At 47.4% G+C, this 57,671-nt stretch carries 40 protein-coding genes (1 of these 40 running past the window's edge); 16 read left to right on the top strand and 24 right to left on the bottom strand.

Translation table 11 applies throughout. The features are described 5' to 3' along the window. The 5 genes from KB186_RS25780 to KB186_RS25760 form a co-directional block, all read right to left on the bottom strand. On the bottom strand, nucleotides 1-1,295 hold part of the coding region annotated (locus KB186_RS25780; RefSeq protein WP_232774667.1) for an Ig-like domain-containing protein (this coding region is incomplete at its 3' end). The annotated region extends 8,096 nt beyond the left edge of the window; 1,295 of 9,391 annotated nt are visible. A gap of 623 nt (nucleotides 1,296-1,918) precedes the next feature. Next, nucleotides 1,919-2,278 carry a hypothetical protein gene (locus KB186_RS25775; protein ID WP_173608527.1) on the bottom strand — a complete coding sequence of 120 codons (360 nt, stop codon included), beginning with the start codon at nucleotides 2,276-2,278 and terminating at the stop codon, nucleotides 1,919-1,921. A gap of 21 nt (nucleotides 2,279-2,299) precedes the next feature. Beyond that, the gene (locus tag KB186_RS25770; protein ID WP_232774666.1) at nucleotides 2,300-7,738 is read right to left on the bottom strand and encodes an RHS repeat domain-containing protein; all 5,439 of its coding nucleotides are present in this window, start codon (nucleotides 7,736-7,738) and stop codon (nucleotides 2,300-2,302) included. A gap of 62 nt (nucleotides 7,739-7,800) precedes the next feature. Further along, entirely contained in the window at nucleotides 7,801-15,543 is a 7,743-nt protein-coding gene (locus KB186_RS25765; RefSeq protein ID WP_232774665.1) for a S8 family serine peptidase, read from the bottom strand. Nucleotides 15,544-15,722: 179 nt separating this feature from the next. Then, nucleotides 15,723-16,619 carry a PhzF family phenazine biosynthesis protein gene (locus tag KB186_RS25760; RefSeq protein WP_232774664.1) on the bottom strand — a complete coding sequence of 299 codons (897 nt, stop codon included), beginning with the start codon at nucleotides 16,617-16,619 and terminating at the stop codon, nucleotides 15,723-15,725. 126 nt (nucleotides 16,620-16,745) lie between these two features. Between KB186_RS25760 and KB186_RS25755 the strand changes: the two genes are divergently transcribed. Together KB186_RS25755 and KB186_RS25750 are read left to right on the top strand one after the other, a co-directional pair. Then, nucleotides 16,746-17,615 (top strand): LysR family transcriptional regulator, encoded by an 870-nt coding sequence (locus KB186_RS25755; protein WP_232774663.1) that lies wholly within the window; start codon nucleotides 16,746-16,748, stop codon nucleotides 17,613-17,615. 18 nt (nucleotides 17,616-17,633) lie between these two features. Next, entirely contained in the window at nucleotides 17,634-18,011 is a 378-nt protein-coding gene (locus KB186_RS25750) for a DUF3899 domain-containing protein (protein WP_173608531.1), read from the top strand. A 49-nt stretch (nucleotides 18,012-18,060) separates the two neighbouring features. On the opposite strand, the gene KB186_RS25745 is transcribed toward KB186_RS25750, so the two are convergent. The 9 genes from KB186_RS25745 to gmd all read right to left on the bottom strand — a co-directional run bounded on the left by KB186_RS25745 (nucleotide 18,061) and on the right by gmd (nucleotide 29,548). Then, nucleotides 18,061-19,011, bottom strand: coding sequence for an ABC transporter ATP-binding protein (locus KB186_RS25745; RefSeq protein WP_173608532.1), 951 nt, complete (start codon nucleotides 19,009-19,011; stop codon nucleotides 18,061-18,063). After that, nucleotides 19,008-20,030, bottom strand: a complete 1,023-nt coding sequence (locus tag KB186_RS25740) for an ABC transporter ATP-binding protein (RefSeq protein WP_232774662.1) — start codon at nucleotides 20,028-20,030, stop codon at nucleotides 19,008-19,010. The genes KB186_RS25745 and KB186_RS25740 overlap by 4 nt, the downstream gene beginning before the upstream one ends. A gap of 20 nt (nucleotides 20,031-20,050) precedes the next feature. Beyond that, entirely contained in the window at nucleotides 20,051-20,986 is a 936-nt protein-coding gene (locus KB186_RS25735) for an ABC transporter permease (protein WP_173609126.1), read from the bottom strand. Nucleotides 20,987-20,995: 9 nt separating this feature from the next. After that, entirely contained in the window at nucleotides 20,996-21,928 is a 933-nt protein-coding gene (locus KB186_RS25730; RefSeq protein WP_173608534.1) for an ABC transporter permease, read from the bottom strand. Between the two features lie 15 nt (nucleotides 21,929-21,943). Beyond that, a complete protein-coding gene (pepV, locus tag KB186_RS25725; protein WP_232774661.1) occupies nucleotides 21,944-23,377 on the bottom strand; it encodes a dipeptidase PepV in 1,434 nt (477 codons plus the stop codon). Beyond that, nucleotides 23,374-25,449, bottom strand: a complete 2,076-nt coding sequence (locus KB186_RS25720) for a sigma-54 interaction domain-containing protein (RefSeq protein ID WP_232774660.1) — start codon at nucleotides 25,447-25,449, stop codon at nucleotides 23,374-23,376. Before KB186_RS25720 ends, pepV begins: the two co-directional genes overlap by 4 nt. Before the next feature lie 75 nt (nucleotides 25,450-25,524). Then, the gene (locus tag KB186_RS25715; protein WP_232774659.1) at nucleotides 25,525-27,195 is read right to left on the bottom strand and encodes a peptide ABC transporter substrate-binding protein; all 1,671 of its coding nucleotides are present in this window, start codon (nucleotides 27,193-27,195) and stop codon (nucleotides 25,525-25,527) included. An 80-nt stretch (nucleotides 27,196-27,275) separates the two neighbouring features. Next, nucleotides 27,276-28,301: an asparaginase gene (locus tag KB186_RS25710; protein WP_232774658.1), complete on the bottom strand. Its 1,026-nt coding sequence runs from the start codon at nucleotides 28,299-28,301 to the stop codon at nucleotides 27,276-27,278. Nucleotides 28,302-28,579: 278 nt separating this feature from the next. After that, entirely contained in the window at nucleotides 28,580-29,548 is a 969-nt protein-coding gene (gmd, locus tag KB186_RS25705; protein WP_173608539.1) for a GDP-mannose 4,6-dehydratase, read from the bottom strand. A gap of 231 nt (nucleotides 29,549-29,779) precedes the next feature. Between gmd and KB186_RS25700 the strand changes: the two genes are divergently transcribed. Then, nucleotides 29,780-30,574: a glycosyltransferase family 2 protein gene (locus tag KB186_RS25700; protein WP_232774657.1), complete on the top strand. Its 795-nt coding sequence runs from the start codon at nucleotides 29,780-29,782 to the stop codon at nucleotides 30,572-30,574. On the opposite strand, the gene glf is transcribed toward KB186_RS25700, so the two are convergent. Continuing rightward, nucleotides 30,575-31,696 (bottom strand): UDP-galactopyranose mutase, encoded by a 1,122-nt coding sequence (gene glf, locus KB186_RS25695; RefSeq protein ID WP_232774656.1) that lies wholly within the window; start codon nucleotides 31,694-31,696, stop codon nucleotides 30,575-30,577. 105 nt (nucleotides 31,697-31,801) lie between these two features. On the opposite strand from glf, the gene KB186_RS25690 reads away from it, so the two are divergent. Then, nucleotides 31,802-33,538 (top strand): phospho-sugar mutase, encoded by a 1,737-nt coding sequence (locus tag KB186_RS25690; protein WP_232774655.1) that lies wholly within the window; start codon nucleotides 31,802-31,804, stop codon nucleotides 33,536-33,538. A gap of 6 nt (nucleotides 33,539-33,544) precedes the next feature. On the opposite strand, the gene KB186_RS25685 is transcribed toward KB186_RS25690, so the two are convergent. After that, the gene (locus KB186_RS25685; protein WP_232774654.1) at nucleotides 33,545-34,252 is read right to left on the bottom strand and encodes a hypothetical protein; all 708 of its coding nucleotides are present in this window, start codon (nucleotides 34,250-34,252) and stop codon (nucleotides 33,545-33,547) included. Between the two features lie 237 nt (nucleotides 34,253-34,489). On the opposite strand from KB186_RS25685, the gene KB186_RS25680 reads away from it, so the two are divergent. From KB186_RS25680 to KB186_RS25655, 6 genes are all read left to right on the top strand, one after another. Beyond that, entirely contained in the window at nucleotides 34,490-35,347 is an 858-nt protein-coding gene (locus tag KB186_RS25680; RefSeq protein WP_232774653.1) for a hypothetical protein, read from the top strand. Nucleotides 35,348-35,473: 126 nt separating this feature from the next. Continuing rightward, nucleotides 35,474-36,445 carry a GDP-mannose 4,6-dehydratase gene (locus KB186_RS25675; RefSeq protein WP_173608545.1) on the top strand — a complete coding sequence of 324 codons (972 nt, stop codon included), beginning with the start codon at nucleotides 35,474-35,476 and terminating at the stop codon, nucleotides 36,443-36,445. A 44-nt stretch (nucleotides 36,446-36,489) separates the two neighbouring features. After that, nucleotides 36,490-37,725, top strand: coding sequence for a glycosyltransferase family 2 protein (locus KB186_RS25670; protein WP_173608546.1), 1,236 nt, complete (start codon nucleotides 36,490-36,492; stop codon nucleotides 37,723-37,725). A gap of 30 nt (nucleotides 37,726-37,755) precedes the next feature. After that, the gene (locus KB186_RS25665; RefSeq protein WP_173608547.1) at nucleotides 37,756-38,712 is read left to right on the top strand and encodes a GDP-L-fucose synthase family protein; all 957 of its coding nucleotides are present in this window, start codon (nucleotides 37,756-37,758) and stop codon (nucleotides 38,710-38,712) included. Continuing rightward, complete coding sequence (locus tag KB186_RS25660) at nucleotides 38,709-39,815, top strand: glycosyltransferase family 4 protein (protein WP_173608548.1); 1,107 nt, start codon at nucleotides 38,709-38,711, stop codon at nucleotides 39,813-39,815. Before KB186_RS25665 ends, KB186_RS25660 begins: the two co-directional genes overlap by 4 nt. A gap of 26 nt (nucleotides 39,816-39,841) precedes the next feature. After that, nucleotides 39,842-41,281: an FkbM family methyltransferase gene (locus tag KB186_RS25655; protein ID WP_173608549.1), complete on the top strand. Its 1,440-nt coding sequence runs from the start codon at nucleotides 39,842-39,844 to the stop codon at nucleotides 41,279-41,281. A gap of 52 nt (nucleotides 41,282-41,333) precedes the next feature. Here KB186_RS25655 and KB186_RS25650 read toward each other — a convergent pair whose 3' ends face one another. From KB186_RS25650 to KB186_RS25625, 6 genes are all read right to left on the bottom strand, one after another. Continuing rightward, on the bottom strand, nucleotides 41,334-42,221 hold the full coding sequence (locus KB186_RS25650; RefSeq protein ID WP_232774651.1) for an NAD-dependent epimerase/dehydratase family protein: 888 nt from the start codon (nucleotides 42,219-42,221) through the stop codon (nucleotides 41,334-41,336). 36 nt (nucleotides 42,222-42,257) lie between these two features. Continuing rightward, complete coding sequence (locus KB186_RS25645; RefSeq protein ID WP_173608551.1) at nucleotides 42,258-42,851, bottom strand: FkbM family methyltransferase; 594 nt, start codon at nucleotides 42,849-42,851, stop codon at nucleotides 42,258-42,260. 13 nt (nucleotides 42,852-42,864) lie between these two features. Then, nucleotides 42,865-43,644, bottom strand: coding sequence for a glucose-1-phosphate cytidylyltransferase (rfbF, locus tag KB186_RS25640; protein ID WP_173608552.1), 780 nt, complete (start codon nucleotides 43,642-43,644; stop codon nucleotides 42,865-42,867). Between the two features lie 24 nt (nucleotides 43,645-43,668). Then, nucleotides 43,669-44,760 (bottom strand): CDP-glucose 4,6-dehydratase, encoded by a 1,092-nt coding sequence (gene rfbG, locus KB186_RS25635; RefSeq protein WP_232774668.1) that lies wholly within the window; start codon nucleotides 44,758-44,760, stop codon nucleotides 43,669-43,671. Further along, nucleotides 44,753-46,156: a sugar phosphate nucleotidyltransferase gene (locus KB186_RS25630; protein ID WP_232774650.1), complete on the bottom strand. Its 1,404-nt coding sequence runs from the start codon at nucleotides 46,154-46,156 to the stop codon at nucleotides 44,753-44,755. Before KB186_RS25630 ends, rfbG begins: the two co-directional genes overlap by 8 nt. A 114-nt stretch (nucleotides 46,157-46,270) precedes the next feature. Then, nucleotides 46,271-47,116 (bottom strand): hypothetical protein, encoded by an 846-nt coding sequence (locus tag KB186_RS25625; protein ID WP_173608554.1) that lies wholly within the window; start codon nucleotides 47,114-47,116, stop codon nucleotides 46,271-46,273. A gap of 207 nt (nucleotides 47,117-47,323) precedes the next feature. On the opposite strand from KB186_RS25625, the gene KB186_RS25620 reads away from it, so the two are divergent. Together KB186_RS25620 and KB186_RS25615 are read left to right on the top strand one after the other, a co-directional pair. Next, nucleotides 47,324-48,172 carry a DUF1698 domain-containing protein gene (locus KB186_RS25620; RefSeq protein ID WP_173608555.1) on the top strand — a complete coding sequence of 283 codons (849 nt, stop codon included), beginning with the start codon at nucleotides 47,324-47,326 and terminating at the stop codon, nucleotides 48,170-48,172. A 123-nt stretch (nucleotides 48,173-48,295) separates the two neighbouring features. Then, a complete protein-coding gene (locus KB186_RS25615) occupies nucleotides 48,296-49,483 on the top strand; it encodes a glycosyltransferase family 2 protein (RefSeq protein ID WP_173608556.1) in 1,188 nt (395 codons plus the stop codon). A gap of 4 nt (nucleotides 49,484-49,487) precedes the next feature. On the opposite strand, the gene KB186_RS25610 is transcribed toward KB186_RS25615, so the two are convergent. Continuing rightward, nucleotides 49,488-49,835, bottom strand: a complete 348-nt coding sequence (locus KB186_RS25610) for a DUF1360 domain-containing protein (protein ID WP_137029958.1) — start codon at nucleotides 49,833-49,835, stop codon at nucleotides 49,488-49,490. Nucleotides 49,836-49,930: 95 nt separating this feature from the next. Here KB186_RS25610 and KB186_RS25605 point away from each other — a divergent pair, with 95 nt between their 5' ends. Beyond that, entirely contained in the window at nucleotides 49,931-51,028 is a 1,098-nt protein-coding gene (locus KB186_RS25605; RefSeq protein WP_221869230.1) for a peptidoglycan-binding protein, read from the top strand. A gap of 55 nt (nucleotides 51,029-51,083) precedes the next feature. On the opposite strand, the gene KB186_RS25600 is transcribed toward KB186_RS25605, so the two are convergent. Next, entirely contained in the window at nucleotides 51,084-52,454 is a 1,371-nt protein-coding gene (locus tag KB186_RS25600; RefSeq protein WP_232774649.1) for a hypothetical protein, read from the bottom strand. Between the two features lie 137 nt (nucleotides 52,455-52,591). Here KB186_RS25600 and KB186_RS25595 point away from each other — a divergent pair, with 137 nt between their 5' ends. From KB186_RS25595 to KB186_RS25585, 3 genes are all read left to right on the top strand, one after another. Continuing rightward, nucleotides 52,592-53,476: a glycosyltransferase family 2 protein gene (locus tag KB186_RS25595; protein WP_232774648.1), complete on the top strand. Its 885-nt coding sequence runs from the start codon at nucleotides 52,592-52,594 to the stop codon at nucleotides 53,474-53,476. A 110-nt stretch (nucleotides 53,477-53,586) separates the two neighbouring features. After that, nucleotides 53,587-54,792, top strand: a complete 1,206-nt coding sequence (locus tag KB186_RS25590; protein WP_173608560.1) for a BMQ_0737 family morphogenetic spore coat protein — start codon at nucleotides 53,587-53,589, stop codon at nucleotides 54,790-54,792. A 154-nt stretch (nucleotides 54,793-54,946) separates the two neighbouring features. Then, nucleotides 54,947-57,671: coiled-coil domain-containing protein (locus tag KB186_RS25585; protein WP_483298228.1), on the top strand; the 2,725-nt coding region annotated here is incomplete at its 3' end.

The raw sequence follows: 57,671 nt of genomic DNA, 5'->3' as shown, positions 1-57,671 counted from the left end.
GTAGCAATTTTTTCATCTTTGCTCGTATACGTAACTTCTTTGCTGACATCTCTGGTGTTGCCATCTGTCATGTTCGCCGTAATCTTCAGTTGATAATTTTCACCTTCGGAAAGTCGCAATTCGTTCGGCGTCGATTCCAGTGAGGTAATCTCTGCGGAGTCTTCATCCCCTAGTCCCAGCGCTTTCTCTAGGTTTACAAGCCCTTTTCCGTAAAAACGTGATTCCCCTAAAGGTGTTGCGTTCTCGACTAAACTATCACGCACTTCGCGATTGGTGGCTCCACCCTTTTTCGACCAAATAACAGCTGCTGCACCGGTTACGTGAGGAGCTGCTAAAGAAGTGCCTGAACGTTGCTCATAGTCTCCATGGAGAGACGTACTTAGAATATCAACGCCAGGAGCCATCAGGTCTAACCCACTACCAACACTTGAAAAGTCAGCCCGTTGATTGTCCTGATTTATCGCACCGACGGACAATGTCTCAGCATATTTCGCAGGATACAACTGGGTATCCTCACCCATTCCTCGATTGCCTGCTGCTGCAATAACCAGTATCCCTTGTTGATTCGCTCTTTTTATCTGGTCGTGTAGCGCTTGACTGTCAATTCTACCACCAGCACTAATGGAAACGATGTTCATGTCATTCTGTATCGCCCATTCAATCCCCTGAATCATGCTGGAATATGTACCGTGACCTTTTTCATCAAGGACTCTGATGGCATAGATTTCAGCTTCTGGCGCAACACCAACAATTCCAACATCATTATCTTTACCAGCGATAACACCAGCCACCGCAGTTCCATGCCCGTGCTCATCATCAAAATCTGATTTTCCTTCTACATAGGAAATGCCTCCTTTTACTTGGAGGTCTTCATGATTGGATATACCTGTATCAATAATTCCAATTTTGATGTTTTGGCCTTTGTAATTTTTTTCGTGAGCTTGATTTGCCCCTATGTGCTCAATCCCCCACGGAATTTCCTGCTTTTCTGTTCTGTTTGTTTCTGCTAACTCTATTTCACTATCTTCCTCAATATAGGCTACATTCTCGTCCTGAGACATTACCTCCATTTCACTCTCTGTTAATTGAGCAACCATCACTTTCGTGCTAAGTTGCTGGACAGATGATCTTTGAATCGCCCTCACTTTTGTTTTCTTGCTTTCTTTAAAACCAATTAAATACGTTTTACTACTAGCGCTTGCGATAGCGTGCTCTGGGATAAGTTGCAAAAACAATAAAGCTAGCAGTAGGAATACATTGAAACGACTGATTGAGCGGATGAATCTAGGGTTCATTCCTGTAACTCCTTGTCATAATTGTGTTGAGCTTTGGTATCATTCCTTTTTAAAAATATTTCAAGCCAGCCAGTTACTCTTCATCTCCTTCCTAAAAATAAGTGCAAATAAAAAATGTAAATTTTACCTAAACAGCATTTTGAATTATAGTGAATTCCTGATATTGGATCAATAGGAACTTACCAATATGTTTTGACTAACAAATTACTAGTCAGCCAATATTGCTGAATAGCAGAAGGGATTTCCAAGTTAGAGTATGTTTTTTTTGACTTGCAGGTCAGTCTTGCTCTAATGGCCTACTACCTAGAGCAGTTCATGTTCATTAGCAGATAGATTCTGAGATAGACAAAAAAGGACCCAAGCGAGCTTAGATTACTCGTTTGGGTCTGGTGTTACGTATATTCAATTTCAACGAAAGTATTTGGGTATTGTATATTCATATCTTCCAGTCTCTTTTTTAGAATATCAGCACCAACTGGGAGATTAGTCAATAAATTATCCCCACCCCTTAAATACCATTCTTTCAAGTAACTCAACTAAACCAGTAATTGCATCCCAAAATGCTGACCATGCTTCAATACATTTTTATTGCCTTTCAGTTTTGTACGGTCTTTCGGTCCAGCCTATTCCACATTCTTTAAGTCTTGCTTCGCCAAATCAAGAGCAACCGCTAACGTAATTCGACACTGTTTACTAAGGCCTTGTAAATATTGCGTAATCGTTTTAGTTGCAACAATTGGTTCAAGCTCGTTATAGCGATCTAATTCAACTTCTGCGATAATGCTATCGTTAATTAAAATCTTATAAATATCTTCCCCTTGCTCGGGTATCCAATGAACAATATAAGCTGTATTCATTTCCGGATATGAACTTTTAATCACTTCAAGTAGTCTTCGTTTCTCTTCACTCTTAAATAGTGATTGATTCGATTTATTAAGTTGCTCCCTTATTTCTTGTTCCAATTTACTCCCAATTAATTTCACGTTTCACCCTCATTTCACTAACTATTTTAGCAACCCAGGGAATGCTGTTACCAAATTACCATGCTTATCAGTTAGAATAGTCATTGTAGAAGTGGGCTTGAAATTATTAAATTTATCCAGTCCAATTGACTTGTCTAATGTGACCACTCTTACGTATCGAACTCCTTCTGAGCTGTCGATACTTCTTACTACTGATGATTTTACTATATCTTTGCTGGATAAAAGTGAGCGAAGTTCGTCCTGTGTTATTGTGAACTTTGAAGCATTCTTATTTGAAAAATGCCTGTCTACAACATGCTTCCATCCATCATTACTGATATTTATTCGAGATTGAACGATAGGTGGCATACCGGAAACCTTCCCCATCCCTTTAGACGTATTTTTCAACGTCCCCGCTGCTAATGCACCGGTGGTAGAAGCTGCCAATCCTAAATCGGGAGCATCTCCATGATTCACCCAAACCGCAGTATTAAATGTTACGACAGCTGTCGAAAGAACTTCCTCCTGTAAATGCGTTGGTACATACATTCTTACTGCATCTTCTGGCTCTATCCCCTGTTCGTATGCCTTCCTTGCAGCAACCCCTGCCCAATGCATGTACTCTGCTTTTTGTGATGTAAAGCCACCGATTCCGCCCGTTCCTTCTTCAACGACGTGACCGCTCGGATCAACAAACCTCAACGGATTATTATGCGTATACGTATACCGATTCATCGACAATGGATTATCCACTTGCCCTTTATACGTATCCTCCGAGATAAACCTCCCTATCTTCGGATCATAATACCGGGCACGCAGGTAGTAAAACCCGCTCTCCTTGTCAAACATCTCCCCCGCATACGTAAACGGGTTAGACATCGTCTCCTTGACCTTATCCGCGATCAAGTTACCCCAAATGTCATAGTCATACGTATTCAGGACGTTGCCGTTCGGGTCTTTGAGCTTAACAACATCCCCGTGGCTGTTGTAATAGTAGGTACCTTCAAGATTCGCCGCGTAGTCTTTCCTCCAAATCAACTGGTTACCAAACACATTCCGCGCTTTGACCCTGCCATCCTGCGTGAGCTCTTCAATGACTTGCCCATTCAGGTAAACGTAATTGGTCGTATCCGTCACACTACCAGTCTGTTGCTTCGTCGCCCGCAGTCCACCTGGATAATACGTGTACGTCGTCGTCCCTTTCTCGTCCTTATACTCCTGCAAACGATTAAATAAATCGTGCTTCATTTCATAGGAACTTAAGATATTACCAGGAGCATTGGCATACACTTGGCGGTTGCCGCGCTTATCATAGGCATACTGCTTAACGTTTCCTTCAACCGATTCTTCCTTGATCCGGGAAAGCTTGTCGTACACAAACAATCCATAATTCGTACCGGAGCGCTTTTGACTCGTGATATTCCCAAACAGATCGTAGCCGTTTGTCTCGTTCCAGCCGTCCGCGTGATTCAAGGCTGTTTTTTCACCGAATGAGCTGACCGATTGCTGCATCGCTGTCGGTTGTCCCGGATACGATACAGCATTGGTTTCACCTGTGTTGCTGATATCGTACGTGTACGTGGTCGTTCCGACTCCTGGAATCGCCACCGAATTCAATCTGTTCGCGTTGTCATAGGTGTACCCGACACTAAGAGATGGGGCAGAACCAGATACCGCACTTCGTGCAGGGTATACAAGTGTATCTACCGAATCGTCATTGTCTGAATAAAGAAGCTGGTAGTCTTTGCCCATCATCGTCTGGCGATTCTTCCGATGGAATCCATCGTAGCCATAGCTGATAGAGTTTCCGATGTGATTATTTTCGCTCAGAAGTAGACCAGACTGTGGATCGTACACGCGCTCTTCATAGAAGGCTGTACCAGAAGAAACTTTCGTCAGTTCATGGAAAGGCGAATAGTCGTAGTTGAACGTGACGCCGTTTTTGTCCTTGTAGCTCTTCACAAGACCGCTTTTATCGTAGGTGTACGTCTCTGCTCTCGTTTCCGGATTCTTCTCGGAGAGCTTCCATGCCAAGCTATTGTAGGTATATTCTGCCGTAGTCGTGCCATTTTCCAGAACACTGGTGAGATTGCCTAGCGTATCGTAGCCATATACGTTTACGTTATTTTCCGGGTCCTGCAAATATACGAGATTGTCGTTATGATCGAAGCGCATACTCCACGCTTGGGAAGTCTTGCCGTCAGAGATTTCTTTATGGGTTACTTTCCCGAATCGATCAGTCTGATAGTTTGTCTCGCGATGGTGACTGCCACTTTGGGTCGTCTCCTCTGTGCTCTCCACTCTTCCATACAAGTCGCGATAGGTGGTTACGATGAGCCCATTGGGAGAGAGCGTTTGTTCCGTCAAGCGCGGCAAATATTTCGATCCATCCGAGTAGGCATTGTTTCGATGATTCTTGGTAGTTCCAAGTGCATTCGTCGTTTGATACAAAAAGCCATCCCAGTCATACAGATACGAGGTGCTTTCCCCCTGCTTCCCAAAAGGAACCATGCGGCTAACCTCTAACCCATCCGGCGTGAACTCGTTTTCTACCAAGGGACGTTTCGTACCTGTTGTGCCTACCTGCTCTTGATAGGCCGTATCTCCATATGGGGTGTAGTAGGTGATGAGCTTCGATGAATCCGGTGCAATTTTCTCCACGATGCCCGGTCCCTCTGTCGTCGCCCCAGAAGCTTCGCCGTCCCGATAGACATACGTAATGCTTCGTTTTGCGCCTTGATTATGAAAAGTCTCCGAAAGAGGTCTTCCTAACTCATCGTATTCATAGGTAGCCTTGCTTCCGTTCGGATAGGTCTGACTTTTGATTTGGCCTTTGTCATCGATTTCGTAGGAAAAATTCAGCACATCCGATTTTCCGCTTTCCAGCTCCACTCCGGCGAGTGCGATCTGCGTAGGCTGAATTCCGTATTGATCATAAGCGGTAAAGGTCTGCGTCCGTGTTTTTCCTCCGCCAAAGTTCTCCGTTATCGAATAAAGCTGTTTGTTTGTGTACTCGTAGGTCCGTTCAACCGATTGACTCTTGGGTGTATTGATTAAATTGGCAGGGAACGAGTTGATCTCCGTTTCCTTCCGAAGCAAATATTGATCGTTGTACTCAAAGGTGGTATTCGAATAGTAAGGATCACCGGATGCTGTCGTAGATTGCGTTCGGGCTGCCTTCAATACGGAGAAGGTCCGGAAGCCCCATGGATTCAGCGCCACCTCATCATATGTCCATGTACTCATAATCCCGTCTGGCGCAATCTGCTTGATCAGTTGTCCATAATGGTTGTATTCCAAATACGTCTCTTGTGCGTAATTGTTGATCTTGGCAGCATACTGAGCACGCTTGGAAACATTCGGGTCTTTCAGGTAGTGATTGTACACATCCAGATCGCTAACGGACGAAGTCGGTTCGAGAAAAACGTACTGATACGTCGGCTTTGTATTCCGACCGGAGTAGGCGTAGGTCGTGTAGGTAGTGGGATTATACTCGACCCGGTACTTCGCGCCAGATACATTTGTTCCGCCTTTACTAATGCCTGTCGTTTTCTCACTTCTCAGCAAAGGATTTCCGTCTTGATTGACCTTGTAAATGGAATTCTTCGTGTAACGGGATGCCTCTGATTCGGTGACATGAATGGTATCCCCATGTCGATCCGCAAAATTCTTCAATCTGGGCAGCTTTTCCTTTGGCACCTTCCATACCTCACGGAAATTGCCGTTATCTGTATAGCTCTTTTCCAGCTTATACGTATTTGTACCGCTCGGTGTTTTCTGTGTATAGCTGTACGATACTTTATTGACAGGATGGTAGGATACATAGCTCAAGGCATGCTTGTCTTGAAAAATTCGTACGAGTCCGTCATTGAAGGTAGTTTGACCTAATTGATAGGGGCGGTAATCGTAATTGATTTTTAAGCCCTGCAAGGGATAAAACGCTTCTTGCATGAGCAAGTAATCGATTTCCGAGCGTTTCGCTACATCGGACTCCCAGAACTTCGCTGAATCCTGTAGGGCTTGATCTGTAGGCAGCTTTTCCAGCGTATAGTTTTTGTTTAAATTGAAATAGGCAATGCCCTTTGTTTTGGGATCATGATAGGCATACCGGGCCACTGTATATGCGCTGCTTCCGCTCCCTGCTGTCGGCAGGACTTCTACGCGAACAAGCTGATGGTAACCGCTCAATGCGAGCTTTCGTTCAAAATGGTAGCGAATGTGCTTGAGTACGGTGGTCTCTGTCTTGTCTTTGTAGACAATCAAATCCTGCGTGGTGTCGTTTTGCTTTCGTTTCAGCACCACATAACGGCCGACACTGTCTTCTATGCTCACCGGCTCTCCATCGCTATTCAGGTTGTACTTGATCGTGTCCCCATAAATATTGGATTTGACGACCGTTCCCAACGTGACATCAAACTCGTACTTCAAATTGCGGTAATGCAGCGTGTACTTCCGATTCACATCGTCAATCGTGAAGAAGATGTCTTGATACGGATAATTCACAAACTTGTTGAACCGGTATTCTAAAGATGTGCCGTCCTCTAAAGTAATGTAATACCGATTACTCGATGGATCTTTGTCTACTTTGGTAGAGTAAATTTGTTGACCTGGATTATAGGGGTCGTCCCTTACCGTTACGGCCTGCTCCCGGGTGACAATATCCAATCTGGGCATATTAAAATCCCAGCCGGTTGCAAATTTCTCATTGGACTTCAGTGCTTCATTCTTGGAAAAGTCCTCATCCCAGCTTGGCGCACTGATTTTACTGCTCAGGGAGTGGTATCTGCGTTTTATGTCCAGATCCAGTCCATGCTTTCCTGGCAAGTAGAGATCTTGCTCGACCAGGTTCGCAGCACGGTATAGATCATCGACGGATTGCTCTGTTTTTGAACGAGCAAAACGAAACTCCTGATCCTTTTCGGTGTATTTTACCGGGGGTGGAGTAGTGGATTGGACCTCCATCTGTTCTTCCAGTTGTTTCAATTCATTGATTTTAGATAAAACGAGAGGAGTTAACCGCTGCAAGAGGTCTTTGCTTTCCTGACTCAGATTCTCGAATTGGGTGATAATCTGCTCAGAGGAAAGACGTTTGACTTCTTCTTGTTCTTCTGCTGTTAGTAATTGCAGCAGCTCGGAATAGAAATAGGCTGCGAATTTTAACAATGCTCTGTCAAAACTGCGATGAATGTCAAAAACAGTGTCAGTCTCTAGCTGCGTCCATGTAAGCGAAGAAATATCCGTTTCCGTGTACTCGATTGGATTTTTTACTTCTCCTTTGTCATTGGTGATTGACTCGCCCATGGATTGTTGAATCTCTTCGATTGCCGTGTCTGGTGTTACTGCTTTCTCACCTGAGGTTACATGAGAGATGGACACGGGGGAGGATTCATTTGCGAACGTCGTTCCAAGCGGCAACATCGTTGTGCATAATGCAAGGCAAAGCACAACGATCATGAGTGATTTTATGGAAAAATGTTTCATAATGCCTCCGTTAGAGATATTCGTCCCCCCATGATGCGAAGGGGGGACTGCATGAACATGGATTAGGGTACAACCGTAATCGTTATCGTTTTAAACTGTCCGCCGTAAAACACCCTGGCCTCTGTTGTTCCAGGATTCATCCCATGCACAACGCCTTTCACGATAAATCCAACCCGAGAATCTACCACCGAGTAAAGGCCTTGTGTTGTTACATCCAGCGTACTGCCGTCCTCCAGTGTTGCTGTGACCTTAATCGGTCGCGTGCTACCAGCTCGTACCTCCACCTTCTCCTGATCCACATGTAGTACGGTTCCTTTTGGTGGAAGCGTCACTGCATGCTTGACACTTTTTAACATGTTTCCATTTTCATCATGAATGAAGGTGACGGATTCTACGCCATTTTCTTTAATCGCCTTAATCCGATTGTTTTGATCGTAAACGTACTCATAAAGAGTCCCACCAGGGAGGGGAGCAAAAACGGTAAAGGAAACACTCACTGGATCACTCTCGGTATTGCTCAATTTGATCGTGTAGCTGCCCATCCCCAGCTCATAATTGATTTCTGAAGGAGTTGGCGTTTCTTTTGGTGTTACGGCATTTCCATTGGACAGTACCGTGACAACCGGATATTTATTTGTTTGGTTTTTCAATTGTGTCATCATACGATACTTGCCAGGAATGGTTGTATTCATGATCATCTCTACTGTTTGACCGGGCTGAAGCGTAATTTCCTTTGGTTGGTTGAAGGTAAAAGCCTCTCCCCCTGGCTTTGCCAGAAGCGTAGCGTAAATAGAATCATTAGCGACAATTTTTACATAATAGGTTTTTCCTGCAACAAACACGGGGTTGACTCTTCCATTCGCTCCCGCCGCAATCTCCTCATGTGCCTGCAAGCTGGCCGCTTTATAGACGGAGATAGTTGCATTTGCTGGTAAACCCGAATCGTTGTTTAACGTGAATGAATACGCTCCATTTGTTCCGGCAACGATTTTCATGTATTTCGCCTCATTTGCAGGGAAATACATCCGCACCGGGCTGTTCTCGACCATTCCATTAAAATTGCTTTCTGCTGGTTTCGTTTCAACCGTAATCGAACTGCTGTAACTGCTAATCCCGGCTGAAGTATACGCCCAAAGTTTGATGGTATACACACGCGCAGGCTGAAGGCCCGTGATCGTATGGCTGGTAACATCGCCCACTTTTTTGATACCACCGCCATCGATCTGGATGCCGTAGTCAATGGCACCTACAGACGGACTCCAATAGATTTTGAGTGAATTGGTTTCTGCCTCTGCGTTAACGATGCTTGGTGCATCCGGCTTGTCTTCCACCGTTAAGCTTCCGTAGTAATAGACTACAGTCGGATCTGTCACCTGGATATTTTCATACGTGCCCGATCCGATTTCCCTCCCCGTCCAATTCAGCTCCCACTGACCGGTTGTTCCTGTTGTTGTGAATTTTTTGGCGGAATGAGAGGAGGACACTTTGGCTTCAATCGTTTCTCCAGAAGTAAGCTTCGTGTATGTTCCATCCAATATAAAGATGTCATCAAGGTCCATCACTCTCTTGGCAACCGGCGTGTAGATCACGATTTTCGGAAGTGCTTCTTCCAGTCGAACGGAATAGTTAACCGCTGGTGTCCAAGCTCCCCGGTTATCCTGCGCCTGCACTGTCCAGTAAATGGTCTGGTGCAGCATCTCTTTTGCAAGGGGGAAGGAGTACCTGCTCACAACTTGTCTGTTCTGGGAAGCCTCCGGGATCAGCTCCTCTTTTTCACCAAGCTCGTTTCCACCTGGTGTGAAACCTACTCGTAATTTTGTCGAAACGATTTTGTCCGTGACATCATTTTCATTGAGTGTATAGTTGATGGTTCCTGTAAGCCCTCTGTCCAAGGTGACAAACTCCGTACTGGATACGACCGGTGCTTGATTGGCAGCCAGAACACTGAAATTCAACTTCGCAGTGCCGCCATAAACATAAGCAGGCGTCTTCGGCATAATCGAGCGAATTCGTGCTTCCACTCGGGCATTTTTCTCGATCACACTTGTATCAAACACGTAGGAACGTGCTGTGCCTGTCAATTTTTCGCGGATCGTTGAGGTGACATGCCCACCTTCGCTAATATAAATGAGCAATTCTTGCGATTCGATTTTACTGGAGTGCCCACCGTAGCTTGCGTAATCCCAAGTCAGTGAAACCTTTTCTCCTTTTGAAATTTCGGTTCCATCCTTCGGAGATGTCCACTTTGCGACAACCACAATGTCTTCCTTTTCGGCTTGCGCTCTCATGTCCAAAGTGAAGTCTACTTTTTCACTGAGTGATCTTCCTGATTTTTGATCGACTGCCCAGACCCGAAGAGAATACAAAACATCCGGCTTTAGGTGATGGGTGGGTAGGTTGAACAAAAATGGTTGGTGCTTTTCCGAAGCCGTAAATCTCGTCAACTCTTGTGGATCTTCATCATCCAGCTGGTACCAAATGTTTACCTGATCTCCTATATTCGGGTCCATGGCAAAACCTGATATCGCGACAACATCTTTGCCATCAACGATAGAGACTGCTGCTCCCACAGCGGGAGAGGTCAAATAAATTTGGGGAGACGCATTATCGTTAACGGCGTTGCTCACGTACGTAATTTCAGGTGTCCATTTAAGTAAATCCCCGAGGCTGCTTTCTTTTTGATCCACTTGAAACAAGAGCGCATCTCCTTGCTCTACCTCAAGTTCTTCTTGAATTTCCACACCAATTTCATCGTTGAATTCGATAGATTGCCAGCCAGTGGACGGCCAAATTTGTTCATCGTTTTTCAGCAATCGGACGTTTACCCCATCGCCCTCATCGATTTGAATTTTGGAAATCCAACCGCTAACCTGTATTTTTCCTGATCGTGGCGCTTCCCATTTGATGACAGGGTTTGAGCTGCCAACTCTTATCCATGTATTCCCGATGGCCGTATCGTGATGACTCTTCCATTCTTCTGTTTGCTTGTTCCACGTCAAATCAGCATGACGATCCCCTGACACCTCTTGGTAAGACCAATTGTCCTTGCCCTGCTGATCTGAAAATTGCAGCCAATAGGTGTATTTGTCGTGAATCGGCTTCACAATCGTGATCGCCTTTTCCATGCTGGTCTGTTTCCCGTCTTTTTCCGTAACCACTACAGTCAGCTGATGCTGTCCCAAGTCCAGATCATTCACTTCCAAAAGATACGAAAAACCTGGTTTTACAGGAGGTGCCTCTGTGTACATTCGCAAAATATCCGGGCGATCCAGTCCATATTTCGCCTCACCCAACGCAACGCCATCCATTAACACTTCGATTTTTTCCACTTCACCGGAGGTCATGAACCAGCCTGTTAGGTTATAGCTTCCACTAATCTGTTCATTCTCTCCTGGAGCATCAATCGCACCTGTCGCCATCAAAGCGCCGCCCTTCACATGAACAGGCACTTGCTGAACAATGCCAGCATAAGTGACGGACAGAACGGTATTCCCTGGCGCTAGACCCGTTATCACACCAGTAGCGTCTACTTTTGCAATGGCTGGGTCTTGAATCGCGTAGGTGACTGCACCTGTTACGTCCTTCGTACTCTTGTCCCGATAAGAGGCAACCACAGTGAGAGAAACGGTCTTTTCTTTCTCAAGATCAATTTTGGGGAGATTGGTAGTAATCCCTGTTACGGGGCCAACTGTTACTTCTTTATCGAAGACGAGACTTTCTACTCCCTTTTTGTTGGTTACTCGTACAGTTATTTTGTGCTCGCCTTCATTGAAGCTCATTGTATGGAGCAGATACTGAAATCCTGCATTTGGATTCTCATACCGCGGATACAGGGTGAAAATGTCAGGACGAGGTCCGCCATATACGGCTGTTCCTTGTAGCTGCCCATCCACCAACACTTCTATTTTGGCTACACCATCGGGATCAAGAAGCCATCCCTGAATCGTTGTGGTTCCTCCAATTTCTGCTTTGTCTATCGGAATGTCGATTTGTCCTTTTGCAACCAGTGGGCCAGAATCTGTTTCCGTCACAACCACTGGAATGGTTAGGGTCTGACCTCCATAACTGACAACAATCTTGGTCATTCCTACTTCGAGTCCTGTGACGATCCCCAGTGGACTCACGTGGATCACATTGGCATTCTCGTACGAATATACGGCATGCGCAGTCACATCTCTTGGACTTTGACCAGCGGTAGTTGCGGTAATTTGTAGCTTCTGCATCGACGATTTTGCCAAGCTAATGCCCGTTTCCGTATGCTTCAAACTATCCGCCGCAGCTACTTCTCCAACCACGAAGCTTTTCTCTGGCAACGGGTACTGTTTTCCTTCGCTATCCGTCACTACAACAGTCACCGTGTGATGGCCGGATTGCAACTCGGACAAATCCACCGTATAGCTGAATCCAGCATGCGTATTCTTATAGTCTGGATGCAGCAGGGCAATGTCAGGTCGTGCTATTCCTGAATTGGCTTGTCCGACTTCTTTTCCATCAAGGACGACCTGATAACGAGTAGGCGTAGAAGGATGCAAAAACCAGCCCGCTATCGTATACGTTCCATTGATAATCGCGTCATTTGCTGGCGTTTCTATTTCGCCGATTGCCTTTCGTACTTCTGCTGCTGTAATGACGATTGGTGTCTTGATATTCTGATTTCCGTATTTGATCGTAAGACTCGTATTGCCCTGCGCCAGAGCCGTAACTACGCCGTCTGGACTCACTTTTGCAACAGATGGATCTTCTACGGTATATATGGCTAGCCTGGTCACATCCTGCTTGCTCTGATCCTCCAATTCTGCTTTGACAGTGAGTGGATGTGTCTTTCCTTGAGAAAGCTGCAACTCGGTGATATCTACGTGCAATCCGATGGCCGGGAGTAATTCAACCATCTGTACGGTTCTTGACCCCAGCATCGTTTGATTGCCATCCTTGGCTGTTCCGCGAACAGAAATGGTATGCTTTCCTTTCTGGAAAAGGCCTGTGTCGAGGCTGTAATGAAATCCAACGTTGCTACCTGGTAAAGAAATATCCATAATCTCGATTTCGGGACGCGGAACTCCATACGTGGCTTCCCCGATTACAACGCCATCCACCAACACCTCAATGCTCGAGACGCCGCTTGAGGCGATAAACCAGCCTGTTACAGGGTAGACTCCGCTAATCGTCGCATTGTCGAGAGGACTGTCCAATCCCCCTTGGGACACTCCAGCAGCAGCTTTTACCGAGATCGGTATCGTCAGCACTTGTCCCTGGTAGTCGACAATCACCGTGGTCTGTCCGATCCGAAGACCCGTGATGATTCCGTGATTGGAGATGCTGGCAACTGTAGAATCCTCGAGGGTGTACTTCACTTCTCTAGTTACATCTCTGATTTGGTCATTTTCCAAAACAGCCGAAACGGTAAGCTGCTGTGTATTCCCTTGTGATAGTTCGACCTTGCTTACATTTGCAGCTATACTCTTGGCTGGTTGTGCACGCTCGATAGACACGGGACGTTCTGCCAGGACTTGCTCTTTGCCTTCCTGATTAACAGCCATCACCGTAATGGTGTGCTGCCCTTCCGTCATTTGGGCCGTATCCAAAAAATACTGAAAACCAGAAGTAGCATTTTGATAAGCCGGGTGCGCCTGCGCGATATCCGGTCGCGATTGCCCGTAAAGAGCTTCCCCGACCAATTTCCCATCTGCATGAACCTCGATCTTTGCTACACCTGCCGGATCTAAATACCAGCCTTTAATGAGAGAGGCTCCCGTCATTGTAGAGTGATCGGCTGGACTCTCTACTTCCCAACGCGGTATGAGCGCGATTTTTTCCTGGATCGTGACAGGAATCGTGATGGTTTGTCCTTCATAGCGAATCGTCACACTCGCTGTTCCCATTCCTGTTGCTTTTACGAAACCAGTTGGAGATACCGTTACGATATTTTCATCCGAAGAAGTGTATTCAGCCAGCATCGTGACATCTTTTAGCGTTTTATCTTCGAGAATCGTAGAAACAACGAGCTGATGAGTATTCTCGGCCGTTAGTTCCAGCTTGGAAACATCTGCATGAAGACCCTCTACCGGCTGTTTATTGCCAATATAGAACGTATTTCCTTCGATAACTGTCTGCTCACCATTCTTGTTTTGAATGGCAAGCGTAATTGTATGCAAACCTACACTCATTTCTCTCGTATCCAGGTTAAAATGAAAACCTGCGTTTCCATTTTGATACGCTGGATACTTGGCCTCAATATCGGGTCTGGGGTCACCATAGGTTGCCTCCCCAACCTTTATGCCATCAACCATGATACTGATTTGGGAAACGCCTGCGGGATTTAGGTACCATCCCTTCAGCTCATACGCACCGACAATTAATTCACCATTTTCTGGCTTATCAAGACCGCCACGTGGGGTCAAAGCTACATTTTCACTAACCACTACCGGGATTTCGATCGTCTTGTCTTCAAACGTTACGACCAATCGCGTCTCACCAATGCCAGTCGCAGTCACCAGTCCTGTTGGCTTTACTGTCGCGATTTTTTCATCGTTACTGACATATTTCGCTTCCTCGGTAATGTCTTTGGTCGTGTCATCTGTCAGCTTCGCCTTGATCTTCAATGGATAGCTTTGCCCTACGGAAATAGCCAGCTCGTTAGGAGAAGATTCAATCGCCTGAATCCCGAGAGTATCTGTATTCCCTAACTCCAAAGCTTTTTCCAGGTTCACCAGCCCTTTGCCATAAAAACGTGGCTCCCCAAGAGGTGTTGCACTCTCGACCAAAATATCCCGGACTTCATCGTTGGTTGCCTTTCCCTTCTTCGACCAATTGACGGCCGCGGCACCAGCCACGTGAGGAGCAGCTAAAGAAGTACCCGAACGCAATTCATATCCTTTGTGAAGGGAAGTGCTTAAAATGTCCACGCCCGGAGCCATCAGGTCCAAACCTGCTCCTACACTGGAGGTATCAGCACGCTGGTTATCCCGATCAACGGAACCTACCGACAACGTTTCGGGATATTGTGCCGGGAACAATTGGGTATCCTCCCCAAGACCTCGGTTGCCCGCTGCTGCAATGACCAGAATTCCATGCTCATTTGCTCTTTTTATCTGGTCATGCAATGCGCGACTGTCCACGGCCCCACCCGCACTGATCGAGACGATATTCATGCCATTTTGGATGGCCCATTCTATTCCCTGAATCATACTCGAATACTTGCCATGACCATTTTCATCAAGAACTTTGATCGAATAGATTTCCGCTTCGGGTGCGACTCCTACAATTCCAAGATGATTGTCTTTACCGGCAATCACCCCAGCCACAGCGGTACCATGACCGTGGGCATCATCATAATCAGGTTCACCTTCTACATAGGAAATGCCGCCACTCACTTTCAAATCTTCATGACGAGAAATGCCTGTATCCAAAATTCCTATCTTGACATTTTTACCCACGTAATTTTTGCTATGGGCCTGAAGTGCTCCTACGTGCTCGACTCCCCAAGGGATCTCCTGTTTTTCTGCCAGGTCGATCTCTGCCAACTCAGTGTCACTATCTTCCTCCATGTACGCTACATTTGGATCTTGAGATAATTCCTCCCTCTCGCTTTCAGTTAAGGTAGCTACCATAATTTTGGAGCTGAGTTGTTGCACAGATGTTCCTTGAATGGCGCTCCTTTTTGTTCGTTTACTGTCTTTGAAACCAATCAAGTATGTTTTGCTTTTTTCCGTTGCACGCACCTGCTCAGGAACCATTTGCAAAAACAGTAAAGAGAGTAGGATAAATACGTTACAAATACGAATGGAACGGATGAATGTACTGTTCATCTCTAAGACTCCCTCCCCCATACCGATTCAAAACCGCAAGAAAATAAGTACAGGTAAAATTATTGAAATATTCCTTAAACACACAATTTGAATTATAATGAATTCCTTATATTGGATCAACAGGAAATAAAGACAAAAAAAGACGTTCTTAGACAAGAACGCCTTTCTCTTTTCCTTATTTATCCCCTCATCTGTCCCGCAATCGTCAAATGCGCCTCACCCGCTACACGAATAACAGGCTCCTCTCCAGATCGATCAACCGTTACATACAGCTTTCCTGGCCGACCAATCGCATGTCCTTGCCCTATGACGAGTTGCGTTACTTTGCCAGCAGGAATCAACTCTTCCAATGCCAGATAGCCAGCCAGTGCCCCGTTTGCAGCACCTGTTACCGGATCTTCCGCAATCCCAATCGCAGGCGCAAAATCCCTCGTATACAAGTCATAGCCTTCAGGAGCATCCCACGTAAACAAATGGGTGGTTGTGATGCCGTGTTCCCTGTTCATTTCTGCCAGCGAAGAAAGCAATGGCTGCGCTGCATCGATTGCCTGACGAGTGCGAACCGGAACGAGCAGATGCCTATTGCCAGTGGAAGCGAGCTTCATCGGATAGCGATCATCCAGATCGGGCAATGTTATGCCAACCAGCCTCGCTACCTCTTCGCTGTCTAATTCAATCTCCTGCACAGAAGGCTTGATTTGGGTCATTTCCACTCGCTGTAACTGGCCATCCTCCTTCACCAATTGAACAGGAATCAAACCGACGTTTGTCTCAAACACAATACGGCTACCCTTTTCCAACCATCCGCGTTCTGTCGCCAATAGCCAAGCAGAACCCACTGTCGCATGGCCGCAGAAATCGATCTCAACCGAAGGAGAAAAGTAGCGAATGCGAAAATCTGCTCCTGGATGGTCGGATGGCATCAAAAAGGCAGACTCAGGAAGATTCAACTCATTGGCAATTTTCTGCATTTGTTGTAAAGTCAAAGTACCTGCTTCCGGGATGACGCCCGCGGGATTGCCTGCAAACGGCTCTTTCGTAAACGCGTCCACATGATATACGCTCACATGATTCATGGTTGTTTCTCTCCTTTTCTTAAACGAATGCTTCTCTTGCTTTTCATCATAAAATGAGGCAACCGCGCTGTAAAATGAAGCTTTCGCATACCAACCATGATAAAAACTTCATGAAAGGAGAGCTCCATGACTTTGTTTCAAATGGAAGTCCTTGTGGCTGTCACCAACACTGGCAACTTCACACGAGCAGGAGAGCAAATCGGTTTAAGCCAGTCGGGTGTCAGTCATACGATCGGCGCACTGGAGAAAGAGCTCGGCATATCCTTGTTCACCCGCAATCGCAGCGGTGTTAAGCTGACCGCAGCTGGCGAAAAAATCGTCGCCTCTGCCCGGACGATATTGGAAAACGTCTCACTGATTAAACAGGTGGCTGCCGAATCAAACGAGCATGTGGAGGCAACGCTCCGGATTGCTTCTTTTCCCAGCATAACTGCTCAGATCCTGCCAAAATTGCTAAAGTCGGTAGAAAGTCACTATCCGCATATGCAAACAAAGCTATATGAAGGAAGCTATCAAGAAATAAAAGAATGGATTGTCTCGGGGGTTGTCGATGTCGGTTTTCATGTGTGGCCCGATGACGAGCTGGAGGGAATTTTGCTAACGACAGACGCCCTGCAGGCTGTCGTGCCAGCCAATCATCCCCTGGCAAAAGAGCCCGCGCTGACCTTGGAGCAATTAGCCCGCGAATCGTTTCTCATGCCCATGGCGGGCTGTCACTTGTTGATTGGCGCGGAATTTGCCAAGGCTGGGCTTACACCAAATGTTTCCTATGAAGTCGCTGATCATACAACGATCTTGGCCATGGTAGAAAGCGGTGTTGGGGTGACAGTCGTTCCGTCACTGACTCTACCAGCGCAACTACCCGATGTCGCTGTCATACCAATCACGCCGCCTCTCTCTCGGCAAATCGGCTTGGCTGTACGTTCGCTTCGTGAAGCCCCACCTGCCGTTCAAGCCTTTTTGCGGGAAGCAGAGAGCATTGCACCCACACTATAAAAAGGACGTGCTTCTTCGTTGAAAAAATGGCTCATTCTCCTACTCGCTCTCTCCGTGATCTGCAGTGTGATTTTAGGGATTACCATACAAGCCGATACGTTGGTGCCATTGATTAACCAGAGCTTTTTAATCGGGCTTTTCCTGTTGATCGCAGGGAGTATTGCCGTCGTGACACGTTCTGGATTTTTCACGATTTTTCTGCGTGGCTTCAAGCAACTGAAAGGGATGTTTTTCCGCAAACCTCGCATGATGGACAGTGATATCGTTCAAGCTAACGACCTTGCTTTCGAGGAAAAAAAAGAGTCGTTCGTACGAATCGGAACCTCGCTTTTTCTCACGTCGGGCACTGGGCTGATTGTCTTCTCGATCGTTCTAACCTGTTTCTACTATCTTTAATCTCAAAAAAGGGCTGTCCCACCGAGCGGGAACAGCCCTTCTTCCTCTCTTACGACTCTATCAAATGACAAGCCACCCAATGCCCGGGTTGTGCCTCCTGCCACCTCGGCACTTCTTCCGCACAACGAGGTTGTACGAGTGGGCAGCGTGTACGAAAACCGCAGCCACTCGGCTTGTTGGCTGGACTTGGCAAATCTCCCTGCAAAACGATACGCTCTCGCTTTACCGTCGGGTCCGGCACTGGCACAGAAGAGAGCAAAGCCTGCGTATACGGGTGCAACGGACGAGCGTACAGCTCATAGCTCGACGCCAGCTCGACCATTTTGCCCAAATACATGACGCCAATCCGGTTGGAAATATGTTTGACCATGGACAGATCATGCGCGATGAACAAATAGGTCAATCCGCGATCATGCTGCAAATCCTCCAATAAATTGACGACTTGTGCTTGAATCGAGACGTCGAGTGCAGAGATCGGCTCGTCGGCAATAATAAATTCCGGCTCTACTGCCAACGCCCGCGCGATTCCGATCCGTTGGCGCTGTCCCCCACTGAATTCATGCGGAAAACGCTGCGCATGGTCCTTATGCAAACCCACTAGATGGAGCAGTTCCGCCACACGCTCTCGTCTCATTCCGCGATTCAGATGGTGGATGTCCAAGCCCTCTGCAATTATATCCTCCACGGTCATACGCGGGTTCAGACTTGCTTGCGGGTCCTGGAAAATCATCTGGGCATCCCGGTTGAACTGCCCCGCTTCTTTTCCCCGAAGCTGATGAACATTCTTCCCTTTGAACAGCACTTCGCCATCTGTATGGTCATACAGGCGAATAATCGTCCGGCCTAGTGTAGACTTCCCGCAGCCACTTTCGCCGACCAGACCGAAAGTCTCCCCTTTGTTGATCGTAAACGAAACACCATCAACTGCTTTCAAATCAAATCCCGTTCCAAGTGAAAAATACTTTTTCAAATCGCGAACATCAAGCAAAGCCTCTGTCATACTCCCTGCCTCCCTGCTGCCACCAGCTCCTCTATTCGCGGTGCCCGTGGATCGTGAAGCCAACAAGCAGCCTGATGTCCACGACCGAATTCGCTCGTTACGGGCATCTGCTGTTCGCATATCTCCATCGCAAAATCACAACGTGCAGCAAACGGACAGCCGACTGGGGGATTGAACAAATCTGGAGGACTGCCTTCGATGGGAATCAGCCGTTGCTTTTCGCCTTCATCCAGCCGTGGAAGAGAACGCATGAGTCCCAATGTATACGGGTGACGAGGACTTGCAAAAACGTCCTCAACCGTACCCGTCTCTACAACTATCCCCGCATACATGACAACCATGCGATGAGCAATCTCCGCTACGACTCCCAAATCATGCGTAATAATCACAACAGATAACTCCTGTTCCTCTTGCAATCGCTTGAGCAAATCCAAAATCTGCGCCTGAATCGTCACATCCAGTGCTGTCGTCGGCTCATCAGCAATCACCAGCTTGGGTTGGCAAGCAAGAGCAATCGCAATGACCACACGCTGACGCATCCCTCCGCTGAATTGGTGCGGGTACTGATCGATTCGCTTTTCCGGATCGGGTATTCCTACGAGTGAAAGCATCTCAATCGCTCGCTTTCTCGCTTCCTCTCTCGATACTTGATGACTGCGAACGAACCCCTCTACGATTTGTGCCCCTACCTTCATCGTCGGATTGAGCGCCGTCATCGGGTCTTGAAACACCATGCCGATCTGCGTTCCGCGAATACCGAGCAGCTCTTTTTTGGGCAAGTGACTGATCTCCGTTCCTTCAAATACAACCTTGCCCCCGACGATTTTTCCAGGTGGGTTAGGGATTAATCCCATAATCGCTTGAGCTGTAACGCTCTTGCCACATCCACTCTCCCCTACGATGGCAACAGTCTCCCCTTTATCCACGTAAAAGGACACACCGCGCACAGCTTGTACCTCGCCACCATATGTCTTGAAATTCACCCGCAAGTTATCGATTGTCAGCAAATGCTGATTCATCCTCATCCCCCCTGTCGTCTCTAATCGCGTAGACGCGGATCAAGCGCATCCTGCAAACCGTCGCCGAATACGTTAAAGGCGAACATCGTCAGCGAGATCATCAATGCCGGGAAAAACAGTCGCCACCAATCACCCGTCAAAATAACGCCCAAGCCATCGTTTGTCATCGTCCCCCAACTGGCGACGGGAGCTTGTACACCGAGTCCAAGAAAGCTGAGAAAAGATTCCGCAAAAATGGCCGATGGAATCGTAAAGGTCAGATTGACGATAATGACGCCAAATGTGTTGGGAATCAGATGCTTGAGCAAAATTCGTGAAAACTTCGCCCCCAGTACTTGGGCAGCCAGAATGAACTCTTGATTTTTCAATTGCAGGATTTGTCCGCGGACCAACCGCGCCATGCCGACCCAGCCCGTAGCAGACAGGGCAATAATAATCGTCAGCATTCCCGGCTCCATCACGACCATGAGCAAAATGACGACCAGCAAATACGGCAGCCCATACAAAACCTCGATAATACGCATGATGATCGTATCGATGCGATCCCCTCGTTTGCCTCGCCCTGCCATATAACCCGCAATTCCCCCGACTGTCACTCCGATAACCAGGTCGATGAATGCCGCGACAATGCCAATCGTCAAAGAAATCCTCGCCCCATACCACGTACGGGCAAACATGTCACGTCCCAGCTCATCCGTCCCGAACCAATGCTCTGCGGAAATTTCCTGATTTTTGGTCAGCAAGCTCTGGTCGGAATAACTATACGGCACGAGATTCGGTCCAATGATCGCCATGCCAACCAAAGCGAGAATAATGAAAAGGCCCAGCATAGCCAGCTTGTTTTTCAGCAGCTTCCGAACGACCTGCTGCCCATTGCTGAGACTGGGTCGTGCAATGACATTCGCCTGTATATTTTTCGCCAACGGGCGAAACAACGGGTCCACTTTGTGCTCCATCGCCACAGTTTATCTCTCCTTGTTGGTCAGCTTGATCCGTGGGTCAATCAGGGTGTATGCCATATCAATCAGGAAAATGGTAAAAATCAGAATCGCACTGTAAAAAATCGTCGTACCCAAAATGACCGGATAGTCACGGTTGAAAATGCCGTCTACGAAGTACTTGCCAATGCCCGGGATTGCAAAGATTTTTTCCACGACAAAGGTTCCCGTTATCAAACTGGCAATCAAAGGACCAAGAAAGGTGACCACAGGCAGAATCGCATTGCGAATTCCATGTCTGACGACAATGATAAGCATGGGAATCCCCTTTGCCTCTGCTGTTCGAATGTAGTTCTGGTTCATGACCTCAATCATGCTGGCACGCATGTAGCGGGTAATGACCGCAACTGGACCAAAGGCGAGCGCCAATGAAGGCAGTATCGTATGCATCCACGTACCCCATGTCGCAACGGGAAAGAGCGGCAACTTGATCGCGAAGAAATTGATCAGAAGCGGTGCCATAATGAAGCTCGGAATGGCTACCCCCAATACGGCAAGCGCCATGGCAACGTAGTCCAGCCATTTGTTGCGATTGAGCGCTGCGATGATGCCCAACGAAATTCCGAAAAGGAGTGCGATCCCAATCGCTTGCACACCCAACCACGCAGATGCTGCAAAGCCATCGGAAATCATGTCATTGACTCCACGAGAGTCTGATTTGATGGATGGGCCCAAGTCAAGCATTAACAGATTTTTCAGATATAAAACGTATTGAACAGGTAATGGTTCGTCCAAGTTGTATTTGGCACGTAAATTATTGAGAATTTGCTCTGGCAGTTGATCCGACTCGGAGGCAAACGGGTTCCCCGGAATGGCATGCATCAAGGCAAACGTCAGCGTCACGATAATCCACAGGGTGACGAACATCATCAAAATACGTTTTACCAGATAGTTTGACATGGAAGTCCTCCTCGTTTACTTAGCCAGCTCGTAAATGGCATGCGCGTAAATCGCCATGGCACGCAGCAGGTCGTCAATCTCGGCATATTCATCAGTCAGATGGGCCATGGATTCTTTGCCTGGAAAGAGCGGGCCGAAAGCAACACCATACGGCATGATTTTGGCGTAAGTTGCTCCACCTGAGGAAAGAAGGGTCGCCGGCTCTCCCGTGTGCTCCTCGTACACCCGCGACAAAGTACTTATCACAGGATGATCTTTGGGTACATAATGCGACTTGGATGTCCGCAAAGCGGAAATCGTCCAGCCCAGCTCTGCAGTCCTTTGCTTCAATTTCTCTACGTATTCTTCACAGGAGACAGTCGCCGGATAGCGTATATTGAGCCGAACTGTGCCCCCTTCGCTGGAATCGTAATGCAATATCCCCGCATTGACCGTCAGCTTGCCTGACACTTCATCCTCACAAGCCATATGCAGCTGGTGAGCAAAATAATCTTCATGCAGAATATCAGCCAACATCGTAAGAAAAGACAAACTGGAGCCACCAAACGGATACGAGCGTAAAAAAGTAGCCAACAAGGTTCCCGCATTCACACCTTGGAATGGCGCCATCCCATGAGCTGGCTTTCCTGCGAGCGTGAATTGCAACTGTCCCAGCCCTACCAGTTCCATACGACCAGTTGTGTGATTTTCATTCAGAAACATCTCCCAGTCTTCTGCCAATCGAGAAAGGACGACCTCCTGCCGCGCCTGAGAGTCCAGCCGTACAAGAGCGACTGCTTTTTCGGGAACACTGTTGCCTTGGTCACCGGAGACAAAGGAAGCTAGTTGCCACACACCATTTGGTACGATTGTTTCCATCGCTGGAATCGTCAACGTTGGGTTGATCTGTCCCTTCTCGGCATGTGTCATCGGAAAGGAGGAATCAGGTGAAAAGCCAATCGGCGGGATGCGATCACGCTGGGCAAAATGCTTCATGCACAGCCAGCCGCTCTCTTCATCTGTTCCGATGATCATTCGCACGCGTTTTGTCAGTGGCAAGCCTGAATCCTTGACCAGCTTTAGCGCATAGTACGCAGCCATCGCTGGGCCTTTGTCATCAATCGCTCCCCGTGCATAGATGCGACCGTCGCGAATGCTCGGTTCAAAAGGCGGGGTCGTCCAACCTTCTCCCACAGTGACGACATCGATATGAACGAGCACGCCGATCTCTTCTTCCCCACTGCCGAACTCGATTGTCCCCGCGTAACCATCCAGGTTTTTGATCTGGAAGCCATCCAGTTCACCGCGTTCGAGCATGGCTTCAAGCGCAGCGGCAACACCTTCACCAAATGGCTTTCCTTCTTTTGCCGTCGTCATGTCTTCGATGCTGTTAATGGAAAGAAAAGATTTCAAATCATCCAGGTACTGCTCTCTTTGCAAAAGCGCTTGCTGCCGCCAGTAATCGCTCATATGCGTTCCCCTGCTTTCATCCGATGTAGATAGGCAAGAAACGATTCACCTTTCGAGGAAATCTGACTTCCTTGTCTTCCTTTTCCCACTTGAATCAGCTCATCCTGCTGCAAAAGCTTCAGGCGATAGCGCAGCTGTTGCAAGGTAACCGAGTGACCTTGTTCTTGCAACTGCGCAAGTAGCGTATAGCGTCCGCCGCTTCCGTGCGCCAGCTCCTGCAAAATAGCCGTGATTTCATCCAGAAATCCCCGTTTTTTATATTCGGTGACGATACTTTCACATTCGTTGTGTAGACCATCTACAGGCAACGGCGCTTCCGGTATTTCCCGTAGAAATGGTAAATGATACGGATACGCTTCATCCTCCACGACATGCGCTAAATACTCGATTACATTTTCGAGCTCGCGAATATTTCCAGGCCAATCGTACTCATGGAGCGCCCGCATCGCTTCATTGGTCAACGTAAACGGCGGACGGCGCAAATCATAGGAATATTTTTTCATAAATTGATGGGCCAACCACGGGATATCCTCCCGTCTGTTCCGCAGGGGCGGCAAATGAATCGGCAAGATATTCAGACGATAATACAAATCAGCACGGAAGGCCCCTTCCGCAATCATCCGCTGCAAATCTTGATTCGTTGCTGCGATGACGCGAATATCTGTCGGGATGATCTTGCTGCCACCTACGCGCATAATCTGTCGTTCTTGCAAAACACGCAGCAGTCGGTTTTGAATAGCGGTGCTGGCATCTCCGATCTCATCGAGAAAAATGGTCCCTTTGTGGGCCAATTCAAACCAACCGATATGTCCACCTTTACGCGCTCCGGTAAAAGCTCCTTCTTCATAGCCGAACAGCTCGCTTTCCAAAAGAGATTCCGATATGGCAGCGAAGTTGACCCCAACAAACGGCTCTCTTCTGCGTGGCGAAGCATTGTGGATAGCCTGGGCGAGCAATTCCTTCCCTGTCCCTGTCTCTCCCAACAACAGTACGGTGGAGTTGCTTCTTGCGATTTTGCGGGCAATCTGAATGATTTTTTGTACAGGGGTACTCTCCCCATAAAAATCATCAAATTGGTATTTGGCTACCAATCCTTTGCTGTAAAGACGCATGCGATAATCATGCTCCAGCTTTTCAATTTCTGCCGCCTGACGAAACAAAAGCAGACTCCCGAGAAAGCTTCCTTCCATGACGATATGCATTTTGCGGAAAAAGTAGGTTTTGTTCGCCCAATCTACCAAAACATCCTTATTCTCTTCACACTGCCGGATCAACTGATAGAAACTCGCAGGCAAGCAATTGGACGCCCGCTCACCGACGACTTCATTCCCTTCCATCTGCAACGTATCGATCGCTTTCTGATTGACAAAACGGATGTTTTCTTTTTCGTCCATGGCAATCACTGCGTCTTCGATTCGATTGACGATGGCCTCCAAATATTTGCTCAAGAGATGCGCATGCTGAATCTCGTTGTTTAGCTCTTTGGTAATATCGACCAACGATTGCATGGCACGTGCGGTCACCTTTTGAAAATTGCCGTTTTTAAAATGAGAGTAGATGGCAAGCCATGTAGATAAATCGATGATCCGATACCCGATATCGACAACTTTGCGAATGTGCGGGGGGACATGCTCTGCCTCCCCTGGCGTTACTGCAATCTCGATGTCAGGCGGATAGTCAGCACCTGGATAATAAGGATATAGTTCAAAATCCATCCCTGACGCACGCAGCAATTCCACATTTTCTTTAGCAGTTTCCTTGGTGTCACTGACGAGAAGCACTTTCACGCCTTTCGGGATTTCCAGCATGCCGCGCAAATTATGGTATGGCAGCATTCGCTTGGCAACGATGATGCTGGATTCTTTCGGCACATACGGTTGTACAAGGGGGACGATGCTTTTCGTGGATACAATAACGAGAGCACCAGGCGTGATCGGGCGTAACGGAAGCTGGTCGACTCGCATCGCCTCGACATGGATATCATCGCCGATTCCCAATTCATGATATTGACTAACGACGGACTGCAGAAACTCATCCATTCTCGCAATAAATATAATCGATTTTTTGTCCATATCAGCCGCTCCAAGATGTAAAGTGAAGACAAGAACGATTCGAATATTCGCTCTTGTCTTCGCTTATTTTACTTATTACTTATTGCCGATTTCTACCCATTTGTAGTCAATCGTGCCGACTGGATGGCGAACAATGCCTTTAATGTTTGGCTGCTCCATAAATACTTTTGTGCCGAAATAGATAGGTACGAGTGGCATTTCATCCATGAAAATTTTCTCCGCGTCATGCATGAGCTTGAAGCGCTCGGGTTCGTCAGCAGTGTTGCGAATCTTCTCGACCAGTGCGTCATACTCTTTGTTGCTGTAATTGATACGGTTTCCAGGATGGTCAGTCACGAACAGCTCCAGGTAATTGACCGGGTCTCCGTAGTCGGCAGGGATCGTCGAGCGGGAGAATTGAAGAGAGCGGGCACGCTGTTCTGCCAAGAATACTTTCCACTCCTTGTTTTCCAGCTTCACATCTACTCCGAGATTTTTCTTGTACATTTCCTGCAAAACTTGCGCAATGGCCTTGTGCGCATCACTCGTGTTATACGTCATGGTGACAGGCGGGAGGGTTGTCCAGCCTTCTTCTTCCATCCCTTTTTTCAGCAATGCTTTTGCTTGCTCTACATCGTTATCCTTGAAGAAATCCCCGCCCTTTGTGCGGAAATCCGCTCCGTCTGGCTCCGGGAAGCCCAATGGTACGTGAGCCATGGCAGGTGTTTGTTTCCCTTGCACAACATTGTCGATCAAGGTTTTGCGATCGATGGCCAGTGCAAATGCTTTCCGAATGTTGGCGTTCGTGAATGGAGGCATGGTGGTGTTCATCCGGTAGTAGTAGATGGACGCTTCCGTCTCCACCTTCGCTTCTCCGGAATCGATTAACTGTTTCTTCATATCATTGGGAACGGTCTGGATCATGTCGAGCTGACCTGTTTTGTACATTTGGAATTGCGTATTTTCATCGTTGACCATGACAAACTCGATTCCCGCATATTTGATTGAATCACGGTCCCAGTAGCCGTCGTTTTTCACCAGCTTCACGGATTGGTCATGAACCCAGTCTTCCATTTTGAATGGTCCATTGGTTACGATGCTTGCGGCGCCTTCCGCCCATTTCGGATTGCTCTCCACGACTTTTTTATTCACGGGGAAGAAGGTCGGCTGCGTCAGGATGTGGAGGAAATAACCTGTTGGTGCCTTCAGCTTTACTTCAAACGTCTTCTCGTCAACGGCTTTTACCTGTACGCCGTCTGCATTTCCTGTTCCTTTGTTGAACGCTTCTGCTCCATCGATGTAATAGGCGAGGAAAGCAGACGGGAATGCATTGTTCGGATCGACAATGCGCTTAAACGCAAACTCGAAATCCTGCGCTGTGACTGGTTCACCATTCGACCATTTGCTATCGCGTAGGGTAAAGGTGTACGTTTTTCCATCCTCACTCACTGCCCATTTCTCAGCCATGGCTGCTTGCGGCTTGTGATCCTTGTCCAGTCGAACCAAGCCTTCCATTGTGGCATTCAACACTTCGTTGGAAGTACTGTCAAAGCCCTTTGGCGGATCAAGCGAAGGTGGTTCGGTCTTCAGGTTGAGCTTGAGTTTTGCAGCGGCATTGGCTTGTCCACCTGAATCTGAGGACGCTTGACCTGCTGTACCTCCCCCTCCTGGTTGTGTCGGCGTTGCCGACTGACTACAACCTGTAATGGCAAGGACAGTGACAAGTGCAGCGGTACTAAGCAGCTTCCATCCTTTTCGCATGTTCATTGCATGTGACCCCCTTTTCTTTTTAAACAACATGTAGCCTTTGTTGCTTTATGAATAAACGGCACTGCTGGGAATGCCATTTATACACGTAAAGAAAAATCTGTCTTGGCTAGATGGAAGGACGTCTCGATCCGTCCAACAACGTTACCACTCATGTTTGTAATGGGCGGGTTGGTATATTCGGCGAGCCTATCCAAAGCACCATCTAGGCCAATTCCCAGTTGACGAAGCACTTCATTGACGACCGGGTTGATCGCCCGTGGTCCTCCATCCTCGATTTTGATAGCAATGCCCAATCCTGTTTCTCTATCCCCCAAGCAATACACGGACTCAGCGCCTGCCTTCCCTACGATACGACCGCCAAAGGCTGACATGAGGTCTGTACAATATCGATTCTCGCCTCCGACCATTTCGGGATGAGCGGTCATGGCATCCGTAATTCGCTGAACCGCTTTTCGTCGCTCGGGATTCTCGATTACCTCTGGTCTCGCCAGCTTGGCGAAAGCCCACGCGTAATGGGCGAGCGGCAATTGATGGACGGGAACCCCACAGCCATCTGTCCCAAGGTTGATTTTGTCTTTGGAGTAGCCTGTTATGTCCTCGACTACTTCGAGAATCCGTTGTTGCACCGGATGCGTAGGCAAATGATAAGTAGTTACGTCCTCCCCCATATATGTCGCCGTGGCAATCATGCCGGAGTGCTTGCCGGAGCAATTCGAGAATACAGGTGTAAGCGACTTGCCCTCCCGAATCAGCTGTTTGTAGCTCTCCTCATGCCGTGGCACATGTGTCCCGCATTGCAATGCTGCTTCTGGCTGACCTGCTCGCGCAAGCATCGAGAGCGCCCGCGTGCGATGGCGTGGCTCTCCACTGTGAGAAGCGCAACAGAGCGAGAGATCAGCTGCCTCAAAACCATACTGGTCTGCCGTCCCCGTCTCGATTACCGGAATCGTCTGCAACGGCTTCATACTGGAGCGTGCATATGTGAGGCGATGCGGGTCCCCGTACGAATAGAGCAATGTCCCCTGCGAATCAACGACTGCGATATGACCAAGATGTGAGCTCTCTACCTGTTCTCCCCGGTATACGTTGGCAACGACGTTCATAGCAAGTCTCCTTTGAGTGTGAATAGTAGAATGATTGTACTTTTCTACTTCAAGCAATTAGCGTGCCAACGCATTGATGTGACAGTTAATATTGAATTTTCTGCTATTTTACGCATGAGTAGTGGGACAAAAATAACAGTCCACACGATAAATAAGTCACCCTATAAATATAAATAGGTTGTCCTTTTGTATGATCAGGCTACCTTCATGGTCAAATAAAAGAAAAACACCCCTTTCTATCCCGCAATCGGAAATAGGGTGTCCTGAATAGGCTTCACTTATTGTTTGGCAACCCGCTGCATATCCGCTTCGACCATCATGTGAATGAGCTCTTCCAACTTCGTTTTCGGTGTCCAGTCGAGCTCTCTTTTCGCTTTTTCCGGATTGCCCAACAAAATGTCCACTTCTGCTGGCCGATACAATTCCGGGTCGATCACGACGTAATCCAGGTAGTTCAACCCAACATAATCGAAAGCGATTTTGCACATCTCTTCCACTGTCGATGTTTTTCCTGTCGCTATGACATAATCATCCGGCTTATCCTGCTGAAGCATCAGCCACATCGCTTCTACGAAATCTCCAGCAAAGCCCCAATCCCGCTTCGCCTGAATATTCCCCAGCCGCAGTTCTTTTTGCTGGTTCGCGGCAATTCTTGCGACAGCATGTGTCACTTTCCTCGTAACGAATTCCAGCCCACGCAAAGGTGATTCATGATTGAATAAAATGCCGTTGGTGCTAAACATTTGAAAGCTTTCCCGATAGTTTTTGGTCATCCAGTAGCCAAACAGCTTGGAGACTGCATATGGGCTCCTTGGGTAAAAAGGCGTTTGCTCCGATTGCTGTGGCTCCTGGATTAGCCCGTACAGCTCACTTGACGAAGCCTGATACATTTTGATGGAGGGGTCTGTTTCCCGAATCGCCTCCAGAACATGCAGAACACCCATTCCTGTTACTTGCGCGGTCAAAATAGGCTGTTCCCATGACGAACCGACAAAGCTCTGTGCACCTAAATGATACACTTCTGCTGGTTTACATGCCTTTAGTGCACGCGTCAACGACGACACATCCAATAGATCGCCGTCCTTGTACTCCACCTGATCTGCGATGTTCAAATACTCCAGCCGCCACCTGTCCACTGAGCTCCGGCGTGGAACCAGTCCCACCACATGGTACCCCTTCTCCAGCAGAAATTTTGCCAGATAGGCGCCGTCCTGACCTGTAATTCCTGTGAGGAAAGCTGTTTTCATCCGCTTCTACTCCCCTTCTTCAGGCTGTGCCGTAATGTTCATTCCGGTAAGTTCCCTTTAAGCATCTCTTAAGCTTATGCCGGATCATGTTCATACGTTCAGTTGTCAGAGTAAGAGTCAAGAATAGAAGTCCGTAATACACTAATGAAAGCAAGCCGTTGTCAGAATTCAATAAGGAGGTAGGCAGCCGGCAGATATTTCAAAATGACCAAAAGAGGTGTTTCGACCCCCATGTCGCTCATTACTGTCGTAATTCCAACCTATAATCGGGCGAAGTATCTCCCCGCAGCCATCGAAAGTGTGTTGAACCAAACGCACAAGGATTGGAAGCTCCTCATTGTAGATGACGCCTCTACTGATCACACACAGGCCATCGTCGAAAAGTACCTCGGTGATCCCCGCATTCACTACGTACTTCTCCCTGAAAATTCAGGGATCGGCAAAACAATGGCTGCTGCTCTGGAACGAATTGATACGCCCTATTTTGTCTCACTTGACTCGGACGACTGGTTCGACGGAAAAACCTTAGAAATTTTGTTGGATGAGATGGAGCGCCAGCCCGAAACCACGAACGTCGTGTTCTCCAACACCGTTTTTTGGAGGGAAGTGGGTGACACCCGTGAACTATCCGAAATCATGCGGCCTCCGATCTATGAAGATAAGTATGATTACCTGGAAGCTCCGATGGTCTGGCCTCGTTTTTATCGGACACAAGCGGTTCGTGATGTCGGCGGATTTGAATGTGACGATCCAATGCAGGGAAGGTTTTCTCATGACAAGTACATGTTATTAAAATTGATCGGAACAGGTAATATTCACTGGGTCGATGCGAACCTCTATCATTATTTGATTCACGAGAGCAACAATTCCCACATAAAAAACTGGCCGCAATGGACAAAAGCAAGAAAGTACATTCTAACGAAAATCTTGAAACTGTGGGGAGACGAGTACGAGCCTGTTTTTGTGTACACACCCGAGGGCTGGATCTATGTGAGCAAGCTCATTCCAAAAAGGAAGCCTTCTTAACTATTCTGCGACAATCTGCTTAAACAAGGTCAATGCCCGCGCCACTGCTTGATCCATGTTGTAGTATTGATAGTCCGCAAGTCTGCCCGCAAAAAGCACCCGATCGCGTATTTGCTCCGCTTCTTGTTTATAGAGGCTGAACCGCTGGCTGTTTTCCTTGCGAGGAATTGGATAATATGGCTCGTTTTTGCCAGGTGAATACGGCTGTGGATATACGAAGGATATGGTTGTGTGAGGAACGACTTGACCTGTGAGGTGCTTTTGTTCGAGGATTCTGGTGAAATCATACTCATTGGGATAATTGACCGTCCCCACTTCTTGGTACCATGCCTTTTGATGCGTTTCAAAATGAAAGCGTAGGCTTCGATAAGGCAATTGTCCATGCTTATTGCCAAAAAATGAATCGATCGGGCCTGTGTAAATCATACGTTTATACCTAATTTCATCCGCGATTTCTTGATAGTCCGTATTGAGGAGCACCTTGATATTCGGATGGTCGAGCATGCGATGAAACATTGCTGTAAAGCCATACAACGGAATTCCTTGATACGTGTCCTGAAAAAACCGATTGTCTCTGCTGACATACACAGGAACCCTTGCGGAAACAGACGGATCCAGCTCCTCCGGCTTCAAATCCCATTGCTTGATGGTATACCGATGAAATACTTTTTGATAAATGAACTCAGCCAAAAAGCCAAGCTCTTCATGCGTACTTTCCCGAAGCTTCAGAATCGGAATCTTCGCCCCGAATCCATATTGACGGATCAGCAAGCTCTCCAATTTCTGTGCATATTGCGGGGAAAACAATGCGGACAATGCATTTAGATTGAAAGGCAGCGGTATTTTTATGCCATCGACATAGGCACGCACCTCATGGAAGTACGGCCGCCACTGGGTAAAACGCGACAAATAGTCCCAAACCAGCTTGGAATTCGTATGAAAGGTGTGCGAACCGTATTTGTGAATCAGTACCCCCTGCTCATCATAGCAATCATAAGCATTTCCTCCGATATGATTGCGCCCCTCTACCACCAACACTTTCTGATCAAGCTGATTGGCAATCCGCTCTGCGAGTGTAGCACCTGTAAACCCAGCTCCGACGATCAGCCAATCCACCTTCATGTTAGACTCACATCCTCCCGTCTTCATCACATCCACTCACCACTTACCATTCTGTTAATACCCTAGTAAATGATGTCGTACTCTACACGCGGGAGTGAATTCTATATGAATGCAAACTGGTACACACACTACACACGCTGGAACGAGTGTGAATCCCTCGATTCAGAGCTTCGTCAGCAGTTGACCGCCATGCACGCTGATGAAAAGCAGCTTGCGGATTGCTTCTCTGCCCCGATTGCATTTGGAACCGGAGGCATGCGTGGGGTCATGGAGCCGGGAATAAACCGCATCAACCTATACACGATTCGCAAAGCAAGCGCGGGGCTGGCTCTTTATTTGCGCGAAACATATCCGGATCTGGCCGTCAAAAAAGTCGTCATTGCCTATGATTCACGGAAACACTCACCGTTGTTTGCCAAGGAAACCGCCAAAGTTCTCGGTCAGTACGGGATTACTACATGTATATTCAATCAGCTGACTCCTACCCCTCTGCTTTCCTTTGCTGTCCGTCACTTTTGTGCGTGTGCTGGCATTGTCATTACAGCAAGCCATAACCCGCCCGAATATAATGGCTACAAAATTTATGGCGCAGACGGGGGACAAATTACGCTCGCCACAGCCGAACGACTGATGGACCATATCGTTGCAGCCGGAAATGAACTCGAAATCACTCCAGCAGATGAGCAAGAGCTGTGCAAAAATGGACTGCTAAACTACATTGACGATTCTCTCTTAGATACGTATTTGGAAAAAGTAAAGCAATTGCGCGTCCATCCAGACTTATCTCCTGCCATCCGGGAGCAAGTGAAGATTGTCTTTACTCCCCTGCACGGCACGACGCATGACTCCATCACGCGTGGATTGAAATTGTTCGGGTATACACAAGTAAGTGTCGTTCCAGAGCAAGCTGTCCCCGATCCTAACTTTTCGACGGTAGACTCGCCTAATCCCGAAGAGCCTGAGGCCTTTCGATTAGCGATTTCGTACGCCGAACAAGTCGATGCCGACATGATCATGGGGACGGACCCTGATGGAGATCGCCTCGGCGTGCTCGTCAAAAATCAGGCAGGAGACTACAGCGTCCTGACCGGGAATCAGTTGGGAGCCTTGCTTCTTCATTACCTGCTGGAAACCAAACAAAAAAAGGGGGAGCTCCCCAAAAACGGCATCGTATTGAAAACGATCGTCACATCTGAAATGGGCAGGGCCATCGCGACAGACTTCGGCATATCAACAGAAGATACTTTGACAGGCTTCAAATATATTGGCGAAAAAATCGATGCCTACGAAAAGAGTGGAGCGCACGTCTTTCAATTTGGTTACGAAGAAAGCTACGGATACTTAATCGGCGATTTTGTCCGTGATAAGGATGCCGTACAAACAGCTTTGTTGCTTGCTGACATGTGCGCGTATTACAAATCTCAGGACAAAAGCCTCGCTGCCACACTGAGTGACTTATTCAACCGTTACGGTCATTATGCGGAAGAGCTGATTTCTTTCACGTACAAAGGAGGAGATGGCATGCAAAAAATATCGGCAACGATGTCTTCCCTCCGCAATCAGCCCCTTTCCCAAATCACCTCCCACCCCGTCATAGCCATCGAAGATTATGCCAGCGGAATCCGCACAGATTGTCAAACAGGTACAACCACTCCGCTCACCTTGCCTGTATCAGATACCATCAAATACTTTTTCCACGATCATTCGTGGTTTTGTGTCAGACCCTCAGGTACGGAGCCCAAAATCAAAATCTATTTAGGCGTGAAAGGAACGAGTAGTCAGGATAGCCAAGAAAGGCTCTTCACCTTGAAGCAAGCTGTCTTGCAAATGCTCGGTTTCTAGTAAGGACTAGATTTCCAAATAAGGACCGGACTGATGAGGATGTCCCCCCTCGTTTGCTCCGTACCGAGGAGCATGATAAGCCTGCTCTGGTGTTAATTCAGGGAAACCCGATTGGTGAAGCAGGTCTCGTCTCAGGAAAAAAGCGTTGACGCCCTTTGAATCTGTTCCCACCAATGCGTACCCCAATCTTCTTCCCAATATAGCCAAGGAACTCAAGCTCGCACCAAAGTAGCTAGTGCCACCCCATTTAAAATCAGCCTGATACGCAATCACCATTTTTTGTGGAGGAGGGTAAGCCGCATTGTATTCAATGACAATGAGTCGCGGGCTGTACGCAAAAAGAGCTTGCCATACCCAGTAATCATTGCCGTCAATGTCGATGGAGAGCAGATCAAATTCCTTGGGAACACCATTGTCTGCGAATAACTGGGCAATATTTTCTCTCGTGATCAACTCATTCTTGATGATGAGCTGGGGATAGGCAACATAATCGGCAGACATTTTATTGCAACTGTTCAGGTCGCCTTCCATTGCCAATCCGCTCCATCCATGCTGCGTGACGAGATTTTTTATCAAGCATTCCGAGCCATCTCCCACTCCAAACTCTACACAATAGCGATTCGCAGTTCCGATTCGCGAAAATATTTCTTCAATGATGCCGTCTTCTCCATTTTGGGAATACACTCGCTTTTCATATCGGTTTAACACATTCATTCCCCCTATGCCTCCATTTACAACGTCCGTCTTTACGTATCTTATTTATCTTTTTGCGGATACGATTGGTCATTCAAGGAACAGGCTGCAAAACAGGCTATTTGATGCATCTCATACAAAATGTTCCACGTAAGAGGCGCCAGCCGTTTCAAGGCCCTCCTCGGGACAATATATTAGGATAAAGTTTATCAATAGGAGCCTATCAGGCATTTTGTCAGACAGAGGAGATGTATAATTGTGAGCTTGCCCATCGTGTTTATTCACAGAACAGCTGAAGATCATGTAGGATTATGCATGCAACAGGCGAAATACAGCAACCCTTCTTCTCGTGTCATTCTTATCGGAAGCCCAGAAAACAAGTATCTTTCTGCGGAAAATACAGAGCACTTCCTGTTGAGTCGTTTCTACCAAAGCGCCCAAGCTTTTTCTTATGTTTACAAGCACTCCACTTCCAACACCTACGAATACAATCTGTTTTGCTTCCAACGCTGGTTTATTTTGCGCGATTTTATGAGGAGTCAAGGGATAGAACGTTGTTGTTACCTGGACTCGGACGTAATGCTATACACCGATATCAACATCCGAGACAATGAGGATTTCGATGACTTTACATTTGAGTACACCTGGACGACCGTATGCGACCTGGAAAAACTCAATCAATTTTGCGATTACGCGACCAAATTTTTTCGCGACCCTCTTCACTACCAGACTCTGCTTCAATTCGCAAAAGAAATCGGAGATGCTCCCATTTCTGACATGGTGTTGTTTATTCTGTTTCACAATTACGCGCTTCGCCGTAAAGCTACGTATGGGATCGTTGCCAACGGCTTTTTTGATCATAATCTCAACTGTCCTTTTGCCCCATCCTGCCCGCAGGCTGACAGCCAAGATGGGAAGAAGCAGATTTATCAAAAGAATGGCGCACTCTATTGCAAAATAACCGGGACGACTGACTACCTTAGCGCTCATTCCTTACATTTTCAAGGACATGCAAAAGCATATATCCCCTACTTTCGCTCACAGGACATCCCGAACACAGATGATTTCATGTATTTCGATTATCCGACCTGCAAATGGGTGCCAGCCGAACCCTGAACCCAATAAAATTCCCTCTGGAAACGAGCTGTGCGCCGTGCCATTTTTTCACGTTTTTCCATATTCATAATATGTTAAGCTGTTCATCCTTCGCTATGAGCATCATAGACAGGGGGGATTCGACTCATGAAGGCATTGATTACCGGAGTAACGGGATTTGCCGGCAGTCACTTGGCTGAGTATCTACTGTCGCGGGGAGATGTAGATGTTTACGGCACATTCCGGTCCCTTACCAAAAAAGAGCAGCTGGGGCACCTGATGGACCGCGTGCATATGGAAAACTGTGAATTAAGAGATCCCCAATCTGTAAATGAACTCATCCAGAGAATAAAGCCCGATCTCATTTTTCACCTGGCTGCTCAAAGCTTTGTCCCCACCTCGGTGTCGTCTCCCGCAGATACGATGGTAAACAATATTGTCCCACAGTTAAATTTGTTCGAGGCGGTACGCAACCATGCTGTTGCTTGCAAAATTCAAATCGCTTGCTCCAGTGAGGAATACGGTTTGGTTTATCCGGAGGAAATCCCTATTAAGGAGACCAATCCCCTCCGTCCTCTCAATCCGTACGCGGTCAGTAAAATTGCCCAGGATTACCTCGGGTATCAATATCATCACAGTTACGGTCTGGCGATCATCCGTACACGTACCTTTCACCATACAGGTCCGAGAAGAGGCGAAAGCTATGTAACCTCTAATTTTGCCAAACAAATTGCCCAGATTGAGCTTGGCCTGCAAGAGCCAAAAGTACATGTCGGCAATCTTGGGGCCATTCGCGACTTCACGGATGTACGGGATATTGTCAAGGCGTATTGGTTGGCGATTACGCGAGGTGAGCCAGGTGATGTCTACAATATATCCGCAGGTACTCGCTATACCATCGAGGACATGTTGAAGACGCTGCTCGCTCTGACTGATGTGCAGGTAGAAATACATGTAGACACCAATCGGTTGCGCCCCTCTGATGTAGACATTGTATTGGGAGACTCTTCTTTGTTTCGAGAAAAGACGGGATGGGAGCCCGAGATCTCGTTCCAGAAAACGATGGAAGATGTATTGAATTACTGGCGCTCAGTGCTACGCAAGCCTAACAGCTCTTAAAAACGTCGAGTGGATGAGTAGAAAAAATCAGGAGGGAACTTCTTATGTCCATGCAATCCCTTCCTCTCGTAAGTGTCATCACCCCTTCGTACAATCAGGCAAAATTTATCAAACGAACGATCGATAGTGTACTAACACAGGACTATCCCCATATTGAGCATATTGTGGTCGATGGCGCTTCAACTGACGGTACGCAGAATATTTTGCAGCAATACAGCCATCTTGGGGACCGCTTCCGCTTCGTTTCCGAGCCAGATCGCGGCCAATCCCATGCCGTCAATAAAGGATTACAAATGGCACGAGGCGAGATTATCGGTTGGCTCAATTCGGATGATACGTATTTTCCCGGTGCCATTCGAAAAGCAGTGACTGCCTTGCAGCAAAATCCCGATTGGGGCGTTGTTTACGGAAAAGGGCTCCACATTGATGAGAACGACAAAGTTAAGTATCCGTACATTTGGGTAGAGTTTGACAGAAAAAAATTGTTTAATTTCAACCTCATTTGCCAACCCGCTGCTTTCCTGCGCAAGCATGCCTTTGAAGCAGTTGGTGGTGTAAATGAAGAACATGACTGGTGCATGGATTACGATTTGTGGAACCGGATTTCCCTGCATTATCCGATTGGGACGATACCGGAATTCTTGGCTAACTCACGCTTATATGATGCATGCAAAACGTTTGTCTATGAATTGGAGCCAGGATTTTCCGAAATTTTGAAAACAAGCGTGAAGCATCATGGCACCATCTCGAATGAATGGCTCTATCACTACACGCAGAAGCATTACAAGCAAGGAGCATTTTGGTTTCTAAACAAGCTGAAAGCGTATCATGCATTCGGACCCTCTCCCCAAATCATTGCATCCAACCGCTACCCGGACGCATGGGCTCCCCAAAACCTGAGAATGACCATCGAAGCCAGCCATGGACCGATGCACGCTTTGCTTTTCAAAGGAAGCAACCAAAATACCGCCCCTCTCCTGCATTTTCATGTCATGAGGAATGGGAAACTCGTACACAAATTCCAAGTTACCCAGGAGCGTTTTCAAGTCGCGATTCCCATTGCCTCCGAGGGACAGCGATGTGAAGTGAGTATTTTTTGCAGCCAACAGATCCTTCAGAGCCACCCCAACAATCCTGAAGTCAAACGATCTGTTAGCTACCATCTGGAAGAAGTCCTCCCGCTTTCCTATGAGGAGTACCAATTTTATCAGGAATTTACCAAAGGCAAGGCCCATATCGAAAATTGGGTAAATCGCAGAGTCCCTTCGCCTCGAATTTGAATGCGGACGAGAAAGGCAGGTTGACACGAATTGAATCTGGCGAAAAAACGGATTGTGGTGACTGGTGGATCAGGATTTCTAGGAAGCCACGTCGTTCATCAATTGCGCAAGCTGGACTGTACGGACATCTTCATCCCTAGAAGCCATGAATACGATCTTCGCAAAGAACATGATGTGAATAGGATGTTGCAAGATTTCCGTCCCGATATCATTCTTCACTTGGCTGCCGTGGTCGGCGGAATTGGCGCGAATCAAAAAAATCCCGGTAAATACTTTTACGATAATTTGATCATGGGGACTCAGCTCATGGAGCAATCCCGCTTATTCGGTATTGAAAAATTCGTAGCCATCGGAACCATTTGCTCCTATCCGAAACATGCGCCCGTACCGTTTAAGGAAGAAGATATATGGAATGGCTATCCTGAAGAAACCAATGCTCCGTATGGCTTAGCCAAGAAAATGATGCTGGTGCAATCGCAAGCCTATCGCGAGCAATACGGGTTCAATTCCATTTATTTGCTTCCTGTCAATTTGTATGGCCCGGGCGACAATTTTGATTTGGAAACCTCACACGTCATCCCTGCCATCATTCGAAAATGTGTGGATGCAATTCGCAATGACGAGAAGAAGATCGTTCTCTGGGGAACAGGCAGCGTCACACGCGAGTTCATATATGTCGAAGATGCTGCACAGGCGATTATCGCTGCAACTGTGAGCTATGATCAATCTGAACCGGTCAATATCGGTTCTGGTCATGAAATCTCCATCAAAAGCTTAGCAGAAACAATTAAACAGCTAAGCGGCTTCCAGGGAGAGATCGAATGGGATAATACCAAGCCAGACGGACAACCGCGCCGCCTTTTAGATATAACCAAAGCAAAAGAACGGTTCGGCTTCGTGGCTCAAACGTCTTTACTCGCTGGATTGGAGAAAACGATCGCATGGTACATGGCACATCCTCACGTGCAAGGGAGGATCCCAACATGAGAGTCGGAATAAACCTGATGTCAGTGATTCCTGGCAAAATCGGCGGGATGGAACAGTATGTCAGGAACTTGCTGGCCTACTCGATGAATGCTGGGGACGGTCATCAGTGGTTTCTTTTTTTATCCTCACACAACTTCCATACCTTCGAGGCGCAAAAAAATGTTCGCAAATTCATGGTCCCCGACCATGGTAATGCACACGCAATGCTTCATTACTGGATTAACTCCCTGCAGTTGAATTTGTGGTTTTGTCCGCTGCTCGTCTTAAATCCAACCGATGTCACAATCCCTTCTGTGATCAACATTCCAGATATCCAGCACGAGTATTACCCGGAGTTTTTCGATGCTCATTCCTTACGCTGGCGACTGGACAACTACAAATCGTCTGCAGAGCGTTGCAGTGCCGTGCTGACGCTGTCGGAGTTTTCCAAGCAAACGATCCTCCAAAAATTCGGGCTTCCTCCGCATAAAGTACACGCAATCCACCTGGATGCCTCGCGGGAATTTTCCTTGCCGCATAATGAGGCACTCAACCAACAGGTCATACAAAAGTATAAGTTGCCCAGCGAATACGGCTTTTTCCCTGCGAATACATGGCACCACAAAAATCACCTGAATGTATTCAAAGCACTTGTCACTTTGCGGGATAAACACCAAATACGAATTCCCATGGTTTTCACCGGTTTTGCTCAAGAGGCCCATCAAAACGTCATGAATTACATCACAAATAACCAGCTGTGGGACCAAGTCAAATGGCTCCATTACGTACCGCAGGAAGAGATGCCTTACTTGTATCGGAATGCTCAGTTCCTTTGCTTCCCTTCCCTCTTCGAAGGCTTTGGCATTCCGCTGGTAGAGGCCATGAAGTCCAACATTCCCATCGTATGCTCCAATGCAGGGAGCATTCCTGAGGTGGTGGGTGACGCTGCTCTCACCTTCGATCCGAATATTTCCGATGATATCGCGGTGAAGCTCGCCCATCTTTATTTGACACCTGAGGCAAGAGCAGACCTGGTTGCCAAAGGCATCCATCAAGCCAAGCATTTTTCGTGGGAGAAATGCGCACGCGAAACATTGGCTGTCTTTTCTTCCGTCGCACGCTAATGTCATTGAAAGGAGGTCATCTTTGTATGTCTCGCATGCAGCAAATTCGGGAGACGTGGAGGAAGGAGCGCCGAATCCCGTTTCCGTTAACAGAACAAGAGACTTGGGATTTTTGGCTGTTGGAAGCACCGACAAACGATTTGAAAAAGTCGAAGATCAAGCATATAGCGAAAACGATGGGCATCCGCACCTTGATCGAGACAGGCACGTTTAAGGGCGACATGTTGGAAGCGATGAAAAACCATTTCGACCTGCTCGTTTCCATTGAGCTGGATGAAGCATTGTTTATAGCGGCAAAAGAGAGATTCTCAGGTGACAGCCACATCCATATCCTCCACGGTGACAGTGGAGAAGTATTGACCAACCTGATGCACTCTGTTACAACACCCTGCCTGTTTTGGCTGGACGGTCATTACATCCCGCGCTCAACGGAGGCAGCCAAGGGAGACCTGGACACCCCTATCTTGCATGAGTTAGCTGCCATTCTGCAGCATTCTGTTCAAAATCACGTCATTTTGATTGATGATGCTCGCTGCTTTATTGGTCCCAATCCATTGTTGAAAGATTATCCCACTATCCAGGAACTACGAGAATTCGTTCATTCTCTTCGTCCTGACCTCCTATTTGTCGTAGGAAATGACATCATCATGATCTACAATCCACTTGAAGGAGCAACAAATTCGATGAAGAAAGTTGACTTTCACCTGCCGTTTGACAATCGAACCTTTACCGTCTATGGGGACGACTCCGATCAAAGCGTCCTGTACTTTATGGAGTATTACAAAGGATATTATGAAGACTACGTTATCCTTCCTCTGAAAAAAATCGTACAACCTGACCATGTTTGCCTAGACATCGGAGCAAACATCGGTCCGATCTCGCTCGCCCTGAGCTATCTCGCACCTCTAGGCAGGGTGTACGCATTCGAACCCTCCGATGCCAATTATCCTTATCTCCTGCGGAACCTGGCCGAGAATCACATCACCAATGTCGAGCCACTTCAGCTCGGAATAGCGGACCGCAACGGGAACATTCATTTTAATGACGATCCACGTGGAGGCGGATGGTCTTATATCCCGCATGAGCCAGAAGACGTGGGGAAATCCACGCAATTCATATCATGTGTCAGGCTGGATGACTGGGTAGAGCAAAATATGATCTCGCGCATCGACCTCATTAAAATTGACGTGGAAGGCTCGGAGGTCGTCGTCTTGGAAAGTGCCATGCGAACGCTTAAGCAGTGGGACCCGGATGTAATCATTGAATTCAACCCAGAAAGCATCAGGGAAAACTTCGGCAGACATCCACTCGTGCTATACACACTGCTGGAGAAATTGTTTACCCATATTTATATTTTCAAGCGGGACAATACGGTGGTAAAAGTGAAGAACTACAACCATTTATTAGACGAAATGAAACCTTTCCACGCTGATCTTTTCTGCACAAACAAGACTTTCCTCGATTAAGCGCACATAATAAAAACATGGCTGTTGGCTCGCCATGTTTTTTGTTGCGTTGCTATTTGAAAGTGGCCATTACCTTTCTCAATCCATCCTCCAGCTTCACTCGATGTTTCCACTCTAGTGCTTGCAGCGATCGGGTATCTGCTTGTGAATGCATGATTTCCCTATCTGAATACGTAATCGATCCGAACTTCAGGACTGTCCTAGAATGCGTCATCTGATGAACCAGTTCTACAAACTCCCGGATCGAGGTAGCAGTACCTGTCCCTACCTGGTATTCCGTAAAGCCTGCGGGTAGACGGGCAGCATGGGCCAAAAGCACGCGGTAGGCAGAAACGACATCCTCCACATAAATAAAGTCCCTGGCTTGCTTTCCTTCTGTTAGCCTTAGTTCTGGTTGATTTTCGAGACAGCTTTTGATGACAGAAGGGACAAACTTATTCGTATTGTCATAAGGACCATACACATGCTCCAGCCGGACGTTGATGAATTGCAAGGAAGATGTATCTGCTAAGCATTTTCCCCATTCTCGAAATTGACGCTTCGTCAAATTATATGGTTGTAGATGATTGGATAATCGGGTGGGCGCACTGGAAAACGTATCTGTATTTAGAAAAACAGGGGTACCAATGCGCATAGCCATATCCAGCAGTTTAAGCGGAAAGGTCACATTGGCATCTACCATTGTGGCATTGCTCTCGTAGTTGCGTCCATAACAGGTTGCCGTATGGATGATCGCATCGATTTTCCCCTGCTTGAAAAAAGGAGCTTCCCATTGACCGCGATCTGTATCATACGTAATCAAATCAGGCAGTATGTCCTGGATACGCGAGCAATCGGAAGTGCTCCTTTTTAAAAGGATGAGGGTATGTCCGTCCAATAGCAGCGCTTTTACGAGCTGGCTTCCGAGAAAGCCTGTCGCGCCGGTCACAAGTATCTTCATTTGGGATCTCTCCCCTTCACCTGCTATGCACTCTTCTTATATCCAGTTCAAGTCGATGTTGTGAATTTGTTTTTCTTGCATGACCCTCCGAAAGTGATCGGCTTTCGCTTTCAAGCCTTCGATCAGCCATTCATGATTTTCTACAACGATTTTTTCTACTTGCAGGTGTAAATTTTGTTCTACGATTTTTTCCAACAGTTCAAATTCTGCTCCCTCGATATCTATTTTGATTAATTTGATCGGCCGATTGAGCATCTGGATGAACTGTGTCAAATCGATTACTTCAACCTCTACATACTTATCGGGATTCGTAACAGGATGATTCGTCAAAAGAGAAGAGGCATACGCAGACCCTGCCGGATCGGTATGGTAAAGATCATGCAAATGCAAGCGCAGCTTGTCGTTTTTATGCCATACCGCTTTGTTTATACATACGACATTGGGATAGGAACCAACCCTTTTTTTCAATTCCTCAAATACGTATGGATTCGGTTCAAAAGCAAAGACGAGGGCGCCTTTATCCGCCATTTTTTGTGAAATGACCCCATAATTCGCTCCACAATCGATCGTTATGTCCCCGTATCCGATCGGAGAAAAAACTTCTTCACTGTTCTCGTTTAATCCGCCCACTCCTGCTTCCTCCTTATATTCGGCTGGTTGCCCATGCTGCCTTTCCGGATTTCCACAGTTTTTCCAAGTAGTTTTTATCTCGAAGCGTATCCATTGGCTGCCAAAAACCGGTATGCTTGAAGGCCATCAGTTGATTCGCCTTGGTCAATCCCTCCAACGGCTCTTTTTCCAAGACCGTCTCATCACCCGCAATATAATCAAATACACCCGGCTCCATGACAAAAAAACCAGCATTGATCCACCCGCCGTCCCCCTTTGGCTTCTCCTGGAATCCTGTTACGGTATTCCCTTCCGCAATATCCAATGCTCCGAATCTGCCTGGCGGTTGAGTCGTGGTGATCGTTGCGAGTTTTTTATGCGTACGATGAAAATTTACCAACTGTTCAATATCGATGTCGGATAAGCCATCTCCATACGTCAGCATGAATGTTTCTTCTCCCACATACTTCTGAATGCGCTTCACCCTTCCACCTGTCCCTGTGTCTTTCCCCGTATCAATCAATGTGACTCGCCACGGAGCAGCATTGTGGTTGTGAAAAGTGACCTGATTGTCATTACGAAAATCAAACGTCACATCAGAATGATGGAGGAAGTAGTGCGCAAAGTACTCCTTGATCATATAGCCTTTGTACCCGAGACAGATGATGAAATCATGGAAACCGTACTTGGAATAAATGGACATGATATGACAAATGATGGGCCAATCACCGATCTCAATGAGCGGCTTCGGACGAAGATGGGTTTCTTCTCCAATTCGCGTACCATACCCTCCTGCCAGGATGACGACTTTCATTGGCTGCCCTCCTTCCTCTGTTGTTCATTGGGCCTTATTTGTATACGCTGCGATTTGGGCCAAACAAATTTCTCCTACGTCTTGCTTTTGCTGATAAGCCTTCTGCCAAGAAATGATACTGTCCAAGGTCTGTTCGAGCGACCAGTTGGGCTTCCAACCGATTACGCTTTTGGCTTTGGAACAGTCCAGCTTTAAATATTGGGCTTCGTGCCATTGTGGATCGGTTCGCTCTGACTCAAAGCAGGCACCAGCCCCCCATCGCTCACACAATTGATGGACGATCCACTCTACCGATCTGGCATCTTCCTCATTCGGACCAAAATTCCAGCTCTGAGAGTAATCCTTGCCATTCGCCCACATTTTTTCAGCGAGCATCAAGTACCCCTTCAAGGGCTCCAGGACATGCTGCCACGGCCGGATTGCTTTTGGATTTCGGATAGTGATTGTCTCTCCCTTTATCAAGGCACGAAGGCAATCCGGTATCAAGCGATCAAGAGCCCAATCACCGCCGCCGATTACATTGCCTGCTCGTGCTGAAGCAACGGCTACGCCATGCTGGTCATACTGGTCGGGATGAAAGAAAGCATTGCGATAGGAGGCAGTCACTTGCTCCGAGCATGCCTTGCTGTTGGAATACGGGTCATAGCCACCCAACACATCCTGCTCACGGTATCCCCACACCCACTCCCGATTTTCGTAAACCTTATCCGTCGTAACATTAATGATCGCTTTGATTTTCATTCCATTCTGAACAGCCACTCTCGCCGCTTCGAGTACATTCACCGTACCCATGACGTTGATTTCGTAGGTTTCCGCCGGGTATTGATACGACAGGCGCACCAACGGCTGAGCAGCCATGTGAAAGATAATATCTGGTTCTGCTTGGTTGATCGCTTTTTGAACACTTTCCTTTGATCTGACATCATCAATGATGGAATCAACCAATGAGCTGATTTGGGCACACTCAAAAATACTCGGGTTTGTTGGAGGCGAAAGCGCATACCCTGTTACCTTCGCCCCCAAGTCATGCAGCCATAAGCACAGCCATGCGCCTTTGAAGCCTGTATGACCTGTGATCAACACTTTTTTGTCTCGCCAGAACGCAGGTTCAATCATTGCGATCACCGTGCTTCCTTATCTGCTCCAGAATCGCTGACCACGTCATCCCAAGTCGAACGATATCTTCTTCTACCAGCTGACTGCCCATCTGTACCTCGATGAATTCCAGCTCGGTCGTAGCTTTGATTGCATGTTTGGCTCCGACCGGGATTTGCAAAACGTCACCTGGTCCAACCTCTCTCAGCAGATCATCCAAAATGAACTCGCCGCAGCCCTCTACGATGATCCATACTTCACTACGGTGGTGGTGGTACTGATAGCTCAAATTTTTCCCGGCGTATACATGGATTCTTTTCGTTAATACTTCCAAGTCGTCTTCATTCTTCTGAAAATGCATAACCTGATACCATCCCCAGCGCCGCTCTTCATACATTGGGCGCTTTGTCCAATCCAAAGCCAAATTTTTGACCATATGGCTTTGTTCCTTGGAAGAAACGAGGATGCCATCCGGGCTCGCCGCCACGATCATATCCGATAGACCGATGGACACGATAGGTATGTCCAATTCGTTGATAACGTGCGTATTGGTGCAATTCTCATCTAGCAAAACCTTACCGATAGCATTCGCGCTCATTTCTTCCGTGAGCGTATTCCACGTCCCTAAGTCCTTCCAAGCTCCGTCATACGGGAGAACGACTACTTTCTCTGCCTTTTCTACGATCTCATAATCAAAGCTGATAGCAGGCATTTGGCTATATTGCTCAAGCATGCGGTTGTATTCAGTAGGCAATCCTTTTTGCTCCAATTCGCGAATCAGATAACCCAATCGAAAAGCAAAAATTCCACAATTCCACAGGGCTTTCTTTTCTACTAAATCCTGCGCTTGCTCAAAGGACGGCTTTTCTTTGAAGCTTTTTACTTTTTGATAGGCATGTGGCCTTTTACCCTCATTCGATTCTGCTTCTAACTGGGGGACAATGTAGCCGTATTTGGTAGATGGATACGTTGGTTTCACTCCGATTAATGCGAGATTCGCGCCTGATTTGAGGATGACGTTCTCCAACTCCTTGATCCTGTCCATGAAGCGGTCCTCAACGAATGGATCTACAGGCATGATGGTGATGACTTCATCCGGGTCCATTGTCAAAGCAGAGTACAAATAGGTCACCGCTAAAGCAATGGCAGGGAAGGTATCCCTTTTTTCCGGCTCCACGATCAAAGGAACGCCTTCACCTAGTTGGCTTTGAAGCAAATCAACATGCGAGCGGCCTGTTGAAATATAAACAGGCTCCGACCAATTGCGGGAGGCCAGTTGTCTCCACACTCGTTGAACCATCGCCTCTGGTTGGGCATGTGCATTGCCTATCAACTTCAAGAACTGTTTGGACCTGACATCATTGGAGAGCGGCCACAGCCTTTTCCCTGAACCACCCGATAGCAATATCAGTTTCACCCAGGCCACCTCTATCCGTTTATCGTGGTTGTATGCACCATCTTATGCGTTTGTCGCAGTCGATGCTCTATGATCCAATGAAAATGGTCAAATAACACGAGGGATGATAGAAGCCTATAAAAACTGAATCCATCGGTTGGAGATATAATCGAAAATGTAAGAACCTGCTTGTGGAAGATAGGGAGCCATGAAAAACCTCATAAAGTGCTTCGTGTATCCTTGAAAATGAAGAGAAAACAACGGCAGATATCGCCCCGTTGCCTTATCCTTGCAGCACAAGACACCATTTATCGAGTACACTTTCTTATAGCCGTACAAATTTTCCATTGATGTAGCCTGCTGAATATTCCCATCAATTATGCCATCATGAAACAAGCCATTCGTGATTTGGTAATCCTTGAACCGCTCAAGAAATAGCAAGGCCAGCACCATATCCGTAATGAGAGGCTGATTGAATCGTACATGTTCCTTTCTTTGCATGGTGTATTGAACGACTTGCGCGAATGCAATCGGATTGGCAAAATGAGATTTCATGAACTCGCAATATAGTTCCAACTTCTGCCTATCTACGAAATTTGTCCATACGAATTCCATCGTAAAGTTGCCAAAGCGCGGATGGTTCACATCGGTAAACAGCAAGACATCCGTATCGATATAACAGCATTTCGGAATCTGATGCCTTTCCATAAACGCCAACAAAATAAACCATCTCTGAAAACAAAACAAATTGTACTCATAGGGCATGAAATGAATATGTTTATAGACTCTCGTCATGTCGGCTGCAGCATGCATGTAATCGTCTATCATCTCGTAAAGGATGCCGTTCGTAGCATGCCTCCTATTCCCTCCATTCCCTATCAGATAGACGGGCGAATGGGGGTTGCTTCTTTTCGCTTGCTGCAAGCTGTATGTGAGATAATCATCGTCCCCGCGATGGATGATCACGATGGGCAAGGGCATACTCTTTCCACCTCCTTTTTCTCCCCATACTTTATGTAGGTGACGGACAACGAGAAACGGGCATATGCCTTTTTTCCGAAAACCTGCTTGTAACCAAGCAACTTTAGACATGAATAGGACGAAATTAATGCATTTATATCATTTCCCCCAGCATGGTCCGAACATATCGTATAGGGCAAGCACTCTGCAATGAAGGGGGACATGTCGATGGGAAGATTTTGGACAGATCAGGAAATCCTCGATGAGATCAACAAACGACGATGGTACCATAAAATCGCACTGCGACCCGGGATTGTCACACCCGGGATTTCGCTTCTGGAAGGTATATGGAATATGACGAGACAATCCCGAGAATACATCCAATATTCGGGGAAACGCGTCCTTGATCTCGCTAGTTTTGACGGGATGTGGGCTTTTGAAGCGGAGCAGAGAGGGGCAAGTCTTGTCGTGGCTACGGACTGTATGCAGCCACTCTATTTGAATTTTGAGTTTTGCAAGAACATCCTGCAAAGCAAAGTTTTGCCGTTGTACAATACCAGCCCTTATAAACTTTGGGAGGGGCTACAGGTATTGCTGATGGACGATTTTACAGAACCACTGCCATTCCCCCATCAAATTCGGCACAATCAATTTGATATCGTCCAGCATCTTGGTCTGCTCTATCATCTGCGCGATCCAATGTGGACATTGTCGCAATGCCGAAGCGTGATTAAACCCGGCGGGCACCTCTTGTTGGAAACTGCCTGTATTTTGGATACGAATCAATCCATCATGGTCTACAACGGAGCTCCTGGACAAATGAACCGGATTTATAAGGACGATACGACTTGGTGGTTGCCATCCGTGCTTTGCATTGAGGAGATGCTGAAAGGCACGTTGTTTGAAGTTCTTCCTGAATCCGTTCGGACCATCCCCTCCGGCAAAATCAACAATTACGATGCAGGTCGCATCAGCCTCGTGGCAAGAGCCATTCCTGGTAGCGCAATCGACCATAACTGTCACGCGGAGTTGCTCCGTATATTCCGCAATCCAGGGATCATTCCGGACTACCTGTAATATCCGGAGAATTTGAAATCGGGTGCACAAGATCGACGATGCTTGTGTACCCGATTTTCCATTTTTTCATAGTCTGAAGGTAGTGCATGCATTTTTTATGATGGAAAGATGGGAGTGAATCTCGTGTCCCACTCACAGCAACCATTAGTGAGTATCATTACCCCCTCTTACAACCAAGGCCGGTTTATTCGTGAGACGATAAATAGCATATTGACCCAGGATTATGCAAACCTTGAGCATATCGTGGTAGATGGAGGCTCGACTGACGATACGCTCTCCATCCTGCAAGAATATGCACAAAAAGATCCGCGCTTCCGTTATATTTCCGAACCGGATCGCGGACAGTCTCACGCGCTTAACAAAGGTCTGGCAATGGCAAGAGGGGAAATCATTGGCTGGCTGAATTCAGACGACACCTATGTACCCGGCGCCATCATGCTGGCTGTTCACGCTTTTGCGAACAACCCGAGCTGGGGAATGCTTCACGGCAATTGCCAAGTGATGAACGAGTACGGTCAAGTATCTTCCACCTATCCGTCAGAACAGGCTGATTCCAAGAAGTTGTATCAGAGCTGCGTGATTTGCCAGCCTTCCGCTTTCATCAGGACCCACGTTTTCAGGCATATGGGGGGCGTAGATGAAAAGCTGCAATTTTGCATGGATTACGACCTGTGGATGCGCATCGCCAAATTTTATCCCATCGGTTATGTGCCTCACTACTTAGGAAACGCCCGAATCCACACGACCTGCAAATCAGCTACACAATGGCATTCTGTCGGCGTACCTGAAGTATTACGATCACTTGCGAAAAATTATTCGTCTATCCCCAGCCATTGGATATCGTACGTTCCACACTACAAAGGCATGGGTGTACTCGACCTCTTGAGGATCTATAAGTCCTTTCCATCCAATACAACCAGAATTACAAGCATGAATCGGGGGATGGACTTGTGGGCGCCTCCAGTCCTGCGTGCGATTGTAGAATCAGATCCATCAGCACCGGCTCAAATGTTGTTACTGAAGGGCAAAGTCCCTGGCTCCCCTGCAAAATTGCCGAAGCCCATAGTTTTGACTGCGCTCGTGAATGGCGTCAACGTAAAAAGTTACACCGTTGATAAACCCACCTTTGCCCTCGAAATTCCACTCGATCCGAATGCCACAACACTCCGTGTGGACATCGCTTCTTCCAGTGTCGGTGTACCGAGCACTCCGCAAGTCCAGCAAAGAATCGTGGGGGGATACATGGCCGAAGAAATTATTCCTCTTTCGTATGACGAAGTGATCGTGTACAGAACTTTTTCAAGGAGTTAACCATTCAACTCGTATATAGCTTCGTTTCAATGACAGCCGCCGCTCCGGCTATGGCAAGCAGGAGCAGCAACGGATAGGCGGCTGGCACATACATATACAACCCAACGATCAAAGCGCCTACCCATATTCCCACACACCAATGGCAGCTCAACAGTCTGCCTATCCATTGGCGCACCCTACCACCTTTAAATTGAAAGTCCCGAACCATTTGCCCCGACTCATCAGGTACATATAACACCTGGTAAAATGGGTTTCGCAGAAAAGACGTAATCTCATCAAAAACAATCAAATGCGTGAGACGAAAGCTTGCCAGCACGAGAATGATTAGGTCAATCCATGAGAGGTCAAACATTCCACCTCCACCTCTTTCCAATATTTTGTGCTTTTCTCATTTGTTCCACATTTAGTACCATTGTGGTGCGACAAACCAGAGAAAGGCGTGATGAGATGAATCGCAACATGAAGAAAATGGCAACGATCCTTTCCCTGTCCGTCCTCGTAACCATGATCGGACAACCTGCATTTGCGAAAACTAGCTTTACTTCTTTGAAAAAAGGAATGAAAAGCTCGCGTGTGCTTGAAGTGGAAAAAATGCTCGATGCACTCCATTACGACTACAAGCTGGTAGTGGACAAGACATACAACAGCTACACAGTTTATAACGTCAAAGCGTTCCAGAAAAAATACAAGCTCAAGCAAACAGGAATTGTAAACAAAGCAACTTACGATAAACTGAAGAGCGCGTACCAAGCACGCAATCAAGAGCAACCGACACAGCCGAGCACACCGTCCAAGCCTGGCAAGCCTGCTGAATCCAACGATTACGTTACGCTGAAATTGGGTGCTAGCGGTGAAAACGTGAAGGAATTGCAAAAGATGCTCGCTGGCCTCGGATACAAAGTAACTGCCTCCGGTTATTACGATGAATCTACGCGCTTTGCCGTCATGCTATTCCAGTCGCGCAATAAACAACCGTTGACTGGTGAAGCAGATGCCAAAACTTATACAGCCATTCAAACGCAATACAAGAACAATCCAGTGCAGCCCGGGCAAGATACGAAGCCAACTACTCCAACAAATCCAACGACTCCCGTAACACCAAGCAAGCCTGAGCAACCGCAAAACCCTGGTGCTGGCACGCAAGTTCCTCTACCCGCTGGTTTGACGGCTGAGGAAAAAGAAATGGTTCAGCTCGTGAATCAAGAGCGCACCAGCCACGGACTCGCTCCTTATCAAGTGGACATGCAGTTGGAGAACGTTGCACGTGTAAAAGCCCAAGATATGGTAAACAAAGGGTACTTTAGCCACACGTCTCCCACTTACGGCTCACCGTTTCAAATGATGGACACTTTTGGTATTCGCTATATTGCTGCTGCTGAAAATATTGCCCAAAACTATTCCGTAAGCAGCGCTCATCAAATGTTCATGAATTCCTCCGGGCACAAAGCCAATATCATGAGTCCAACATACGACTACGTTGCCATTGCTGTTGTAAATGGCGGTCCGTACGGGAAAACGTTCGTACAAATGTTCTTGAAAAAATAGAGACGCGGAACGGAAAAGCCATCATTTCTACTGAAATGGTGGCTTTTCTTCCCTATTAGAAAGACACGGCGATCCGGTTATTGGCGGAAAAGTGTACGGTCTGATCGTTGCACAACACGACACCCTCGACCACGATTCCCTTCCCCGCTTCTTGTTTCATAAAAGAAATCTGAAAATTTTGGAAGGATTCCGTCGATTCTGGCACAATGGTTACAGGCTGGATCGGCGCTATCCAGTATTCCCCTCTCTCCATCGCTTGGGCAAACCAATCGTCTTCCAAGTATCTCCAGCCTTTTAATCCCGATGTACCTTGCACGGCCATCGTTTCCACGAGCTTCGGCGGCAATACCTGCCCTCCCATTTTGATTGAATCGACGGGTGAGACACGCAGGCAAACGATTGGATTTTTCAGTTCAACATTCCCCGTATTTTTCACCTGAAGTGTCCCAATCAACAGGTACGGCTTCTCCACTGATTCAGAGTGAATCAACGTGTAATCAAAATACACTTCGGCCGTTGTACGCAATTCGACCTGTTCAGGCACTTCTTCAACTGGATGAATGGTCACTACCTGTTCCAGCAATTCTTCTTCTGCCAGGATCAACAGCTCTTCCCGTTCACTTTCTGACTCGCTGTTTCTTTCACTGTTTACATCTCTATTTAAGTCAATGACCTCAGCACTCGGCTGGTCACTTTCCTGAATCGTGTTTTGTTTTTCTGCCAATGGCTTTTCGTCTTCTCCCTGCTGACTTTCCTTGTCAGAGGTAAAGAGCATCGTGGAATAAAACAGTTTTAAAATATTGGGTGGCAAAAAAGCCATTGGTTGAATGTGCAATCCATTTTGGAAATACTCCAAAACCCCTGATGCTAAGTGCAGCGCAATTTTTTCCGAATACAGTTTACGTTTGCTCACTTCCGTAAAAAGCGGCAGTTGCAACTGGATGTGAACGATCGATGGTTGCTTTTGATTTTTGGTTACTTTATAGTGACACGGGATTCCTGACTGCTGCATCTCTGTACGCAAACACTTGATCAGATCTTGCCGCTTTTCATCCTCTGACTGAAAGAAAATCAGTCGCGGCTTTTCCAGGACTCTCATTTCCTTCAAGCTGAAACGTATGGCGACATCTGTATTTTTCGCCAGAGACGGATTGTTTTGACTTAAGACAACCTCCATCCCACTATCAGAAAGAAATTTTTGAACGTTCCCCAATACCTCCCACTCATAGGCAGTCCCTCCTGAAGATATGCCTGTAAAAAGAACGCAAACTTTTCCTTTCAACCCCGAATCCAGGTCAACTCTTTTATTCGTCGAATCCCACTTCAATTGAAAGCCATTTTGCTTGCAAAATAAACGGAACGCTGGCAGAGCCGCGTACGGCATGGTCCCGCCACGTTGACCACTGTAATATACCTCAACATCCATTCCCATCTCTCCTTACGACACTTTCCTTCAGTCCGCGATATTGTATGAATGCCCAGTGTCCAAAGTGAACATTTTTGGCGATGACTGTTCCGAAGAAGCGCTTTGCGCATACGATGGCTACAGAAAGGAGTGGTTATATGCCCACCTCACAAATGCCCCTGATCTCCATTATCATTCCTGTAAAAAATGAGGGGGACAATGTGCGTTCTACCATCACTTCCCTTTTGAATACAAGAACCACGTATCCGTATGAAGTGATCGTAGTTGATGATGCCTCAACTGATAACGGCTGTCACTTTTTACAAAGCCAAGGGCAAAATGAAAAAATAAAATTAATCACGACAGAAGGCATTGGTGCTGCAGCAGCACGAAATTTGGGCGTGAATCATGCCCGTGGCAACTACTTCATTTTTTGTGATGCCCATCTGTCTTTTGAAAACTTTTGGATCGATCGTATGATGGAGCTCATTCTGACAAAAAAAGCAGATGGCGTTGCTCCCGGAATCGCTTCCATGACAGAGCCACATAAAATTGGATATGGGCAAAATCTGAATCAGAAGCTCGAGATTACCTGGTATCCAAAACCAATGGGCCCTGCACCGGTTGCGATATTGCCAGGGGGATGCTTCCTTGTCACCAGAGAAGCTTTTGTGAAAGTCGGGGGCTTTGACCGTGGTTTTCGCATATGGGGATTTGAGGATATCGAGTTTTCCATTAAGATGTGGCTCTTTGGATATACGTGTATGGTACAGCCATCCGTAAAAATCTTGCATTTGTTTAGGCAAGTTCACCCTTACACAGTTGCACATGAGCACATTTATTACAATATGCTTCGAATGGCGTACAGCCATTTTAACGAGCAGCGGATTGAGGCAGCGAAAAAACTTGTACTCTACGCAAATGCGAGTGAAATTGCGGATGATGTGCTGACTTGCGGGGCGGCCGCTCAGCGTGTTCGATATGCTGCCCAAAGAAAATTCGACGACAATTGGTTCTTCCAAAAATTCCAAATTCCGTTCTAACAAAAGATAGTGACCTAAAAAATAGGCGCATGCTCAACATGCCAAACTCCCGTTGCCCACATAGTATGTAACTGCAAAGCAAACTCCCTAGGAAAGGAAGGATTCTTACGGTGAAACATCACGTGAAGCCCATTATGGGTCGCCAGCTCCCTACACCGACGCCTACAGCAACTCCTCCTATATCGAACAACCTGCAGGAAGAGTGCATTCGCGTCAACAAGGTGTATGACTGGGTAGTATTAGCGAACAGCTACCGAAACAAGATTGCCCTTCCCGACGATTGTCAAGCTCTGGTAGACGCTGCCATTCGTGCAGGGCAAGATATCACGCTCTCCTGCGTTGAGCCAGTTACTCCTGGTCCTACTTGCAGAGTCGTCAGTATTCGCCGCGAGAACATTACAGTCGGTGGAACCACCGTTCGGGTCGGGGTCGTTCGCTTCGTGTTCGGAGCCACTGTGCTGGTTCGTGTATTTGCAGACGGAACACCTCTCTGCGAATTCACAACAACCGTGCAATTCGATCAGGAAGTCGTTCTCTGCCTGCCAGAACCACTTGATGAGGACAATATTTTGTGCCGAATCAGTGCTTTTGAGTGCTCACCGACCGGTACCGTTCTCCTCGGTGGCATGGTTCAACTCGACGTCATTGTCTGCGTAGAAATCCAGGTAGAAGCTGAAGTCAAACTGGAAGTATTGGCGAAATTCTGCGCGCCGCGTCCAAACAACATTCCAATTCCATCGCCAACGCCATCTTTCCGTTGCCCGCCGATCACATTCCCGCCACAATGCCCGCCAATCTTCCCAGTACGCAACTGCGATTGCCAGGCGTCCGTCAACGCATTGGTACCGAACATTTCCGTATCGCTCGGTATCCCGCTCGTACTCGCGGCCGGAACCATTCAGCTTATCGCAGATATCTGCCCAAGCTGCGATCCGTCCAGCAGCTCGTTTACCTTTAACTTCTTTGATAATGTCTTGCCTGATGTACTCCCAGGCGATCAAAGCTTCAGCTTCTCGCCTACGACTATCAGCTCTCCGACCTGCATTACCGTCTTGCCGATCCTTCCTATCGTGACAGGTCTCGTCGTAACAGGTACCGGCGTTCAGACATTTACCGCAACAGGGGCACAGGAGACCGTAACCTACTCCCTCACTTTGGCGGAAACAGGTCTCGGCCTGCCTGATGTCATCATCCTGACACTCACGAACTCTGCCGGTGTCCTCATTTTCTCCGCAACCGTCACCGTTGTGCCAGACGAACAATTGCTGGTTGCCGATTGCATCACTTTCGGAGATATTGTCATCACTTCTCCGTAAGCAAAACAAAAAAGATGATTACCAATCAGGCGGGAGAAGACCATCACTTCTCCCGTTTTTTCTATGGAAAACAGTCACTACAATACAGGCACCAATTCCCACCCCGTACATATGACTATATGGGAATGCCAGACGGAAAAAGGAGGACAACACTGTGTACAAAAGGAGAATCTCCAATGCGAACAAGCCGAAAGAAAATGAGAAGCTCCTCCTGCTAAAAAAACAAGCACACTACTACGAAGACAAAGCAAACCAACTCATGAAAGAAGTGTGGCACCTACAAAAGCTGATAGAGGAAACATCCCAAAAAAACGAAGCATACAGAGACCAGCTTGAGCAATTAAACCAGAACCTCCACGATTTGGACAGCAAAGGGGCAGAATGGAAACAGCGCTTGAACGATTCACAAGACATGCTTCAAGAAATGAAAAGCAAGCTCGACTACTACGAGCATCTCTTGAAACAACGCGAAAATGCCATAGCCGACCACCAGGAAACAGAGGCAAAACTAAAGAGTTCGATCGAAAGCTTGCAGACTGAGATCAGAGAGCAACGAAAAGGTCCACGGCTTGAAGAAATCATGTCGAAACATCAAGCGCAGGAAGCAAACTTGCGCGAGCAGATTGAATTGCTCCAACGGCGTATACAAAGCTACGAGCAAAAAGAGTCACAATGGCAAAAAGCGTTACACGAGCAAGATCAGCAGCAACTGAGTCAAATCGAGGAAATCCTGCAAGAACGACAGCAGCATTTAGACATGATCGCGCATCTGGAGCAGCAACAGCTTACCTGGAAGCAAGCTTTGGATCATGCAAATGAAGAGTTTGAGAGTGCGCAGATGAAGCAGCACGAGCAACAATCCAAAATCGAATCGTTGAATCAGCAGTTGGCGGACGCACGGGCACGGGAAGAGCAGACACTCTCTACCCTACAGCAGCTTAAAGAAGCAAGCGCAAATGGAGAGGTGCGGGAACAGGAACTACAGGTGCGAGAGCAAAACCTCCACGCATTTGAGCATAGTCTCCAGGCGCACGAGCAGGATCTACACGCTCTCCAACAAGACCTCCAGTCGAAGGAGCAAGAGCTGCATTCTCAGACGCAACACCTACAAAAACGGGAACAGAAGCTGCTCGGTCTTGAACAAGAGCTTCAGACCCAATGGTTAGAACTACATTCTCAAGCGGATCACCTGCAGATGAAAGAACAGGAGCTGCTTGCCACAGATCAAAAGCTCCAAACTAAGGAGCTGGAGCTGCATTCCCAGACACAAGAGCTTCAAGCGCGGCAGCAAGAACTTCTCGGTTTTGAGCAAGAGTTGCGGGGGCAAAGCCAAGAACTGCAATCCTTAAAACATAACCTGCAGACCAAAGAACAAGAGCTGCTTGTTACTGAGCAAGACCTCCAGGCTAAGGAGCTGGAGTTGCATTCTCAGAGACAAGAGCTTCAAGCACAGGAGCAGGAACTTCTCGGTCTTGAACAAGCGTTACAAGCGCAAGGACTGGAAATACACTCTCAGGCACAAGACCTTCATGCAAGGAAGCAGGAACTTCTCGGTCTGGAGCAAAAACTCGAGACGAAAGAGCAACAGCTCCAGTCCAAAGAGCTAGAGCTACATTCCCTGGCACAAGACCTCAACGCTCGGGAGCAGGGCTTGCTCGATTTTGAGCAAAAACTCGAGGCTAAGGGACTCGAACTTCAATCCCTGACGGAAAACCTCCATTCACGGGAGCAGGAACTTCATGTTCTCGAAAAAGAACTGCAGACTCAAGGTCAAGAACTTCATTCCCTAGCGCATAACCTCGAGACGAAAGAACAGCAGCTCACTTCCAAAGAGCTAGCGCTGCATTCCCAAACGCAAAACCTCAACGCGCGGGAGCAGGACCTTCACGGTCTTGAAAAAGAGCTTCAAACTCAAGGCCAAGAACTCCAATCCCTGGCCCAAAACCTGCAAACGAAAGAACAGCAGCTCACTTCCAAAGAGCTAGAGCTGCATTCCCTGACACAAGACCTCAACTCACGGGAGCAGGACCTTCACGTTCTCGAAAAAGAGCTTCAGACACAAGGTCAAGAACTTCAATCCTTAGCGCATAACCTCGAGACGAAAGAACAACAGCTTACTTCCAAAGAGCTAGAGCTGCATTCCCTGACGCAAGACCTCAACTCACGGGAACAGGACCTTCATGTTCTCGAAAAAGAGCTGCAGACACAAGACCATGAACTTCAATCCCTAGCGCATAACCTCGAGTCGAAAGAACAACTGCTCACTTCTAAAGAGCTAGACTTCCATTCACGGGAACAGGACCTTCACGTTCTCGAAAAAGAGCTGCAGACGCAAGGGCAAGAACTTCAATCCCTAGTGCATAACCTCGAGACGAAAGAACAACTGCTCACTTCCAAAGAGCTAGAGCTGCACTCCCAAACGCAAGACCTCCGTTCACGGGAGCAGGAGCTTCACGTTCTCGAAAAAGAGCTGCAGACACAGGGCCAAGAACTTCATTCCCTAGCGCATAACCTCGAGACGAAAGAACAACTGCTTCAATCCAAAGAGCTAGAGCTGCTTTCCCTGACGCAAGACCTCAACTCACGGGAACAGGACCTTCATGTTCTCGAAAAAGAGCTGCAGACACAGGGTCAAGAACTTCATTCCCTAGCCCATAACCTCGAGACGAAAGAACAGCAGCTCACTTCCAAAGAGCTAGAGCTGCATTCCCAAACGCAAAACCTCAACGCGCGGGAGCAGGACCTTCACGTTCTCGAAAAAGAGCTGCAGACACAGGGCCAAGAACTTCATTCCCTAGCGCATAACCTCGAGACGAAAGAACAACAGCTCACTTCCAAAGAGCTAGAGCTGCATTCCCTGACAAAAGACCTCAACGCAC

Source organism: Brevibacillus sp. AF8 (assembly GCF_021270385.1).
Lineage (GTDB): Bacteria > Bacillota > Bacilli > Brevibacillales > Brevibacillaceae > Brevibacillus.
The sequence above is the reverse complement of the archived record's forward strand: the minus strand, read 5'-3'. Positions and strand labels throughout refer to the sequence as shown.

Bases quoted from the DNA above. Each gene is read 5' to 3' on its own strand.
- KB186_RS25770 (WP_232774666.1), bottom strand. From the start codon at position 7,738: ATGAAACATTTTTCCATAAAATCACTCATGATCGTTGTGCTTTGCCTT.
- KB186_RS25765 (WP_232774665.1), bottom strand. From the start codon at position 15,543: ATGAACAGTACATTCATCCGTTCCATTCGTATTTGTAACGTATTTATC.
- KB186_RS25760 (WP_232774664.1), bottom strand. From the start codon at position 16,619: ATGAATCATGTGAGCGTATATCATGTGGACGCGTTTACGAAAGAGCCG.
- KB186_RS25755 (WP_232774663.1), top strand. From the start codon at position 16,746: ATGACTTTGTTTCAAATGGAAGTCCTTGTGGCTGTCACCAACACTGGC.
- KB186_RS25745 (WP_173608532.1), bottom strand. From the start codon at position 19,011: ATGACAGAGGCTTTGCTTGATGTTCGCGATTTGAAAAAGTATTTTTCA.
- KB186_RS25740 (WP_232774662.1), bottom strand. From the start codon at position 20,030: ATGAATCAGCATTTGCTGACAATCGATAACTTGCGGGTGAATTTCAAG.
- KB186_RS25735 (WP_173609126.1), bottom strand. From the start codon at position 20,986: ATGGAGCACAAAGTGGACCCGTTGTTTCGCCCGTTGGCGAAAAATATA.
- KB186_RS25730 (WP_173608534.1), bottom strand. From the start codon at position 21,928: ATGTCAAACTATCTGGTAAAACGTATTTTGATGATGTTCGTCACCCTG.
- pepV (WP_232774661.1), bottom strand. From the start codon at position 23,377: ATGAGCGATTACTGGCGGCAGCAAGCGCTTTTGCAAAGAGAGCAGTAC.
- KB186_RS25720 (WP_232774660.1), bottom strand. From the start codon at position 25,449: ATGGACAAAAAATCGATTATATTTATTGCGAGAATGGATGAGTTTCTG.
- KB186_RS25715 (WP_232774659.1), bottom strand. From the start codon at position 27,195: ATGAACATGCGAAAAGGATGGAAGCTGCTTAGTACCGCTGCACTTGTC.
- KB186_RS25710 (WP_232774658.1), bottom strand. From the start codon at position 28,301: ATGAACGTCGTTGCCAACGTATACCGGGGAGAACAGGTAGAGAGCTCA.
- gmd (WP_173608539.1), bottom strand. From the start codon at position 29,548: ATGAAAACAGCTTTCCTCACAGGAATTACAGGTCAGGACGGCGCCTAT.
- KB186_RS25700 (WP_232774657.1), top strand. From the start codon at position 29,780: ATGTCGCTCATTACTGTCGTAATTCCAACCTATAATCGGGCGAAGTAT.
- glf (WP_232774656.1), bottom strand. From the start codon at position 31,696: ATGAAGGTGGATTGGCTGATCGTCGGAGCTGGGTTTACAGGTGCTACA.
- KB186_RS25690 (WP_232774655.1), top strand. From the start codon at position 31,802: ATGAATGCAAACTGGTACACACACTACACACGCTGGAACGAGTGTGAA.
- KB186_RS25685 (WP_232774654.1), bottom strand. From the start codon at position 34,252: ATGAATGTGTTAAACCGATATGAAAAGCGAGTGTATTCCCAAAATGGA.
- KB186_RS25675 (WP_173608545.1), top strand. From the start codon at position 35,474: ATGAAGGCATTGATTACCGGAGTAACGGGATTTGCCGGCAGTCACTTG.
- KB186_RS25670 (WP_173608546.1), top strand. From the start codon at position 36,490: ATGTCCATGCAATCCCTTCCTCTCGTAAGTGTCATCACCCCTTCGTAC.
- KB186_RS25660 (WP_173608548.1), top strand. From the start codon at position 38,709: ATGAGAGTCGGAATAAACCTGATGTCAGTGATTCCTGGCAAAATCGGC.
- KB186_RS25655 (WP_173608549.1), top strand. From the start codon at position 39,842: ATGTCTCGCATGCAGCAAATTCGGGAGACGTGGAGGAAGGAGCGCCGA.
- KB186_RS25650 (WP_232774651.1), bottom strand. From the start codon at position 42,221: ATGAAGATACTTGTGACCGGCGCGACAGGCTTTCTCGGAAGCCAGCTC.
- rfbF (WP_173608552.1), bottom strand. From the start codon at position 43,644: ATGAAAGTCGTCATCCTGGCAGGAGGGTATGGTACGCGAATTGGAGAA.
- rfbG (WP_232774668.1), bottom strand. From the start codon at position 44,760: ATGATTGAACCTGCGTTCTGGCGAGACAAAAAAGTGTTGATCACAGGT.
- KB186_RS25625 (WP_173608554.1), bottom strand. From the start codon at position 47,116: ATGCCCTTGCCCATCGTGATCATCCATCGCGGGGACGATGATTATCTC.
- KB186_RS25620 (WP_173608555.1), top strand. From the start codon at position 47,324: ATGGGAAGATTTTGGACAGATCAGGAAATCCTCGATGAGATCAACAAA.
- KB186_RS25610 (WP_137029958.1), bottom strand. From the start codon at position 49,835: ATGTTTGACCTCTCATGGATTGACCTAATCATTCTCGTGCTGGCAAGC.
- KB186_RS25605 (WP_221869230.1), top strand. From the start codon at position 49,931: ATGAATCGCAACATGAAGAAAATGGCAACGATCCTTTCCCTGTCCGTC.
- KB186_RS25600 (WP_232774649.1), bottom strand. From the start codon at position 52,454: ATGGATGTTGAGGTATATTACAGTGGTCAACGTGGCGGGACCATGCCG.
- KB186_RS25595 (WP_232774648.1), top strand. From the start codon at position 52,592: ATGCCCACCTCACAAATGCCCCTGATCTCCATTATCATTCCTGTAAAA.